At 65.2% G+C, this 57,671-nt stretch carries 52 protein-coding genes (2 of these 52 cut by a window edge); 32 read left to right on the top strand and 20 right to left on the bottom strand.

The window, feature by feature from the left end; genetic code table 11:
- The 4 genes from NA5_RS03205 to NA5_RS03190 form a co-directional block, all read left to right on the top strand.
- A protein-coding gene (locus NA5_RS03205; RefSeq protein WP_062981686.1) for a single-stranded DNA-binding protein crosses the window boundary here: on the top strand, nt 1-172 show its 3' end. Its footprint begins 365 nt before the window's first position; only the last 172 of its 537 coding nucleotides appear in the window; the start codon falls outside the window, past its left edge; its stop codon occupies nt 170-172.
- Nucleotides 173-227: 55 nt separating this feature from the next.
- On the top strand, nt 228-479 hold the full coding sequence (gene rpsR, locus NA5_RS03200) for a 30S ribosomal protein S18 (protein ID WP_040697505.1): 252 nt from the start codon (nt 228-230) through the stop codon (nt 477-479).
- 16 nt (nt 480-495) lie between these two features.
- Nucleotides 496-948: a 50S ribosomal protein L9 gene (gene rplI / locus NA5_RS03195; RefSeq protein ID WP_062981683.1), complete on the top strand. Its 453-nt coding sequence runs from the start codon at nt 496-498 to the stop codon at nt 946-948.
- A gap of 704 nt (nt 949-1,652) precedes the next feature.
- Entirely contained in the window at nt 1,653-4,751 is a 3,099-nt protein-coding gene (locus NA5_RS03190) for a replicative DNA helicase (protein ID WP_062981681.1), read from the top strand.
- Between the two features lie 63 nt (nt 4,752-4,814).
- On the opposite strand, the gene NA5_RS03185 is transcribed toward NA5_RS03190, so the two are convergent.
- On the bottom strand, nt 4,815-5,762 hold the full coding sequence (locus tag NA5_RS03185; RefSeq protein WP_062981679.1) for a LysR family transcriptional regulator: 948 nt from the start codon (nt 5,760-5,762) through the stop codon (nt 4,815-4,817).
- 110 nt (nt 5,763-5,872) lie between these two features.
- Between NA5_RS03185 and NA5_RS03180 the strand changes: the two genes are divergently transcribed.
- The 4 genes from NA5_RS03180 (at nt 5,873) to NA5_RS03165 (ending at nt 11,677) form a co-directional block, all read left to right on the top strand.
- Nucleotides 5,873-7,135: an MFS transporter gene (locus NA5_RS03180; RefSeq protein ID WP_062981677.1), complete on the top strand. Its 1,263-nt coding sequence runs from the start codon at nt 5,873-5,875 to the stop codon at nt 7,133-7,135.
- A gap of 101 nt (nt 7,136-7,236) precedes the next feature.
- Nucleotides 7,237-7,827, top strand: a complete 591-nt coding sequence (locus tag NA5_RS03175; protein ID WP_063813148.1) for a TetR/AcrR family transcriptional regulator — start codon at nt 7,237-7,239, stop codon at nt 7,825-7,827.
- Nucleotides 7,827-9,620: an alpha/beta fold hydrolase gene (locus NA5_RS03170; protein ID WP_062981675.1), complete on the top strand. Its 1,794-nt coding sequence runs from the start codon at nt 7,827-7,829 to the stop codon at nt 9,618-9,620. Before NA5_RS03175 ends, NA5_RS03170 begins: the two co-directional genes overlap by 1 nt.
- A 401-nt stretch (nt 9,621-10,021) precedes the next feature.
- Nucleotides 10,022-11,677 (top strand): cutinase family protein, encoded by a 1,656-nt coding sequence (locus NA5_RS03165; RefSeq protein WP_062981670.1) that lies wholly within the window; start codon nt 10,022-10,024, stop codon nt 11,675-11,677.
- Nucleotides 11,678-11,800: 123 nt separating this feature from the next.
- Here NA5_RS03165 and NA5_RS03160 read toward each other — a convergent pair whose 3' ends face one another.
- On the bottom strand, nt 11,801-12,034 hold the full coding sequence (locus NA5_RS03160) for a DoxX family protein (protein WP_062981668.1): 234 nt from the start codon (nt 12,032-12,034) through the stop codon (nt 11,801-11,803).
- A 68-nt stretch (nt 12,035-12,102) separates the two neighbouring features.
- Here NA5_RS03160 and NA5_RS03155 point away from each other — a divergent pair, with 68 nt between their 5' ends.
- Nucleotides 12,103-13,032, top strand: coding sequence for a DMT family transporter (locus tag NA5_RS03155; RefSeq protein WP_062981666.1), 930 nt, complete (start codon nt 12,103-12,105; stop codon nt 13,030-13,032).
- 6 nt (nt 13,033-13,038) lie between these two features.
- On the opposite strand, the gene NA5_RS03150 is transcribed toward NA5_RS03155, so the two are convergent.
- Nucleotides 13,039-13,512 carry a MarR family winged helix-turn-helix transcriptional regulator gene (locus tag NA5_RS03150; RefSeq protein ID WP_062981664.1) on the bottom strand — a complete coding sequence of 158 codons (474 nt, stop codon included), beginning with the start codon at nt 13,510-13,512 and terminating at the stop codon, nt 13,039-13,041.
- Nucleotides 13,513-13,567: 55 nt separating this feature from the next.
- Between NA5_RS03150 and NA5_RS03145 the strand changes: the two genes are divergently transcribed.
- The 5 genes from NA5_RS03145 (at nt 13,568) to NA5_RS03125 (ending at nt 18,476) form a co-directional block, all read left to right on the top strand.
- Nucleotides 13,568-14,176, top strand: coding sequence for a hypothetical protein (locus NA5_RS03145; protein WP_157110202.1), 609 nt, complete (start codon nt 13,568-13,570; stop codon nt 14,174-14,176).
- Nucleotides 14,177-14,203: 27 nt separating this feature from the next.
- Entirely contained in the window at nt 14,204-14,854 is a 651-nt protein-coding gene (locus tag NA5_RS03140) for a class I SAM-dependent methyltransferase (RefSeq protein ID WP_062981660.1), read from the top strand.
- Between the two features lie 141 nt (nt 14,855-14,995).
- Nucleotides 14,996-16,345, top strand: a complete 1,350-nt coding sequence (locus NA5_RS03135) for a WS/DGAT/MGAT family O-acyltransferase (protein ID WP_062981658.1) — start codon at nt 14,996-14,998, stop codon at nt 16,343-16,345.
- Nucleotides 16,346-16,393: 48 nt separating this feature from the next.
- Nucleotides 16,394-17,134, top strand: a complete 741-nt coding sequence (locus NA5_RS03130) for a class I SAM-dependent methyltransferase (RefSeq protein WP_062981656.1) — start codon at nt 16,394-16,396, stop codon at nt 17,132-17,134.
- Between the two features lie 217 nt (nt 17,135-17,351).
- On the top strand, nt 17,352-18,476 hold the full coding sequence (locus tag NA5_RS03125) for an NAD(P)H-dependent flavin oxidoreductase (protein WP_062981654.1): 1,125 nt from the start codon (nt 17,352-17,354) through the stop codon (nt 18,474-18,476).
- Between the two features lie 327 nt (nt 18,477-18,803).
- Here the strand turns inward: NA5_RS03125 and NA5_RS03120 are convergent, their stop codons facing one another.
- Both NA5_RS03120 and NA5_RS03115 read right to left on the bottom strand, forming a co-directional pair.
- On the bottom strand, nt 18,804-19,754 hold the full coding sequence (locus NA5_RS03120) for an oxidoreductase (RefSeq protein WP_245672063.1): 951 nt from the start codon (nt 19,752-19,754) through the stop codon (nt 18,804-18,806).
- 189 nt (nt 19,755-19,943) lie between these two features.
- Complete coding sequence (locus NA5_RS03115) at nt 19,944-20,723, bottom strand: GntR family transcriptional regulator (RefSeq protein WP_062981652.1); 780 nt, start codon at nt 20,721-20,723, stop codon at nt 19,944-19,946.
- Nucleotides 20,724-20,901: 178 nt separating this feature from the next.
- Here NA5_RS03115 and NA5_RS03110 point away from each other — a divergent pair, with 178 nt between their 5' ends.
- Nucleotides 20,902-22,317, top strand: coding sequence for an ABC1 kinase family protein (locus tag NA5_RS03110; RefSeq protein WP_084483847.1), 1,416 nt, complete (start codon nt 20,902-20,904; stop codon nt 22,315-22,317).
- Between the two features lie 227 nt (nt 22,318-22,544).
- Here NA5_RS03110 and NA5_RS03105 read toward each other — a convergent pair whose 3' ends face one another.
- The gene (locus NA5_RS03105) at nt 22,545-23,138 is read right to left on the bottom strand and encodes a GDSL-type esterase/lipase family protein (RefSeq protein ID WP_062981650.1); all 594 of its coding nucleotides are present in this window, start codon (nt 23,136-23,138) and stop codon (nt 22,545-22,547) included.
- Nucleotides 23,139-23,251: 113 nt separating this feature from the next.
- Between NA5_RS03105 and NA5_RS03100 the strand changes: the two genes are divergently transcribed.
- Together NA5_RS03100 and NA5_RS03095 are read left to right on the top strand one after the other, a co-directional pair.
- Nucleotides 23,252-24,031 (top strand): 2OG-Fe(II) oxygenase family protein, encoded by a 780-nt coding sequence (locus tag NA5_RS03100; RefSeq protein ID WP_062981769.1) that lies wholly within the window; start codon nt 23,252-23,254, stop codon nt 24,029-24,031.
- On the top strand, nt 24,015-24,803 hold the full coding sequence (locus tag NA5_RS03095; RefSeq protein WP_245672062.1) for an SDR family NAD(P)-dependent oxidoreductase: 789 nt from the start codon (nt 24,015-24,017) through the stop codon (nt 24,801-24,803). The genes NA5_RS03100 and NA5_RS03095 overlap by 17 nt, the downstream gene beginning before the upstream one ends.
- Here the strand turns inward: NA5_RS03095 and NA5_RS03090 are convergent.
- Nucleotides 24,784-25,728: an SDR family NAD(P)-dependent oxidoreductase gene (locus NA5_RS03090; protein WP_245672061.1), complete on the bottom strand. Its 945-nt coding sequence runs from the start codon at nt 25,726-25,728 to the stop codon at nt 24,784-24,786. The two genes, NA5_RS03095 and NA5_RS03090, sit on opposite strands and share 20 nt — an antisense overlap.
- 151 nt (nt 25,729-25,879) lie before the next feature.
- Here NA5_RS03090 and NA5_RS03085 point away from each other — a divergent pair, with 151 nt between their 5' ends.
- The gene (locus NA5_RS03085; RefSeq protein WP_062981648.1) at nt 25,880-28,252 is read left to right on the top strand and encodes a lysylphosphatidylglycerol synthase transmembrane domain-containing protein; all 2,373 of its coding nucleotides are present in this window, start codon (nt 25,880-25,882) and stop codon (nt 28,250-28,252) included.
- Between the two features lies 1 nt (nt 28,253).
- On the opposite strand, the gene NA5_RS03080 is transcribed toward NA5_RS03085, so the two are convergent.
- A complete protein-coding gene (locus NA5_RS03080) occupies nt 28,254-28,958 on the bottom strand; it encodes a methyltransferase domain-containing protein (RefSeq protein ID WP_063813156.1) in 705 nt (234 codons plus the stop codon).
- A 121-nt stretch (nt 28,959-29,079) separates the two neighbouring features.
- Between NA5_RS03080 and NA5_RS03075 the strand changes: the two genes are divergently transcribed.
- Nucleotides 29,080-29,688: a TetR/AcrR family transcriptional regulator gene (locus NA5_RS03075; RefSeq protein WP_062981763.1), complete on the top strand. Its 609-nt coding sequence runs from the start codon at nt 29,080-29,082 to the stop codon at nt 29,686-29,688.
- Between the two features lie 30 nt (nt 29,689-29,718).
- Here the strand turns inward: NA5_RS03075 and NA5_RS03070 are convergent, their stop codons facing one another.
- Nucleotides 29,719-30,327, bottom strand: coding sequence for a cysteine hydrolase family protein (locus NA5_RS03070; protein WP_062981760.1), 609 nt, complete (start codon nt 30,325-30,327; stop codon nt 29,719-29,721).
- 50 nt (nt 30,328-30,377) lie between these two features.
- On the bottom strand, nt 30,378-31,949 hold the full coding sequence (gene fadD5 / locus NA5_RS03065) for a fatty-acid--CoA ligase FadD5 (protein ID WP_062981644.1): 1,572 nt from the start codon (nt 31,947-31,949) through the stop codon (nt 30,378-30,380).
- 336 nt (nt 31,950-32,285) lie between these two features.
- On the opposite strand from fadD5, the gene NA5_RS03060 reads away from it, so the two are divergent.
- The gene (locus NA5_RS03060; protein ID WP_062981642.1) at nt 32,286-33,260 is read left to right on the top strand and encodes an NAD(P)H-dependent flavin oxidoreductase; all 975 of its coding nucleotides are present in this window, start codon (nt 32,286-32,288) and stop codon (nt 33,258-33,260) included.
- Nucleotides 33,261-33,416: 156 nt separating this feature from the next.
- On the opposite strand, the gene NA5_RS03055 is transcribed toward NA5_RS03060, so the two are convergent.
- On the bottom strand, nt 33,417-34,376 hold the full coding sequence (locus tag NA5_RS03055) for an MBL fold metallo-hydrolase (protein WP_245672060.1): 960 nt from the start codon (nt 34,374-34,376) through the stop codon (nt 33,417-33,419).
- Nucleotides 34,377-34,544: 168 nt separating this feature from the next.
- On the opposite strand from NA5_RS03055, the gene NA5_RS03050 reads away from it, so the two are divergent.
- The 3 genes from NA5_RS03050 to NA5_RS03040 are packed head-to-tail and all read left to right on the top strand — an operon-like array spanning nt 34,545 to nt 42,636.
- Nucleotides 34,545-34,856 carry an acyl carrier protein gene (locus NA5_RS03050; protein ID WP_084483846.1) on the top strand — a complete coding sequence of 104 codons (312 nt, stop codon included), beginning with the start codon at nt 34,545-34,547 and terminating at the stop codon, nt 34,854-34,856.
- Nucleotides 34,857-34,861: 5 nt separating this feature from the next.
- Nucleotides 34,862-40,957 (top strand): type I polyketide synthase, encoded by a 6,096-nt coding sequence (locus NA5_RS03045; protein WP_218020038.1) that lies wholly within the window; start codon nt 34,862-34,864, stop codon nt 40,955-40,957.
- Nucleotides 40,954-42,636: a fatty acyl-AMP ligase gene (locus tag NA5_RS03040; RefSeq protein ID WP_062981638.1), complete on the top strand. Its 1,683-nt coding sequence runs from the start codon at nt 40,954-40,956 to the stop codon at nt 42,634-42,636. Before NA5_RS03045 ends, NA5_RS03040 begins: the two co-directional genes overlap by 4 nt.
- Nucleotides 42,637-42,694: 58 nt before the next feature.
- Here NA5_RS03040 and NA5_RS03035 read toward each other — a convergent pair whose 3' ends face one another.
- From NA5_RS03035 to NA5_RS03025, 3 genes are all read right to left on the bottom strand, one after another.
- Nucleotides 42,695-43,102, bottom strand: coding sequence for an RNA-binding S4 domain-containing protein (locus NA5_RS03035; protein ID WP_062981636.1), 408 nt, complete (start codon nt 43,100-43,102; stop codon nt 42,695-42,697).
- Nucleotides 43,103-43,104: 2 nt separating this feature from the next.
- Nucleotides 43,105-43,770: a C40 family peptidase gene (locus NA5_RS03030; RefSeq protein WP_371856366.1), complete on the bottom strand. Its 666-nt coding sequence runs from the start codon at nt 43,768-43,770 to the stop codon at nt 43,105-43,107.
- Nucleotides 43,771-44,304: 534 nt separating this feature from the next.
- A complete protein-coding gene (locus tag NA5_RS03025; protein WP_062981629.1) occupies nt 44,305-44,571 on the bottom strand; it encodes a hypothetical protein in 267 nt (88 codons plus the stop codon).
- Nucleotides 44,572-44,662: 91 nt separating this feature from the next.
- Here NA5_RS03025 and NA5_RS03020 point away from each other — a divergent pair, with 91 nt between their 5' ends.
- The gene (locus NA5_RS03020; protein WP_062981627.1) at nt 44,663-45,844 is read left to right on the top strand and encodes an ATP-binding protein; all 1,182 of its coding nucleotides are present in this window, start codon (nt 44,663-44,665) and stop codon (nt 45,842-45,844) included.
- An 8-nt stretch (nt 45,845-45,852) separates the two neighbouring features.
- On the opposite strand, the gene NA5_RS03015 is transcribed toward NA5_RS03020, so the two are convergent.
- Nucleotides 45,853-46,290: a peptidoglycan-binding domain-containing protein gene (locus tag NA5_RS03015; RefSeq protein ID WP_062981625.1), complete on the bottom strand. Its 438-nt coding sequence runs from the start codon at nt 46,288-46,290 to the stop codon at nt 45,853-45,855.
- A gap of 245 nt (nt 46,291-46,535) precedes the next feature.
- Here NA5_RS03015 and NA5_RS03010 point away from each other — a divergent pair, with 245 nt between their 5' ends.
- The 6 genes from NA5_RS03010 to NA5_RS02985 all read left to right on the top strand — a co-directional run bounded on the left by NA5_RS03010 (nt 46,536) and on the right by NA5_RS02985 (nt 54,311).
- Entirely contained in the window at nt 46,536-48,491 is a 1,956-nt protein-coding gene (locus NA5_RS03010) for an acyl-CoA dehydrogenase family protein (protein ID WP_062981751.1), read from the top strand.
- A gap of 407 nt (nt 48,492-48,898) precedes the next feature.
- Nucleotides 48,899-49,864, top strand: a complete 966-nt coding sequence (locus NA5_RS03005) for an alpha/beta fold hydrolase (protein WP_062981623.1) — start codon at nt 48,899-48,901, stop codon at nt 49,862-49,864.
- A 231-nt stretch (nt 49,865-50,095) separates the two neighbouring features.
- The gene (locus NA5_RS03000; RefSeq protein ID WP_062981620.1) at nt 50,096-50,383 is read left to right on the top strand and encodes an Rv0250c family protein; all 288 of its coding nucleotides are present in this window, start codon (nt 50,096-50,098) and stop codon (nt 50,381-50,383) included.
- 377 nt (nt 50,384-50,760) lie between these two features.
- Nucleotides 50,761-51,591 (top strand): succinate dehydrogenase subunit SdhC, encoded by an 831-nt coding sequence (gene sdhC, locus NA5_RS02995; protein ID WP_062981618.1) that lies wholly within the window; start codon nt 50,761-50,763, stop codon nt 51,589-51,591.
- A gap of 30 nt (nt 51,592-51,621) precedes the next feature.
- Nucleotides 51,622-53,562 carry a fumarate reductase/succinate dehydrogenase flavoprotein subunit gene (locus NA5_RS02990; RefSeq protein ID WP_062981616.1) on the top strand — a complete coding sequence of 647 codons (1,941 nt, stop codon included), beginning with the start codon at nt 51,622-51,624 and terminating at the stop codon, nt 53,560-53,562.
- Nucleotides 53,563-53,564: 2 nt separating this feature from the next.
- Nucleotides 53,565-54,311 (top strand): succinate dehydrogenase/fumarate reductase iron-sulfur subunit, encoded by a 747-nt coding sequence (locus NA5_RS02985; protein WP_062981614.1) that lies wholly within the window; start codon nt 53,565-53,567, stop codon nt 54,309-54,311.
- A gap of 56 nt (nt 54,312-54,367) precedes the next feature.
- Here NA5_RS02985 and NA5_RS02980 read toward each other — a convergent pair whose 3' ends face one another.
- The 4 genes from NA5_RS02980 to NA5_RS02965 all read right to left on the bottom strand — a co-directional run bounded on the left by NA5_RS02980 (nt 54,368) and on the right by NA5_RS02965 (nt 56,087).
- Nucleotides 54,368-54,505 (bottom strand): hypothetical protein, encoded by a 138-nt coding sequence (locus tag NA5_RS02980; protein WP_245672059.1) that lies wholly within the window; start codon nt 54,503-54,505, stop codon nt 54,368-54,370.
- Nucleotides 54,506-54,723: 218 nt separating this feature from the next.
- Nucleotides 54,724-54,951 carry a DUF397 domain-containing protein gene (locus NA5_RS02975; RefSeq protein ID WP_062981610.1) on the bottom strand — a complete coding sequence of 76 codons (228 nt, stop codon included), beginning with the start codon at nt 54,949-54,951 and terminating at the stop codon, nt 54,724-54,726.
- Nucleotides 54,952-54,963: 12 nt separating this feature from the next.
- A complete protein-coding gene (locus tag NA5_RS02970; protein WP_062981608.1) occupies nt 54,964-55,161 on the bottom strand; it encodes a DUF397 domain-containing protein in 198 nt (65 codons plus the stop codon).
- Nucleotides 55,158-56,087, bottom strand: a complete 930-nt coding sequence (locus NA5_RS02965) for a helix-turn-helix domain-containing protein (RefSeq protein ID WP_062981606.1) — start codon at nt 56,085-56,087, stop codon at nt 55,158-55,160. Before NA5_RS02965 ends, NA5_RS02970 begins: the two co-directional genes overlap by 4 nt.
- A 406-nt stretch (nt 56,088-56,493) precedes the next feature.
- On the opposite strand from NA5_RS02965, the gene NA5_RS02960 reads away from it, so the two are divergent.
- On the top strand, nt 56,494-56,784 hold the full coding sequence (locus NA5_RS02960) for a hypothetical protein (RefSeq protein ID WP_307188858.1): 291 nt from the start codon (nt 56,494-56,496) through the stop codon (nt 56,782-56,784).
- Nucleotides 56,784-56,990 carry a hypothetical protein gene (locus NA5_RS02955; RefSeq protein ID WP_040697671.1) on the top strand — a complete coding sequence of 69 codons (207 nt, stop codon included), beginning with the start codon at nt 56,784-56,786 and terminating at the stop codon, nt 56,988-56,990. The genes NA5_RS02960 and NA5_RS02955 overlap by 1 nt, the downstream gene beginning before the upstream one ends.
- A gap of 152 nt (nt 56,991-57,142) precedes the next feature.
- On the opposite strand, the gene NA5_RS02950 is transcribed toward NA5_RS02955, so the two are convergent.
- A protein-coding gene (locus NA5_RS02950; RefSeq protein WP_174555192.1) for a DNA-3-methyladenine glycosylase family protein crosses the window boundary here: on the bottom strand, nt 57,143-57,671 show its 3' portion. Its footprint extends 362 nt past the window's final position; only the last 529 of its 891 coding nucleotides appear in the window; the start codon falls outside the window, past its right edge; the stop codon is at nt 57,143-57,145.

The raw sequence follows: 57,671 nt of genomic DNA, 5'->3' as shown, positions 1-57,671 counted from the left end.
CGGCGGCGGGGGCGGCGGCTTCGGTTCCGGTGGCGGCGGTGGCAACTTCGCTCCGGCCGGTGGTGGTGGCGGCGGCAGCCGTTCCGGCGGCGCCGACGACGACCCGTGGGGCAGCGCACCCGCGGCAGGCTCCTTCGGGGGCGGCCGTGTAGACGACGAACCGCCGTTCTGAGAACGGCTCACATCGGCCCGATTGTTACTGGGCCATCATTGATTACGGAGTAACCATGCCTAAAGCGCCCGCGCGCGAAAAGGTGCTGAAGAAGAAGGCTTGCACCTTCTGCAAGGAAGCCAAGTCCGGCACCGTCAATATCGATTACAAGGACACCGCCCTGCTGCGGAAGTACGTCAGTGATCGCGGCAAGATCCGCGCTCGCCGGGTCACCGGCAACTGCGTGCAGCATCAGCGCGACGTCGCCGTTGCCGTGAAGAACTCGCGTGAGGTGGCCCTGCTGCCCTACGTGTCGACGGCTCGCTGAGAAGGGAGGCATCGCAATGAAGTTGATTCTTACTGCTGATGTGGACAACCTCGGTGCCCCCGGTGACACCGTGGAGGTCAAGGACGGCTACGGCCGCAACTACCTGCTGCCTCGCGGCCTGGCGATCGTGGCCAGCCGTGGCGCACAGAAGCAGGTCGAGGGCATCCGTCGGGCGCAGGACGCGCGCAAGGTGCGCGACCTGGATCACGCCAATGAGCTGAAGCAGGCCATCGAGGGCCTGGATTCGGTTTCGCTGTCGGTCAAGACCGCTGGCACCGGCAAGCTGTTCGGCTCGGTGACCCAGTCCGACGTCGCCGCCGCGATCAAGTCGGCCGGTGGTCCGGTCGTCGACAAGCGCAGCATCGAGCTGCCGAAGTCGCACATCAAGACGGTCGGCAAGCACAACGTCGTGGTGCATCTGCACCCCGATGTGGTCGCCAAGTTCGACCTGCAGGTCGCCGCGAACTGAGTTCATTCGAAGGCCACTCTTGTGTTTCGGCACAAGGGTGGCCTTCGGCTGTGCGCATGGACCTACTGTGCGGGCGCGGCTGGTGAGCTATGCCTTCCGGATAAATAGCCAAATATTTGCGATATGGTCGACGCGGTGATCTGGACCATTTTCGGCAACCCGCTGCTATCGGCTCTACCACCGGTTATTCGGCTTGTGGATCGCTGAGAAAACCAACCGGAAGCAATGTGATCCACGCCATAGCCACTGAACGCGCTGTTTACCCACAACACGCCCGGCTGTTCAACTAGACCGACACGCCGCACTTCATTCATCCACACGTGGATAGATCAAGAAATCGATATCTATCAGCGTGTTTGAGCGGTGTGACCTGGGTTTTCCCCAAGTTGTACACAGGGGGTGCACAACGTTAGGTAAACAGTCCCCAACTTATCCACAGGTGTGTGCACATTGCGGTTTGGCGACTGCCCATCGGGTCGCCTAGGTTCGTCGCAACATCGTGCACGCACCACCCGGAACGGCATGATTCGGCACCTGCCGAGGCGGTTTGCTGGAACCGCAGGTGAGGCCCGCTGGCGAGGTCGCTCGGTCGTGGTGCGCTGCCGAATGTGTCGTAGCCCGGGAGTACAACGAGTGATCAATAGGGTCGGCGGGTAGGCGTTTTCGAACGGCCTGCAAGTGGCGAGAGAGGACGGTCGAGTCTGGTGACCACCACCGATGACCGCGGGCACACGGACTATCCGCCCGAACCGCCCGGTGAGGACTTCGGCAGGCAGCCCCCGCACGATATGGCGGCCGAGCAGTCCGTGCTCGGCGGCATGCTGCTGAGCAAGGATGCGATCGCCGACGTCGTCGAGGTGCTGCGCCCCGGTGATTTCTACCGTCCGGCCCACCAAGCGGTCTACGACACCATTCTCGATCTCTACGGCCGCGGCGAACCCGCCGACCCGGTCACCGTCGCCGCGGGCCTGGACCGCCGCGGCGAACTCAAGCGCATCGGCGGCCCGCCCTATCTGGTCACCCTGACCCAGACCGTCCCCACCGCCGCCAATGCGGGCTACTACGCCGAAATCGTTGCCGAGAAGGCGATTCTGCGCCGCCTTGTCGAGGCGGGCACCCGCATCGTGCAATACGGCTACGCGGGTGCGGACGGCCAGGACATCGCCGAGGTCGTCGACCGCGCCCAGGCCGAGGTCTACGAGGTCACCGAACGCCGCACCACCGAAGACTTCCTCCCGCTCGAGGAACTCCTGCAGCCGACGATGGACGAAATCGACTCCATCGCCTCCCGCGGCGGCATCTCCCTCGGCGTCCCCACCGGCTTCACCGAACTCGACGAACTCACCAACGGCCTGCACCCCGGCCAAATGATCATCGTCGCGGCCCGACCCGGCGTCGGGAAGGCCCTGGCCCTGGACACCCCACTGCCCACACCCACCGGCTGGACCACCATGGGCGAGGTCTGCGTAGGCGACGAACTCCTCGACGCCCAAGGCCGCCCCACTCGCGTCCTGGCCGCTACCGAAGTGATGACCGACCGGCCCTGCTACGAGATCGAATTCTCCGACGGCACCGTGATCGTCGCCGATGAGCAGCACCAATGGCTCACTGAATCCGACCTGCACGAGGGCAATCGCGTGGCCGTCCGCACGACCGGCGAGATTGTCCACACCCTGCACGGCCTCGACGGCAGCTTGAACCATGTGGTGCCGGGCACCGCTCGATCGGGCGCCCGACACATCGTGGACGCGCGCAAGATCGATAGCGTGGCGGTGCGCTGCGTCGAGGTCGACAACGCGGAACACCTGTACTTGGCTGGCCCGACGATGCTGCCGACACATAATTCGACGCTCGGCATGGACTTCATGCGCAGTTGCTCGATCAAGCACGGCCTCGCGAGCGTTATCTTCTCCTTGGAGATGAGTCGCACGGAGATCGTGATGCGCCTGCTTTCGGCCGAGGCGAAGATCAAGCTCGGTGATATGCGGTCGGGTCGGATGAGTGATGACGACTGGACCAAACTGGCTCGGCGAATGAGCGAGATCAGCGAGGCTCCGCTGTTCGTCGATGATTCGCCCAATCTGACCATGATGGAGATTCGCGCCAAGGCACGGCGGCTGAAGCAACGCCACGACCTGAAACTTGTTGTGGTGGATTACCTTCAGCTGATGACCTCGGGCAAAAAGGTCGAATCCCGACAGCAGGAAGTCTCGGATTTCTCGCGAAACCTGAAACTCCTCGCCAAGGAACTCGAAGTCCCGGTAATCGCGATCAGCCAGCTGAACCGTGGTCCCGAACAGCGAACCGATAAACGCCCCATGGTCTCTGACCTGCGCGAGTCTGGTTGCATGCCTGCTTCGACTCGAATTCTGCGCGCCGACACCGGCGGTGAGACCACTCTCAGAGAGCTGCTGGACAGCGGTGAGCAGCCGCTCGTCTGGTCACTGGACGAGCGGATGCGGATGGTGGCGCGTCCGATGGTGAAGGTGTTTCCGAGCGGCCGCAAGGAAGTGTTCCGGTTGCGACTCGCCTCAGGGCGTGAAGTCGAGGCAACCGGCAACCACCCGTTTCTAACCGTCGACGGCTGGATCGCGCTGGAGAAGTTGGCCATCGGCGATCGCATCGCGACTCCACGCCGAGTACCGGAGCCAGTGCACACGATCCGAATGGCGGACGCGGAACTAATCCTGTTGGCACACATGATCGGCGACGGCTCATGCGTCGAGCGCCAGCCGATCCGCTATGCCAGCATCGACGAGGAGAACCTGACCGCAGTCGCTGAAGCGGCAACGCATTTCGGGGTGACCGCGGTCCGTGACGACTACGCCGCAGCCCGTGTGACAACCTTGCGGCTGCGCGCTCCTGGCCGCCTGGCCCGCGGCAAGCGCAACCCCATTGCCGCATGGCTGGACGAACTCGGACTGTTCGGCTTGCGCAGCTACGAGAAGTTCGTCCCCCAGCAGGTTTTCGCCCTTCCCAACGACCAGATCGCCCTTTTCGTGCGCCACCTGTGGGCCACCGACGGCTCGGTCCGCTGGGACGTCAAGGGGCGCCAGGCCCGCGTGTACTACGCATCAACCAGCCGCCGCCTCATCGATGATCTGGCCCAACTCCTGCTTCGTCTGGGTGTGCACGGACGCATCAAGAGGGTGCCCAAGGCGGGTTACCGTGACTGCTGGCACTTGTCCGTTGACGGCGCGGACAACCAAACCATCTTCTTGCGTGATATCGGCGTCCACGGTGCCCGAGGACGCGCTGCGGAATCGGCACTGACCGAACTGGAACCGATAGCGCGCAACACGAATGTCGACACGGTCCCCAAGGAGGTCTGGACCAAGGTCCGCGACCTGCTGTCCACCAAGAACATGACCCACCGCGAATTCTCTGCCGCTATGGGCTCACGCTTCTGTGGCTCCGCCATGTGGAAGCGCTCGCCCAGCCGCTCCCGTCTGGCCCGAGTCGCCGTCGTCCTCGACGACGCCGACATCGAAATGCTCGCAACGAACGACGTATTCTGGGACAAGATCGTTGAAATCACCAGCCTCGGTGAGCAAGATGTCTACGACGGCACGGTTCCTGGGACACATAATTTTGTGGCACAAGGCATTTCGGCGCATAATTCGCTGGAACAAGATGCGGACATGGTGATTCTTTTGCATCGCCCCGACGCGTTCGAGCGCGACGATCCGCGAGGTGGTGAGGCCGATTTGATTGTCGGTAAACACCGTAACGGTCCGACCGCGACCATTACTGTTGCGCACCAGTTGCATTTGTCTCGGTTTGTCGATATGGCTCGCGGCTGACGCCTCGCCATCGAGACCCCTGCAGCGGCCACTATCTCGCCGAGGAATAGAGCTCGTCGCGGCTCACCTGTGCGACTTCTTCGGGTAGCGCGCCCAGTCCGGTGTCCATACGTCGGCGCTGGATGTCGTTTTGTATCTGGTGTGTAGGTAGGCGAGGAAGTTGGCGAGGACGGGGTGCGAGTTGTCTGCGCGCCAGATTATGGAGAGTGGGTAGACCGGGGTCGGGGCGATGATGGGGATTCGGCGCAGGTCGTAGCTTTCCGGCCAGAGGTAGCGGGAGCCCTCACCGACGAAGGTGGCCAGTTGGGCGGAGTCGGCGAGTTCGGCGAGGAGCGCTTCGATGCCGAACATCGGCCCGATCGTGTCGATGGTGAGTCCGAATGCGGTCGCCATATCTTGGTAGTAGCCGATCGGTTCAACGTCGGACATGCCCGGCATCCAGATGGGGTGATCGGTGAGTTCGGCCAGTGTCACGGTCTTGGCGTTCGCCAGCGGATGCCGTGGGCCGACGAGCAGTTCGTGACGGTCGTCGATGACCCGCGATGACCGCAGTCCGCTGGGGACCGCGAGGTGTCGTAGGGATCTGAAGGTGGCGTCGATGGTGCCCGCGCTTACCTCCGCCAGCGCCGACTCCGCGTCAGCGTTGACCAGGGTGACGACATCGAGCTCGATATCGGGATGTTGCTGGTAGAAGGCATGAAGAATGTTGGAGGGCGCGATCCTGCGGGCCACGACGTCGATCCGAAGGGCCCTGCGCCCTGGCGTCACGGCCGCGGTGGCACGTTCGGCGGCACGGATGAGTTCACGAGCATGCGGTAGGAATGCTTGTCCGTCGACGGTCAGTCGCACTCCCCTGGCGATCCGCGCGAAAAGCTGAACTCCGAGTTCTCGCTCGAGCGTGGCTACTCGTTTCGACGCGGCCTGCTGGGTGATTCGCAGATCGTCGGCGGCGGCTTGGAATTGGCCGGTTTCGGCGACCCCGACGAAAGTACGAACCGCATCGAGATCCACGAGCGAAAACGTACTCCCACAACGAAAAGTTGTGACACTCCGCTCGATTCGTTGTTGGTGCCAGCATCCATCGACCGGGTTCAATCTCCCCCACAACAGAGGGAGCTGATATGTGGCGGAGGACGAGCCTGGGTCGGACATTCGGGTGGTTGTGGGCCGCCTACGCGGTCAGCGCCTACGGGACCGGGCTCGGATTCGGCGCCTTCTCGGTTGTCGCCATCACCGTTCTGCACGCTGGTTCCGCGCAAGTGGCGGCCCTGTCGGCAGCTGGGCTCGCGATCGGCGCGGTACTCGCGATTCCGCTCGGGCCGTGGATGGAATTTCGCGCCAAGCGGCCGGTCATGATCGCCACGGACCTGATCCGTTTCGCGGCGCTGGCATCCATACCGCTCGCCTACTGGCTGGGTGGGTTGTCCTTCGCGCAGCTGTCGATGGTCGCCATCGTCACCGCCACGGCGAAGATCGCGTTCACCGCCGCCAGTGGCGCTTACCTGAAGACCATCGTCCCCGCCGATGGTCTGCTGGTGGCCACCAGTCGTTTCGAGTCCACCACTTGGTCGGCCACGGTCATCGGACCGCCAGTCGGTGGCGCCGCCATCGGACTGTTGGGGCCGGTGACCACTGTTGTCGTCGATGCGGTGAGCTACCTGCTCTCGGCGCTCGGCATCACCGCGATCAGGGAACCCGAGCGGGCCCCGCTCCCGCGAAAGACTCGGACGCGTCGTTGGAGCGACATCGTCGAGGGGTGGCGCTACATCCTCAGCCACCACACGCTGTGTCGGTTCTTCGTGAACACCATGCTGGTCAACGGCCTGATCATGGCCGCGGAGCCACTGTTGTCGGTGCTGATGCTCGCCGATTCGAATTTTCCGGTCTGGCAGTACGGGCTGGCATTCGCGGTTCCGTGTATCGGCGGCCTGCTCGGGTCACGACTGGCCCGCCGCATCGTTTCCCGCTGCGGCGAACAGACGGTGCTGCGGGTCTTCGGCACGCTACGTGCATGTTGGCCCATCGGACTTGCGTTCGTTCGGCCAGGCTGGGCCGGGCTCGCGATCGTGATGGTCACCGAGTTGGGGCTGATCATCTGCATCAGCATCTTCAACTCCGTCTTCGCCGCATATCGGTTGAACAACACCGATACCGATCGCCACGCCCGGGTCCTGGCCGCGTGGTCGATCACCAGCAGCATCAGCATCGCGGCGATCACCGTGACGTGGGGTGTGCTGGCACAACTCACCAGCCCTCGCGCGGCCATCGCATTGGCCGGGGTTCTCCTGCTGGCCACGCCCTTCCTGCTGCCGCGGCAAGCCACGCCAGAACCGATCCCGTCGAATGAACAGCCGGTTGTCGCCAGCGACAGTGCGCGAGCGTGATCCGAAATCATCTACGCGCGAGGTAGCTCGGCCGACCATAGGGTCAGCGAGCGCGTCTCGTCCACCGTTGAAAAATCTATAGACCGGTCTATTATGAGGACATGGTTACTTCCAAGGGCGCTCAAACGAGTGGGCAGTTGGTGGAGTCGATGCTGGAGTTGATCCAGGCCCGGGGGTACGCCGGTACGGGGTTGAACACGGTTGTGGAGCACGCGGGGGCACCGAAAGGTTCGCTGTACTTCCACTTTCCGGAGGGCAAGGAGCAGCTCGGGGAGAAGGCGATCGAGTTGGCGGCCGAGCGGTTTCAGACCTTGCTGGACGAGACGGCGGGGGCCGGGGCGTCACCGGGTGAGGTGATTCGGCGGGTTGTGGAAGTACTGGCCGCGTTGGTCGCGGACAGCGATTTTCAGCTCGGGTGCCCGGTTTCGGTGGTCACGCTGGAGATGGGCGCGCACAGCGAAAGACTGCGCGGCGCGTGTGCGGCGGCATTCGAATCGTGGATCGCGCCGGTGCGTGAATACCTGGTCGCGGCAGGACATTCGGAGGCGACGGCGCGCACGCTGGCGACGGCGACGGTCAGTGCGGTGGAGGGTGCGGTGATCGTGGCGCGCGCAAAACGCGATGTGGAACCGTTGCACAGCACGGCACAGATGCTGGCCGCCCTGCTGGATCAGCCCGGGACGGTGGCGTGATGACCGCGCGGCATGCGCTCGTATTCGGAGCGACCGGCTTTATCGGCCGCAATCTGATCCTCGCCTTGGACCAGGCCGGAGTCCGCGTCACCGCCGCGGTCCGCGGCCGCGAATCGTTCACGCGGCTGGCCGCATGGTTGGCCGATCGTGGGTGCCGGACGGCTCCGTCCGAGTTGATCGTCGATTTCGACGCCGATCCCCTTGCCCGGTGCGAGGATTCGGTGTGGGCGGATGTCACCGAGGTCTACAACTGTGCTGGCGCTTACCGATTCGGCATGACGAAGCATGAGGCGCGGCACGGCAATGTCGACAGCGTCCGCTCGGTGGTGGCCTTCGCCGCGCGGTTGCCGCAGCTGACTCGGCTTGTCTACGTCTCCGGCTACCGGGTCGGCGGTCAGGACCCGAGCTCCGTTCCGTGGAGCGCGGAGCGGGTGGGACGAACCCATCGCCGTCTGGGCGCTTATGAGGCGTCGAAGGTGGAGGGCGATGCGGTATTCCAGGCCGTCGCCGATGAACTCGGCGTGCCGTGGTCGATCGTCAACCCGCCCACCGTCATCGGGCCGAGTAGCACCGGCGAATCCGATCAGTACCTCGGCCTCGCGGCGAGCTTGAAAGAGCTCTGGCAAGGCACTGTCGCGGCACTGCCGGGCGACTCCCGCACCTTCGTGCCGGTGATCCCGGTCGACTATCTGACCCGCTTGATGACCCTGCTGCCAACCGACCCCGGCACTGCCGGTACGTCGTACTGGGTACTCGACGACGACACACCCGCACTGCCGACTCTGCTGTCGCAGGTCGGTCGACACTATCGAGTGCCGGTACCGCGCCTGCGCATCCCGGTCGCCCTGGTAAAGCGGCTACCGCAATGGTTGACGAAGGCCGACCCCGAGACCCTGACCTTCCTGTCCAGCGACCGCTATCCCACCGACTCCGCACAGGAACTCGCCCGCAGGCATGGCCTCGACCTGCCCGACACCACGCGCACGATCCTGCGATGGGCCGACCATCTCGCCGCGCACCGGTTCGGCACTGCGCCATTGGACAGTGCCGCAAGGACTTTCGATGACTACGCCGGTGTCCGAACGTTCCGGATCGGCGAGCCCGACGCACCAACCGTGATACTGCCGGGTCTGCCGGTCAATGCCGATACCTGGGCTCCGGTCGCGGCGGCCGTCGGCCATGCTCGGGTTCTTGACCTGCCCGGCCTCGGAATGTCCGCGGGTGGTCGAGGTGACTGGCAGGCATGGCTCGAGGCGCTGCTCGCACGAACACCCGGCGCGCACCTGGTCGGTCACTCCATCGGCGCTGCCGCAGTGGTCGAGGCCGCAGCCGCACATCCGGACAAGGTCGGATCGATCACGCTGGTCGCGCCGTTTTTTCTGCAGCCGAGCGCCGGGATTTCAGCGCGCGCCACGCCGCTGACCCGGTGGTATCTGCCTCGACTGAGCCCGAACGCCTTGTCCGACAAGCTCACCGGCTCGCCCGACCACGCGGCGATGCTGCGATCGAGCGTGCAGGATCTGCGTCGCGCCAGTGTCTCGGCCAACGTCGCCACACTATTCGCCGCGACGACGGACGAACGCTGGCGCAGCGAGCTCGCTGCCAAGCTCGCGCAATATCCCGGATCGGTCCACGTAATCACCGGCAGCCAGTACCCGCTCACTCCGGCGCTCGAATCACTCTCGCCTCGAGCCGAATTCAGCACCGTCGATGGAGCTGCCCACCATCCACAACTGACCCACCCCGATGCGTTGGCGAAGGCTATTGCCGGAGCGGAACGCTCGAGGGTATAGCGAACCGGCAAGATGCCGTGCTGTCGTGCCCGGTCCGGGCCACGACGGCCGAATCGGCGGCACACGGCCCCGGCAGGCAGGCAGTGTCTCCGGGCTCTACGACCAGCAGGGCCGGGGTACGACTCGGATTCGAACGAGAAAGCGAGCGCGGCCGGGATTTCACCGCGCAGCACGGCACCGATGTCGTAAACGCGCCTGCTCAGGCGCCGTTTCCATCAATCGGGCGGGCAATCCGACCTGCGAGCTGCCGCCGACACTGCCGATCAGCCAGCCCGGCCCGGCAGCAATGGCCAGCCCGGCCGCGGTAACGATTCGGCCGACGCGGCCGACGTTCTTCAAGACACATGGCCTGTCGGGGGGCCTGTCCGTCCACTTGTCGGTTTTGGATTGGGGAACGGGACATGGCTCTTCGGGAGTTCTTCGCGCGCCATCGAATGGCTTCGGCCATCGCGGCGCCCGCGTCGCTGGGGGTGGTGGCGATCGTCGCCGCTTCGGTGGCGCTGACATCGACGCACCAAACCGTCGATACCCGCCTGCGGGCATCGGTTACGGAGTGCCATGACATGGTGACCATTTCGGTCGCCGGTCGTCGGGATACGCCGGATGCCGCCACCACGAAGTTGCTGGTCGGGGCCAATGGGGAAGCGTTGCCCGCTGCGCTGTCCGATGACTACCACAGCGAATGGGTCGATCCGGTCGTCAACGCACCGGCCGACGACGTCGACCCCGGCTCGTATGCCGCGGTCTACATCGCCTATCCGGCGAATATGGACAGCTACGAGGATGCGGTCAACGCGGGTGCCGCGAATACCGAACAGGTGATGCGGGAAATCGCGCAGGCCTGTCCGGACACCAAGTTCTCGATCGTGGGCTACAGCGAGGGCGCCGATGTGGTGCGCCGCGTCGCCATGACGATCGGACATCAGAGCGCCGATCAGGACGGCGGCTACGGCATCGTCGATCCGGCCGATGTGGTCGGTGTCGTCATCCTCGCCGACGCCGGACGTTCGGCGGGCGACGGTCCGTTCCCTGGTGCGAAGGATCCGTACAGCAATCCCGACGGCTTCGACCAGAAGTATCAGAACGGCACGAAAACCGCGTCCGGCCAGGGCGCACTGCCCGGCACCAGCGGCGACTTCGGTGCGCTGAACGGCAAGATCGCGTCGTTCTGCTCCGACGGCGACCTCACGTGTTCGGCGCCGCAGAACATCTCACTGCTGCAGTTGGCGGTGAATGTGGGTCGACAGTTGAATGTCGACGCGCTCGAACGCGACGGACTCACCCCGGCGACCGGACAGGACGTCGCCGTTGTCCTCGGCCGAATCGCATTGGCGGCATTCGCGGATATCCAGTCGCAGCCGAACTGGATGCAGAGCGATGAGACCTTCCTGCAAGTGCTGCTGAGGGTTTCGGATCCGGAATACAAGCCCGGTCAGACGCCGAAGACGCCGGCCAACGCCGAGTCGATCTCGACCAACCAGATGTCGCCGCTGGCATACCTGCCGCAGAAGGTGTTCAACGAGATCATCGGTCTCATCGTGACGAACCAGAACACCATTCCGGTGATCATGAGCGACCCCTACCAGCAGACGCTGGGCCCCAACGCGAGCGGTCACCACTTCGACTACTGGCGCGACGCCGACCCGAACAACGGTAAGCCGCTGACCTCCGCCGAATACGCGGCCGCCTGGCTCACCCATCTGGCGAAACAGGCACAGGCGGGTCAGCCGGTCGATACGACCGCCAAGCCGGAGTCGGCCGATCTCGCCGCCGCCTACCAGGCAGCGACCTCGACGACCAAGGCGCCCGAACCGAGCAAGACCACGACGACGTCGCCAACGACCACGGCCGCCCCGGCGAAGACGGAAGTCAGCAGCCAGCCGACAACCAGTGCGCCGCCGACGACCACCGCGCCGCTGACGAGCACACCGGCGGTCACGACACCGCCGACTTCGATAACCACGACCACTGAGCCGCCGAAGCCGACCACCACCGAATCGACCACCTCGACAACGCAATCCGCGACACCGACCACCACCAAGTCGACTCAGCCCTGACTCGGCACGATCGGCGCAGGTCCGCACGGCTGACGCTGTCGCGGACCTGCGCCGACATCCCTTGTCGGACAGCGGCATCGCAAACACTGCGCATGTCGGCCACGGTTGCGGCGGTCGAGACGTCTAGACGCCTCGACCGAAGATCCGCTCGGTCTCATACCACCGACCCCAGGCGATGAAAACGAACAGCACCAGCAGGATCAGCGGGGTGTAGACCGGCCGATAGCCGTCCACGACGAAGGCATTGGTGTAGGCCGCACCGATCATGGTGAGGCTCAGGCCGATAGCGGCCAGTCCCGAGAGACGCGGGATGAGCAGGCCGATCCCGATCACCGAATTCATCGCGCCTTCAGCCATCCCGTGATGGGATGTATTCGTATAAGCTCCGATTCGATCGGAAATGAGCACGGTGAGATGGTGAAGCGATGACGCAGCGCGGGTGGGTGCTGTTCTTGGCGATGGGCGTCATCTGGGGTGTGCCCTACGCGATGATCCGGATAGCGGTCGAAGATTTCGACCCGATCGTGGTGGCATTCGGCCGGACCTTGCTCGGCGCGCTGATCCTGCTGCCGATCGCGCTCTACACCAAAGCCCTCGCGCCGGTGTTCCGGCGTTGGCGTCCGCTGCTGCTGTACACCTTGGTCGAGATCACCGGACCGTGGTTTCTCATCGGGTATGCGGAGACCACATTGAACAGCTCGACCGTTGGGCTGCTGATCGCCGCGGTTCCGCTGGTCGGCGTGGTGATTCTGTCCAAGTCCATTCAGGGCCTCGGCGCGAAGGTGTGGCCCAAGTACTCCTTCGCTCACGATCGCTTCGACGCCCGCCGCACCATCGGTCTGATCATCGGATTCGCGGGTGTGGCTGCCCTGGTCGGCTTCGATATCGACCTCACCCAGCCCGCCGCCATCGGCGCTATCGGGCTGACCAGCATCGGTTACGCCGTCGGCCCGATCATCATCAATCGCGCACTGGCCGATCTGCCGCCGCTCGGTGTGGTCACCGGATCACTGATTCTCGCCGCGGTGATCTACACACCGTTCGCCGCACTGCGCCGGCCGACGCATTTCACCGCCGACGCGTCGTGGTCGGTGCTCGGACTGGCCGTAATCTGCACGGCCGCAGCATTTCTGGTCTTCTTCGCGCTCATCGGCGAGGTCGGCCCTGCCCGTGCCACGGTCATCACCTACATCAATCCGGCGGTGGCCATCCTGCTCGGCGTGACCCTGCTGGACGAGCCGCTGACCATCGGCATGGGCATCGGCTTCCCGCTGGTCATTCTCGGCTCGATCCTGGGCACGGCCCGCGCCCGCGCCGCCGAGGAACCGGCGGCGACGCCGGTCACCCAGTCCTGAGCGCCCTCAGTCGGCCGCGTTGAAGGTCAACCCGGCGCCGCCGATGATCTTCAGCAGCACCGCGCGCAGCCGATCCACCTCGGCCGCACCGATGATCGCGTTCAGATGCGCATCGAATCGCTCGACCACATCCAGTCCCGCCTCGACCACGGACCAGCCCAGCGGGGTGAGGCGAACCAGCCGCGCCCGCCGATCGCTCGGATCGGGCGTCACCTCGACATAGCCGCGCGCATCCAGATGCCGCACGAGTTCACCCATCGCCTGTTTGGTCATGCCCGCGCGCCCGGCGAGATCGATCAAGCGCGTGCCTTCGGGATCGATGACCTGGAATACCGGCGCATGCGCGGCCCGCAGATCGGCGAATCCGGCCGCCGCCAGACCGGCATCCAGTTCGGCAGCAAGCGTTCGCGCCGCTGCACCGAGCAGATTCCCGAGCGGCGGCGGCCGATCGGCCAATGGATTAGTCAGGCTCTTGACCATTACGCGTCTCCTTCGTACCTTTAGTCAGGAACCTTACTACTTTTGGATGGTGCACATGACTGTCATCGGATTCGCAGCGCTCGCCCTGATGATCGAATTCGGCTGGCTGGCCTTCGCGGACGGATCGGTCGGATCGATCACCGCGGTGGTGCTCGCGAGCATCGCGGTGCTCGCGGCGACCGCCGGCCGGTTCGTAGTCGTCAATACGACGGTGCGAATCCTGTTGGGCGCGTTGTTCGCCGGTTCCGTCGCCGACCGGTTCGGGCTGCTGGGCGCGCCCGGCGCGGATGGTGTTTCCTGGGGCGACTATGCCGCATTCACCGACTACACCCGCACGCTCACACCGCAGCTCTTGGATTGGTCGGTGCCGGTGCTCGCCGCCATCGCGACCGCATCGGAGGCCCTGCTCGCTATCGGCTTGATCCTCGGTATAGCCGCGAAACTCACCGCACGCGCCGCCACCGCGGTGTTGATCGCCTTCGCGGCGGCGATGTGGACATCGGTGGGTTTCGATGAAATGTCTTCGTACGGCGTCCTTGTCGTGGCGGGCGGCACGGCAATACTCGGCAGTTGCGATACCGCCCTGCATCTCGACAAACTGTTGCGCCGCATGCCTGTCGCGGGGCGGCGCGATGAGATCCAGCGTCGCGGCGTGACTCGATGAAGGGGGACGGGAGGGCATGATGTTCGGGTGACAGCGAACAGTCGAACCGATCCCGCGGATGTGGCGCATACCCGCGCCGCCTACGACGATCTCGCCATCCGCTACGCCGAATTCGTCAAGGGCCATCTCGCGACGCAGCCATTCGACCGCGCCATGCTCGCGACATTCGCGGAACTGGTGCGCGACGGCGGACGAGTGGCCGACCTCGGATGCGGTGAGGGCCGACTGACCGCGCACCTGTCCGGGCTCGGCCTCGATATCTTCGGGATCGACCTGTCACCCGAACTGCTCGCATTGGCGCGAGCACAATATCCGACAATTGATTTCGCCGAAGGCTCGCTCGAACATCTCGATATCGGCGACGCCACTCTCGCGGGAATTCTGGTGTGGTACTCGATCATCCATCTGCCGCCCGAACGGATGCCCGCGGTATTAGCGGAGTTTCATCGGCTACTCGAGCCAGGAGGGCACGCACTGCTCGCGTTCTTCCACGCACCGGATGTCGAGGGTGTGGAACCGTTCGACCACAAGGTGATAACCGCCTACCGATGGTCACCGGATCGGCTCGCCACACTGGCCGAACAGGTCGGTTTCACGCCGACCGCCCGGTTGATCCGAGAACCGGATCCCGGCGAGCGCGGCCGCCAGGCCTATCTGCTCCTGGCCAAGGATCGTTGATTCGGCGAACGCGAATCCGCACCTTTCCGTAAGGTTGGGGGCAGCACAGGGGATGTGGCTGTGCGGACCCTATCGACATCGTGGTCGTTTCCTTTTCAGCAAAGACCTCAGCACCACACCGTCGTCAGGGGGCGACAGACCATGGAGCTCATTTCTCCGATCGATGCCATATTTCTGCTCGCCGAATCCCGCGAGCACCCAATGCATGTCGGTTCGCTACAGCTATTCGAGGCACCGGAGGATGCCGGGCCCGATTTCGCTCGGCTGACCCATGAGAAGTTGCTGGCGGACAACGAATTCCACCCCACCTTCCGCAAGCGCCCAGCGACCTGGCTCGGTGCCCCGCAGCTGGCCTGGACCCAGGCCGAGGACGTCGAACTCGCCTATCACCTGCGCCGGTCGGCGCTGCCGAGTCCGGGCAGCTTCGATCAACTGCTCGAACTGGCCTCCGACCTGCACAGTGCCCTACTGGACCGGCACCGCCCGTTATGGGAGATCCATGTGGTCGAGGGCCTGAACGACGGCCGCTTCGCGCTGTACTCGAAGATGCATCACGCGCTGATCGATGGCGTCACCGCACAGCGACTGCTACAGCGAACGCTCACGAACGATCCCACGGCGAGCGAAACGCGCGTGCCGTGGAATCTGCCCAGTTCGAAGCGCAAGACCGAACCGGCGGGCTCGCTGCTGAGCGGGCTGGCGCGAAATCTATTGTCGGCGGCCAATTCCGGGCCCGCCGCGCTGCGGGTCGCCAGGGCCGCACTGGTACAGCAGCAGTTGACCATGCCGTTCGAGGCGCCACGCTCGATGTTCAATGTGCCGATCGGTGGCGCCCGTCGGTGTGCGGTCCGGTCCTGGCCGCTGGAGCGGGTCAAGCAGGTCAAGAAGGCGACCGGCACGACCGTCAACGATGTGGTGCTGGCGATGTCGGCCGGTGCGTTGCGCGCGTATCTGATCGAACAGAACGCCCTGCCCGATAAGCCGTTGATCGCCATGGTTCCGGTGTCGCTGCGCAGCGATGAGGACGAGGCCAGTGGTGTCAAGGTCGGCGCGATCCTGTGCAATCTCGGCACCGATATCTCCGACCCGATCGAACGGCTGCGCGTGGTGAGCGAATCGATGCGCCGCAGCAAAGAGGTCTACAACTCGCTGTCCCCCATCCAGACCATGGCGCTATCCGGGCTGATGCTCAGCCCGCTGGCCCTGACCCTGCTGCCCGGCATGCTGTCGTTCACGAACCCGCCTTTCAATATCGTCATCTCGAACGTCCCGGGCCCCAAGGAGCCGCAGTACTGGAACGGCGCTCGCCTCGACGCCTCGTATCCGATGTCGATTCCGTTCGACGGTCAGGCTGTCAACATCACCCTGACCACCAATGTCGACAGCCTGGACTTCGGACTCGTCGGCTGCCGCCGCAGCGTGCCGCGACTGCACAGCCTGCTCGACCACCTGGAGAATTCGCTGGCCGAACTGGAGCAGTCGGCCTCCTGAACCGTCGCATCGCTACGTCGCCGGTCGATGAGGCGGAGGCTGGCGACCATGACTCTGTACGACCACACCGGACGGACGTATACGCGGACCCGGCAACCGGATCCGCGTTTCGCCGCAGTTGTCGATGACGCGGTGCGCGGCATGGAATCGATCGCCAATGTCGGCGCGGGCAGCGGATCCTACGAACCGACGGGCACCGTGATCGCGGTCGAGCCGAGCGAGGTGATGATCGCCCAACGTCCACCCGACGCCGCACCCGCGGTCCGGGCGGTCGCCGAGCAGCTGCCGATCCCCACCGATGCCGTCGATGCCGCCCTGGCCATCCTGACCGTGCACCACTGGACCGACCTCGACCGCGGCATCGCAGAACTGAAACGGATCGCCCGCCGCCGCATCGTCATTCTCACCTGGGACCACACCGTCTGCCGCGAATTCTGGCTGCTCCGCGACTATCTGCCCGCCGCTGCCGAAACCGATGCGCGCCTGGCCGTCGCACTCCCCCGCCTCACCGGACTACTCGGCGACGCATCGATCACCCCGATCCCGGTCCCGCACGACTGCGTCGACGGGTTCGGCGGCGCGTACTGGCGGCGTCCCGAGGCGTACTTGGACGAAACCGTGCGCGCTGGCATGTCGATGCTGGCGATGACGCCTGCGGCGCTACTCCGGGACGGACTGAACCGACTCCGCGCCGATCTCACCACCGATAGGTGGGCTGCGCGGCAGGCCGATCTGCTCGGCAAATCCCACCTCGACCTGGGCTACCGCCTCGTCACCGCGGAACTCTGATCCGGTCGTGAGGAACGGCTACCCGCAGAAAACTAGAACGTGTTACATTCGAGGTCAGGAGCCCGCGCCTGTCGACGAAGCTACCGCCGCGTCATGGCGATATCTGCGACAGTCGGCCGAATCGGCAGCGCGGGCCGGTGACCAAATATGTAACCCGTTCCAGCCCTCGTCAGCCGTTGCGATCCGGCTGCTGAGCAAGTAGGGAGACCAGCACGCCATGCGTACCGAAATCTGCGACCGGCTGGGGATCGAATTCCCCATCTTCGCCTTCACCCATTGCCGCGATGTGGCGGCCGCGGTCAGCAATGCCGGAGGACTCGGCGTGCTCGGTGCGGTGGGCTTCACCGCCGAGGAATTGGAAGTCGAGCTGGCCTGGCTCGACGACCATGTGCACGGTGTGTACGGCGTCGACCTCGTCATCCCGTCGAAGTACGAGGGCAAGGGGATCGACGATCTGACCCCCGAACAGCTGGAAGCCAAACTGGCGGAACTGGTTCCGCAGGGGCACCGGGACTTCGCGGAGAAGCTGCTCAACGAACACAATGTCCCGCATCTGCCCGACGGCGAGCGCCACAACCAGCTGCTCGGCTGGACCGCGACCACCGTCGCGCCGCAGATCGAGGTGATCCTGCGCCACCCCAAAGCCAAGCTGGTCGCCAACGCCCTGGGCACCCCGCCGCCGGATGTGGTCGAGCAGATCCAGAGTTCGGGACGGCTCATCGGCGCGCTGTGCGGTTCGGTGAAGCATGCGCTCAACCACAAGCGCGCCGGTCTGGATTTCGTGGTCTGCCAGGGCACCGAGGGCGGCGGGCACTGCGGTGAGATCTCCTCGATGGTGCTGTGGCCGCAGGTGGTCGACGCCATCGGCGATATGCCGCTGCTGGCCGCCGGTGGTATCGGCAACGGTCGCCAGGTCGCCGCGGCCATGGCGATGGGCGCTGCCGGTGCGTGGACCGGCTCGCTGTGGCTGACCGTCGAGGAGGCGAATGTGCCCCCGGCGCAGATGCAGACCTATATCGAGGCCTCCAGCCACGACACCGTGCGCTCACGGTCCTGGACCGGTAAGCCGTGCCGCATGCTGAAGAACGACTGGACCGAGGCCTGGGAGGCGCCGGAGAATCCGGATCCGCTGCCCATGCCGCTGCAGATGATGGTGGCCTTGGACGGCGTCAAGCGCGGGCACCGGTATCCCGAGGCGGCCAAGGATGTGAACTTCAATCCGGTCGGTCAGGTCGTCGGCATGATGAACAAGGTTGAGCGCTCCGCCGATGTGATCGCCCGGCTGATCAATGAGTACGTGGAGGCGTGCGACCGCCTGAACAAGCTCAATAGCGCGCTGTAACAGGCACTTCGACGCCGCCCCTGCCGACCGGTCGGGGCGGCGTCTTCGTCCTCCCGTGGCTGGGTAGCCGTTCCTCGGCGCACGCGGTATACAGATGATTCGCATTGCTACAGTGCGAGCGCTCGCGTCAGTCTTGGGAGGTCGGCATGTATCCCTGCACCAACCCTCGGTGCGGAAGTCGCGGACATAATGAGCCGGAGTGTCCGAATCTGATGCATGCCGACCTGCCGCAACGGCGAAATCTGGTGGTGCTGGCCGTACTCGCCGTCACGATCGTCAGCTCGCTCGTGCTCGCCGCCTTCGCCGCGGCACCGCATTGATATCGATCTAGGTCACCGAGAAGTCGTAGCGCACTCCGGTCAACTGCTCGCTGAGTTCCCATAGTTTGCGCGCGGTCGAGCGACGGTAGGCAAGCGGATTGCGCAGTGTCCGCCGCGGATATCCGGCGAACTCGAAACCCGGTCCCACATAAGAGTTTCCGCGCAGCTCGGGCACCGTGGCGGCATACAGCTGCGGAAGTGCGCCCATGCGATCGGACTGGGCCAGCGCGAATAGGATCGCCTGCGGGATCGCCGCCAAGACGCCGCTTACCCCCTTCTCACCGTTGCGGTCGTAGAGATGGGTCGCCGAGACTCCGGGATGTGCGGCAACAGCGCGCAATTCGGACCCGGCCGCGCGGGCCCGGCGCTCGAGCTCGGCGGTGAACAGCAGATTCGCCAGTTTGGACTGGCTGTAGGCGGGCCAGCGCAGATAGAGCCGCTGCCAATTCGGGTCGAGCCAGTTGATCACGCCGACCCACGCGGCCACCGACGATACGGTCACCACGCGCGGGCGTTCGGCGCGCAGCAGTGCGGGCAGTACGCCGCCGGTGAATGCGAAGTGGCCCAGGTGGTTCGTGCCGAATTGGGCGTCGAACCCGTCGGCCGTGCGTGCGCGCGGCACCGCCATCACACCCGCGTTATTGATCAGCAGATCGATCCGGTCGACGGTGTCGTTGATCTGCTCGGCGGCGCGCCCGACCGAGGCCAAATCGGCCAGATCCAACTGCAGCACTTCGGGTTTCGGCCCGGTGGCCACTGCGGTGACCGCATCCAATGCCATCGCGGCCTTCTGCGGATTACGGCAGGCCAGCAGCACGTGCGCGCCTTTGCTCGCCAGCGCCTCGGCGGTGCGCAGGCCGAGGCCGCTATTGGCGCCGGTGACCACCACGGTCTTGCCGGATTGGTCCGCGATATCCGCAATGGTCCAGCGGCGCGGCAGAATTGGTGCCGGTTTCACAGAGAACTCCTGGTTGATCTAGACCGCTTCGTCGTCGCACGCCGAGACGACCAGTGCATAGAATGTCTCAGACAGCTGATCGAGCCTTACGATGTTGCCAGATGGCAGCAATCGCACGACCCCGGGGCGGCTTCGAGCAGTACTGAGCAAGCGTGACACAGACAGTCGATCCGGAGATTCGAGAAGCGATCAGGCGGTCGCCGCGTGCTCCGCATCCTCATTGCCCTCGGCCCCCACATCGAGCAATTCCTCGAACCGGGCGATCACCTTGTCGTGGTACAGCCCGAACAGATCCTCGAACAGCGCCAGTTGCGCATCGGAGGGGCCGGAGCCGGAATCCCACACCGCGACCAGCGCACGCCATACCAATACATGCAGGTCCGCCGCGCCCGCGAAGAATGCCTCGACGGCCTCGGGCACCTCGAGCACCATCTCGCCGATGGAGTTCATGATCGCGCGCTGCATGCTCAGCCCGAGTGCGGTGAGCAGTCGGCGGACCAGGCCGATCTCGATGGCGAGGATCTGGCGGAAGTCGGGAACATCCTGTCGGACAAGCGATTCCAGTTCATCGATCTCGGCCTTGAGTTCGGCCGGATCGATCTCTTGTTCGCTGCTGGTGTAGGCGAGCAGCGCCTCCATGACGATGCCGCGCTCCACCTCGACGATGTCGTGGAACATCTCGATGGCCACATCCGGCATCGGAACCGAGAACCGAAACAGGTGCCGATACACATCGATGCCGCCCGCCTCACGGACATCGCGGATCGTGAACCCCTTGCCGCGTCGCGCCTCGACGAATCCATACGATTCCAGCCGACCGAGGGTCAACTGCGCGGTCGCGCGGTTCATATCGAACTCCTCCGCGACCTGACGGACCGACGGCATCAAATCCCCCGGCTGATATTCCCCTGCGGCAACCCGGCGTGCCAGCTCATCGGCAACGTCGGCGACTACCGTTTGGGATCCCATCGAGATGCCACCTTTCGACTCGGTTCCGAATACGTCCCAGACAGTCTATGCCGTCCAGTTCGAGACCGCACCTGTGTAACACTGGTCAGCGTGCAGTGTGAGGTGAGTCATGACAATTCAGCGTGGCGACGGTCGATCAGCCGAGAATTCGACAACTAGACGTGCACGGCTTTTCGCGATGAGATCGAACGGTAAACCTCCAGTTCGCACGGCTGTTCGCAATGCGAAATTGGCGGCGCTGCCGGTCGCCTTCGCCGGCCGTCAGGCCGCGGGCGTCGGCAAGCGCGCACTGGGCCGATCGGCCGGTGAGGTCAATCGCGAAATCCAGCTGCGCACCGCACAGCACATCTTCGAGGTGCTCGGCGAGCTGAAGGGCTGTGCCGCCAAACTCGGTCAGCTGCTTGCCATTTACGAACTCGCACTGCCACCGGATCTCGCCGAGCCCTACAAGATCGCGCTGAGTCGGCTGCAGGATTCCGCGCCCGCGATGCTGCCGCGCTCGGTGCACGCGGCGATAGCCGCCAGCATGGGCGCGAATTGGCGTTGGTATTTCCGGGAATTCGACGATCGGCGCGCGGCCGCGGCCTCGCTCGGCCAGGTGCACCGCGCGGTATGGCGCGACGGTACGCCGGTCGCGGTGAAGGTGATGTATCCGGGCGGAAAGCAGGCGGTCGCTAACGAGCTGGATCAGCTGCGCCGGATCTCCATGCTGGCAACGGTTTTCGTGCCCGGTGCGGATGTCAAGGGGGTGACCGAGGCGATCTGCGCCTGTGTGCTCGACGAACTCGACTATGCGGCCGAGGCGCAATCACAGCGGATCTTCGCGGCGGCCTATGCCGACGATCCGGATTTCTATATCCCGCGGGTGATCGAACAGCGCGGCGATGTGCTCGTCACCGAATGGCTGGACGGAACGCCGCTGCCGCGCGTCATCGCCACCGGAACACGCGCGGAGCGGGATCGGGCCGGTATGCAGCTGGTGCGGTTCATGGCATCGAGTTGGATCCGCAGTGGTCTGCTGTACGGCGATCCGCATCCGGGCAATTTCCGAGTGCTGCCGGATGGGCGACTCGGCATTGTCGACTTCGGGGCCTGCACACCGTGGCCGACCGAGGGTTTCGATGAATTCGCCTTCGACTACTGCGATGCGCTGTTCAACGGTGGGCCAGCGGAATTGGAGGCGGCGGCACGGCGGCACGGATTCTGCGAACCGAACCGGGTACTCGATGCCGAGGATCTATTCCATGTGGTCGCACCGTGCGTCGAACCCTTCCGGCACGCGAATTACCGGTTCACCATGCGCTGGCTGCGCAAACAGGTACTGCGAGTGACGAATCCGCGGTTGTCGAATGCCTTACGTCAGGGCACCATGCCCGCGCGGTTCACGCCGTTCGCGCGATCGATGCTGACGCTGATCGGTGCGATCGGTCAGTTGGAGACCGAGGGTTCGTTCCGCGACGAGATCGGGCGTTGGCATCCGACGTTGCACGAGTTGGTCACTCGGCCTTTGGAGAAGGGCGCGGAGCCGGTCGATCTGGCGGTGGCTCGGCGCAAGCGGGCCGAAGCGGATGCTCGCCGGATGTCCGTCGGCTGAGTACAACCCGCGCTGACCAGCTCGGACACCGCAGATGGAAGTGCACTAGATCACGTCTCAGACAGTGGCACCGGTAGCTTGCGGGCCGGGCGATTCTGGCCTCGATGAACTTCCGGCGTTCCGTCGCGGCTCACCTGCCCTGCAACGATTTCGACGTCTCGGCTGCCGATCATATGAGGCTCGATCGGCGTATCGCTACCGGGCCGACCGGCAGTTCCCTGGATTGCTCAGCGCGCCAACCACTCTCGCCAGTACGGCCGGATGAGCGCGGCCAATTCGTCGTAACCGGCCGCGCCCGGATGCGCACCGTCACCCGCGCGCACCTCGCGCATCCAGACCGCGCTGTCGCGTAGCGGTTGATGGACGCGCGCGTAGGGAACCGCTGCGGCGGCACAGATCTCGGCGAAATATTCGTCGAGCGCGGCGGTCCTGGTGTTCTGGTCGGCGTCATCGATGGGCGGCGGCGCGACGACCAGGACCGGGAGTTCGGCGGCCTGGGTGAGCAATTCGGACAGATTTGCCGCCGATTGCTCCGGCGCCACGCGGGGCCGCCCGTCGATCAGTGTGGTGTCGTTGACACCGAACGAGACGACCAGGCGCGCATCGCAGCCGTCCGGAAAACGCGGCGAGCATTCGGCCCGCCAGCGGCCGAGGATCTCGGTCGAGGTCTGCATCCGCACACCCAGGTTGTATGTGGTGAGCGGCTGCCCGGCCGCGTAGGTCTGGGCGGCCAAACGGCCGACCCACCCGAGGCAATGCGGGTCACCGACACCGGCGACGAACGAATCACCGATGAAGCACACACGTAGGTCGTTGCACACCCGCCGATCTTCGCAAGTTCTCGCCGCGGACCAGCTCCCGGCTGCCGTACGCCGGGGCACGGATTCCGGTCGTGCCCGTTAGGATCGCTGTGGCCATTCGGGAGGGATCGAAGTTGACAGGGGTAGCCGAATCCACAGTCCACGCGGCGCCGCCGTGGTTCACCGACTTGTTCGCGCATCGTCGCTGGATTCGCCGGGTCGAGCCGTTTCCGCATGTCTATGCCAGGGACGTGTTCGTGCCCGAGTTCTATGGGCGGCTGACCGATGAGTTGGCGCGGGTGCGCCGCGAGCGGCCGGAGGCGTTCGCGGCGGATCGCGGTGCGGTCGGGGCCTCGCTGGCCGGACTGCGGGACGGACCGTTGGCACTGTTCCTCTCGCGGGAATGGCATGACCTGATCGCGGGGGTGGCGGGGGTCGCTACGACCGGTGACGTCGAGGGGTCGGTGCTCCATCATGCGCCGGGTAGTCCGTCGGAGTCGCCGCACAATGATCTGCGTCCGGCCTGGTTCAAGGGGTCGGCGCCTGGGCCGGGCGAGATAAGGACCATTGGCCCGGAGGTGGATCTGAAGTTCGGCCCGCGTACCCCGGATATCTTCGCGCGGGAGACGGTGCGCGCCGTCGCGGTCCTGTTCCATTTCGGCAATCCGGATTGGCGGCCGGGCGATGGCGGCGAGACCGCGTTGTTCGCGCATATCGGCGCGAATCCGGTTCCCGCACTGACGGTTCCGCCATTGAACAACTCGCTGCTGTTGTTCGAGTGCACACCGCGCTCCTGGCATAGCTTCGTCGGCGACAACGTCGCCGCGCGCGATAGCGTGATGATGTGGCTGCACCGCGCGAAGGAAGACGTCCTGCGGCGCTGGGGAGGAGACAGCATTGCGCAGTGGCACTGAACGGCGAGTATGTCTGCTGACCGGCGCGGGTGGTGTGCTGGGTGACACCTTCTGCCGCGGTCTGTACACCGATTACGACATCGTCGCGGTCTGCCGCAATCGCACCCCGGCCGCACCGTCACAGTTGGAATGGTTCGTCGATCCCTTCGAACCGGAAATGCCGGTGCCGGAGAATGATTCGCGGCTCTTCGTGATCAAGGCCGATCTGGCCGAAGCGGGTGAGGTCGAGCGCGTCGTCGATATCGCGCTTGCCCGGTTCGGGCAGATCGATCTGCTGGTCAACAATGCCGCGCACCGCGGATTCCAGCCGCACGGCATCGTCGACGGCGACGCGGCACTCGACGAATTCAATCCGCATTTCGCGGTCAATGTCGGTGTGCCACTGCGGTTGTCGGCGCGACTGGCGCAGCGGAGCTGGGTGCACGCCGCGGACGAGAACCGGGCCCGCAATCGCAATATCGTGAATGTCTCCAGCATTTCCGGCTCGCGGGTATACCCCGGCGGACAGGCGCTCTACGCCGCATCCAAGGCGGCGCTCAACCACCTGACCCGACATATCGCGGCCGAATTCGATGAGTTCGGTATCCGGGCGAATGCCGTCGCGCCCTACGGTTTTCCCGCATCGGTGTCCACCGAACAGGTGGTGCGAGCCATCGTCGAGCTCGATCGAGGCGAGATGAGCGGCGAAGTCTTCACCGTCGGAGTAGATGCCGGGGGTGGGCGTCAGGCAGTCGGTACGGACGCCCACCGACCTACTTCGTCGTTCCGGTGAGCTCTTCGGACATCGTCCAGAGCCGTTGTGCGAGTTCGGCATCCACCGCCTGTCTGTTGCGTGGCACCTCCTCCTTGAACCGATGGAAGTACTTGCCGTTGATCTCGTCCGACGTTGTCGCCAAGTGCACCAACGGATCCGCGCCCTTATCCGCCCGAATGAAGAAGGGCCGTGACAGCGGCGAGCGGATGAACGCGCCGAGCCCCAGCGGGGCATTGTCGTAGACATGGGTGGCGACCGCGCCCGGATGGAATGCGGCGGTGACCAGCCCGGTGCCCTCGGTGCGGCGGGCCAGTTCCCTGGTGAAGATGATGTTGGCGAGCTTGGAGGTGCCGTAGACGCCCAACTGGTTGAACGAGCCGGTCGACGCGTTGACGGTGTCGAGGTCCAGCTTCGCCATCCGGTAGGTCATGCTCGCGGTATTGACCACCCTGGCCTGCGACTGCACCAGCCGATCCAGCAGCAGGGCGGTCAGCAGGAACGGTGAGAGGTGATTGACCTGGAAGGTCAGCTCATTGCCGTCATCGGTGACGGTGCGTTTCGCCCACGCGCCACCGGCATTATTGGCGAGCACATCGATGCGCGGATAGCGATCGAGCAGCTGATCGGCGAGTTTGCGCACCTCGTCGAAGCGGGCGAAATCGGCGATGAACGACTCCGCACCGACCCGCGCCGCCACCTCGGCGGTACGCTCCGGCGAACGTCCGACCACCGCGACGGTCGCGCCGCGCGCCACCAGCTTCGCCGCCGCCTCGGCGCCGATGCCGGAGCTGGCGCCGGTCACCACCACCGTCTTCCCGGATAGATCCTGTGCTGCCATGTCCTGCCTTCCGTCGGCTGATTCGCCCTGATCCTCATCGGCCGGGGCGGATTCGGCAAGACCGCCTACTGTCCGGTAGGTCGGCTGCTGTGTATCGTGCTCCAACGCGACAGTTGATCTAGTACGAACATGGGTAACTCGCCGGGAACGCCCAGAACTCAGCCATCTCGGGGACCGCTGGCCCGCAACGGTAGGTTAGGACCCACCCACGACCGGCAAAAAGGCCCGGGGAGGCGGAGGAGCGGAGAGCCACGAGATGCGAGTTGACGGGCGGGAAATCCCGGTCACGGGGAGCCTGCTGCAACCGCTGATCCGGCGGACCAGTGACATCATCCGTGTCGTACTCGCGGCGCTGTGGGTCGGCGTGGTGGTCGCCGCCTCGCTGATCACCCGGCCGGAGTGGCTGGCGCTGGAGCGTTCGGTCTCGAGTATCGTCGGATTCCTCAATCCGGACCAATCCAATCTGGTGTACCTGGTCTACGGCATGGCGATTCTGGCGCTGCCGTTCGCGATCCTGATCGAATTGATCATCGGCAGACAGTGGAAGCTGCTCGCGGGTTACGCGGCCGCGGGATTGGTGGCGGGCCTGCTGCTATCGATCACGGGAACGGGATTGTCCGCGCCGCAATGGCATCTACAGGTACCGGACCGGCTCGATACCTTCCTGTCGCAGTTCCTGGACGATCCGCGCTGGATCGCCATGCTCGCGGCCGTGCTCACCGTATCCAGTCCATGGCTGCCCACGCGGCCGCGACGCTGGCTGTGGTTCCTGCTGCTGGCATTCGCGCCGATCCACCTGGTGGTCAGCACCGTGGTGCCCGCGCGCGCCATGTTCGGACTCGCGGTCGGCTGGTTGGTCGGCGCGGTGATCGTGCTGGTTGTCGGCACACCCGCGCTGGAGGTGCCGTTGGATGCCGCGGTACGGGTGCTGGCCAGGCGCGGACATACCGTCACCGCATTCACCGTGCTGCATCCCGCGGGACGCGGACCGCTGGTGCTCGCCGCCGCCATCGACGGTCCGGAGCGCGAGTTGACCGTCGAACTGTTCGGCAAGAATCAGCGCAGCTTCGGTGCGCTGCGTCAGCTGTGGCGCTGGCTCACCTTCCGCAGCAGCGAAACCGCGGCGATGCACGGCTCCATGCACCGCGCTGTCGAGCACCGTGCGCTGGTGGCCATCGCGGTCGGCGAAATGGGTCTGGCCGCCGTGCAGCAGGTCGCCGTCGCGGCTCTCGAGCGCGGGTGGATGCTGTACGCACACACCGTGCCCCGGGGTAAGCCGCTCGACGAAACCTCCGATGACCAGCTGACCGGAGTATGGAGATCGCTGGCCGCACTGCACTGCGGCCAGATCTCACACGGCGATCTGCGGCCCGCCGAGATCCGAATCGAGAACGGCACCACGCTGTTCAGCGGATTCGTCAATGCCGAATTCGGCGCGTCCGATAAGCAGCGGCAGTCCGATGTCGCGCAGTTGCTGGTCTCGACCACGGCGGTCTTCGGCAAGGAAGCCGCGGTGCGCACCGCCATCGAAACGCTCGGCGAGCAGGCGGTGCTGACCGCGGCGAGCCGACTCACCAAGTCCGCCATGCCCGCCGGGATAAAGAAGTCGATTCCGGACTGGGGTGAGGTGGTCGCCGCCGCCCGCGACGAGGTGCGCAAGCAGACCGGCCAGGACAAGATCGAGGCCGAACAGATCACCCGGTTCAGCCGCAATCAGATCATCCAGTTGGTGCTGCTGATCGGGTTGGTCTATGTCGCCTATCCGTTCATCAGCGCGGTGCCGACCTTCTTCTCGCAGCTGCGGACCGCCAACTGGTGGTGGGCGCTGCTCGGACTCGCGGTCTCGGGACTGACCTACGTCGGTGCGGCCTCGGCGTTGTGGGCCTGCGCCACGCGCCTGGTCAGTTTGCGCAATCTCGTGATCATGCAGATCGCCAATACCTTCGCCGCCACCACGACCCCGGCCCGGGTCGGTGGACTGGCCTTGAGCGTGCGCTTCCTACAGAAGGGCGGACTCGGCGCGGTGCGGGCCACCGCCGCCGTCGCATTGCAGCAGGCCGTGCAGGTGATCACCCACATCAGCCTGTTGATCCTGTTCAGCGTGGCGGCGGGCACCTCAGCGAATCTGTCGCATTTCGTGCCCGACGCCACCGTGCTCTACCTGGCCGCCGGTGTGGGCGTCGGCATTATCGGCACCTTCATGTTCGTGCCGAAACTGCGTCGCTGGCTGAACAATTCGGTTCGCCCGCAGTTGCAGGAGGTGCTCGGCGAACTCGGCGATCTGGCCCGGGATCCGAGACGCTTCTCGGTGATCGTGCTCGGCTGTGGTGCCATCACGATCGGCCAGGCGCTCGCACTGTGGGCCAGCGTCGAGGCGTTCGGTGGTGGTGCGTCGTTCATCACCCTCACCATCGTGACCATGATCGGCGGCACCCTGGCCTCGGCCGCGCCGACACCAGGTGGCGTCGGCGCCGTCGAGGCCGCGCTGATAGGTGGTCTCGCCGCCTTCGGCCTGCCCGCGACCATCGCCGTGCCGTCGGTGCTGCTCTACCGCGTGCTCACCTGCTGGCTGCCGGTGTTCTGCGGCTGGTTCACCATGCGCTGGATGACGGCGAAGGACATGATCTGAATCAGGCATCCTTGGTTGCCACCAGCACGCCGGTCGTCGGTGCGATAGCGGTGAAGTCCACGGTGCCGAATCCGGCTTCCCGCAATGCTTCTCGATAGCGACGAATATCGATGGCCGCCAGCGGATCCGTGTGGCGTCCGGGTGCGTGCGGGTCGTCGGTGCGGCGCGCGGCGATGCGGGACATGATGCGAACCGCCGCGGGCAGGACCTTCCCGGTCGGGTGGGTATCGGCGAGTAGCAGTCGGCCGCCGGGGCGCAGCACGCGGAACATCTGTCCCAGTGCCGCTGTGCGGTGCGCCTCCGGGATGTGATGCATGACGAAGGTCGAGGTGACCACATCGACCGAGGCGTCGGGCAGGGCCAGCGACTGGGCGGCGCCGACTTCGAAAGAGCAGTTGGCGGTGGCGCGGCCGCTCGCGTAGTCGATCATCGCCCGGGACGGGTCGATACCGGTCACCCGACCGGACGGTCCGACTCGATCGGCGAGCGCCCGCACGAGTTGGCCGGGGCCGCAACCGATATCGACGGCATGATCGCCCGCGGCGGCACCGGTCAGCTCGACGAGTCGAGCATTGAGGTTGCCGACCCGGCCGAGCAGGAAGGCCGATTTCACGACGAGGTAGCCGCGCGGTTTGGTGATGAGAATGCCGATCTCGGAGTTCCGGTCAGCAGGTACGTTAGTGGACTGTTGTGCGTTTCCGGTCATGAGTTCATAATCGGACCGGATGACCGGATCGACCAGAAGCAAAAGTGCGGATATCGTGCGGTTGCGAACGGATTCGCACTATTTGTACGGAAAACGCGGTCTTCGCGTTCGGAGGATGCCGATGACCAGCACCGATCGCCGGGTGCGGCGCACCAAGAGCCTGCTGCACCGGGCGCTGATCGAGCTGATGATCGAATGCGGCTATGACCGGATCACGTTGCAGGACATTCTGAATCGCGCCGATGTGGGACGTTCGACCTTCTACGCGCACTTTCGCGACAAGGACGATCTGCTGCTGGTCAGCAGTACCGAGTACCTGCGCGCGGCGGTGGCCGATGTCGGGTCGGCCATGAATGATCCTGATGCACCGCAACATTCGGAACCGCTCGCACCGCTGTACACGCTGTTCCGGCTGGCATCGGCGAATCCGGAGGTCTATCGAGCACTACTGGGTCGCCGGGCGACCGGAGTGCTGCTGCGCTCGACGCGGCGCATGGTGGAAGAGATTCTCACCGAACAGCTTTCGGGTCGACTCGAGATGGACGACGACGAATTCGCGGTGACGATGACATTTCTGTCCTGGGGTGTCGTCGGCCTGCTCGGCTCGATCGCGGATGCGGAGCCGCCGCTGCCCGCCGCCGAAACCTACCGTCGCCTGGAAGTTCTGGTCGGCCCCGGCCTGACGAGCCGGGTATCGAACACCGGACGGGTCCGCCGCGCAGGCCGCTGATCCACGCAGGTCGGCCCGTGGTCACAACCTTCACACCGATGTGCCGATCAGCTGCAGCGCCTGCTCGGCGGTGCGGCAGCCTGCCGTGGTCAATTCGAGATTCGCCAGCGATGCGGCGTGGGCTTGCGGATCGGCCGCGGCGACGCAGTCCGCGATCGGATGCACACTGAAGCCGAGATCCGTTCCGTTCCTTGCGGTTTGCTCGACGGCGAGATTGGTCGCGACACCGGTGATGAACAAGGTGTCGACGTCCTGTTCATCGAACCATTCGGGCAAGGCACAACCGGCAAGTGCGGAGAGCTTCTGATTGTCGAACACCACCGTCGGCTGTTCGACCATCTCCGGAATCAACTGGGAACCCGGCGCTTCGGGCCGGAATTCGGTCTGCGCCGCGGCCACCGAGCGCATGAATCCGGTATTGCGGACCAATCCGCCCTCGCCGACCGGAATGACGAACCGCACGAAGACAACCGGCAATCCGGATCGTGCCACCGCGTCGTGGAAACCCGCGGCCCGCGGCACCACCCCGCTCTCCGCCACCGGACCGGCCAGCATCGGACCGAAGAACCCTTCGGGCCGAATGACATTCACTTGCCAGTGCACCGCGAGTACGGCGGCGCGGATGCGTCTGATCGCCATGGAGTGATCGTGACGCATCGGCACCGACGTTGTCTGCGATTCGGCCAAGCTCAGGACGAATAGTCCTTGCGCAGCTGCACTTTCACGACCTTGCCGCTGGCATTGCGGGGCAGCTCGGCCACGATCACCAGATCCTTCGGATGCTTGTAGCGGGCCAGGTTCTCGTTGAGGAACGGCGCCAGTTCGTCGAGGGTGAGCTCGGCATCCGGATCGACAAGGGCGACAACGGCAACCGGCACCTCACCCCACTTCTCGTGCGCCCGCCCGACCACGGCGGCCTCGCGGATCTTCGGATGTGCGAAGAGCACGTTCTCCACCTCGGCGCAATAGATGTTCTCGCCGCCGGAGATGATCATGTCCTTCTTGCGGTCGACCACCCAGAGGAAGCCCTCCTCATCCGCGCGGACCAGGTCACCGGAGTGGAACCAGCCACCGGCGAATGCGTCGGCGGTGGCCTCCGGCTTATTCCAGTAGCCCTGCATGAGAGTCGGTCCGCGATAGACGATTTCGCCGATCTCACCGGGCGCTACATCGTTCATCTCGTCGTCGACGACGCGGGCCTGAATGGTCGGAATGGGCTTACCGACCGAACCGAGCTTGCGGATCGCGTCCTTGCCCTCCAGCACACAGGTGATGGGCGACATCTCGGTCTGACCGAAGACCGCGACATTAACCGCGTCCGGGAAGCAGTCGGCCATGGCCCGCAGCACGGTATCGGAGGCCGGGGCCGCACCCCAGCTGAGCACCTTCAGCGCGAGCTTGCGCTGCTTGACCGTCGGCTCCTCGCAGATCATCTGCCACTGCGCGGGCACGCAGAAGGCGGTGGTGGCCTGCTCGCGTTCGACGGCGTCGAGGAATTCGGTGGGATCGAACGCACCGAGCGGATGCAGCACGGTCTTCGCGCCGAGCAGGAAATACGGTGCGAGGCTGCCGAGTCCGGCGATATGGAACAGCGGCGAGGTGCAGAAGCCGACCGACTCGGGACTGATATCGGTGGCCCTGATGCAGGTCAGCGCTTGGGCATTCATATTCGCGTGGGACAGCACCGCGCCCTTCGGGCTGCCGGTGGTGCCCGAGGTGTACATGATCAGCGCGGGGGTGTCCTCGGGAATATCGAGTGGCGTATGCGGTCGGCCGCCCTCGGCCAGCACATCGTCGTAGCCGAGCACGCCGTCGGCGCTGCGGCCGCCGATCACGATGCAGGTCGCGAGTTCGGGCGCCTGGCCATGCACGGCGGTGGCCAACGGCTGCAGCATGGTGTCGGTGACGATCGCCTTGGCGCCGGAATCGCTGACGATATAGGCGACCTCGGGCGGGGTGAGCCGGAAGTTCACCGGGACCGCGATGGCGCCGAGTGCGTTGATGCCGAAGACGGCCTCGAGGTATTCGGGATAGTTCAGCGCCAGGATCAGCACCCGGTCACCGAAGCCGATGCCGCGGCGGGAAAGCGCGTCGGCGAACTTCAGCGAACGCTCGTGCAACTGCCGCCAGGTGGTGTCCACGCCACGGAACCGCACGGCGACCGCGTCCGGGCGCATCTGAGCGTGCGATGCGATCTGGTTGTTCCAGTGGTTGCGCCGCGACCTGATCGGCTCGTCGAGCGCCTGTGCACCGGTGGTCATGCCACTCCTCTCGGACCGCCGAACGGGCGTCGGAGTATCCGACGGCGTCGACGGGCTGAACTGAGAGCAGAATAACAACTAACTTATTCGAGCGGCAAGGCGCTTGATCACGAATCGCTGTTAATCGTCTCGCGGTCGTGTTCGCGTTGGAAAAACCGCACCTAGCTGCATATTCACCGGCTATCCCGATAGTTGCTTCCTGCTCACACACACGTTCAGCGGGCAACACGATGCGAATCCCGGCTTACTTGTGAGTTGAACAGCGGACGATTCTCGTGTCACCATCACTGCGTAAGGGCGCCACTGGCACGCCCCGCAACGCATAGGAGAAGCGCAATGCTGCGTACCAGGTTCACCGAGACATTCGGCGTCGAACACCCGATCGTGCAGGGCGGCATGATGCATGTTGGCCGCGCGGGCCTAGTCGCGGCCGTCGCCAACGCGGGCGGGCTCGGCTTCATCACCGCCCTGACCCAGCCCACTCCCGACGATCTGCGCAAGGAGATCGCGCGGACCAGGGAGTTGACCGATAAGCCGTTCGGCGTGAACGTCACGATCCTGCCGTCGATCAATCCGCCGCCGTACGCCGAATATGTGCAGGCGATCATCGAGAGCGGTATCGAGATCGTCGAAACCGCGGGCAGCAATCCGGAGCCCTTCCTGCCGTACTACCGGGAGGCCGGTATCAAGGTGCTGCACAAGTGCACCAGCGTGCGGCATGCGTTGAAGGCGCAGAAGATCGGCGTCGACGGTGTGAGCATCGATGGTTTCGAATGTGCCGGACATCCCGGTGAGGACGATATTCCCGGGCTGATCCTGATCCCCGCCGCCGCACGGGTGCTCGACATTCCGATGATCGCCTCCGGCGGCATCGCCGATGCCCGCGGTCTGGTTGCCGCGCTCGCGCTCGGTGCCGACGGTGTGAATATGGGCACCCGCTTCCTGTGCACACAGGAGTCGGCGATCGACCAGAAGGTCAAGGAACAGATCGTCGCCAACTCCGAACTCGACACCCAGCTGATCTTCCGGACCATGCGCAATACCGCGCGCGTCGCGGATAACGAGATCAGCCGCAAGGTCGTCGAAATCGAAAAGGCCGGAGGCACTTTCGACGATGTCCGCGATCTCGTCGCGGGTGCGCGCGGACGCCGCGTCTTCGACGAGGGCGATCTCGATGCGGGCATCTGGTCGGCTGGCCTGGCCCAGGGCCTCATCCACGACATCCCGTCCTGCGCCGAACTGATAGACCGGATGGTCGCCGAGGCGGAAGAGCTGATCACCGCGCGACTCGCGGAGAAGGTAGTCGCCTAGCGACTCGTCGCGAGCCCTGGGCCGAACACCCAGGGCTCGCCCGAACCCGTCGCAGTCCATCGAGGGGTGACCGCGACCGATGTCAGGCATTCGAGGTGCACGCTACTTGGCAGCAGCTCGACGAGGGTATCGACTGAATTCCGTCCCTGAGGCGGGCTATCGCTTCCGTGCTGCCAGTGCCTCGACCGCGGCGTAGTCGTGGGCGGCGACGATTTCGATGCCGTCGGGTAGGGCGTGTAGGCGGTGGATGGTGGCGAAGGTGGCGTCACGGTCGGCATCGAAGAGTTGGCCGGGCATGGGGGCCTTCTCGCGGATCAGCTCGACCTGGAGTTTGTTCCACACCGCGTCGCCCGCGAGCAACACCCGGGTGCCGTCGTCGACCGCGAGCAGGACACCGATGCTGCCCGGGGTATGTCCGGCGAGATCGACCAGCAGCACCGAGCCGTCGCCGAACAGGTCCAGACTGCGCGGGAAGGTGAGCACCGGCGGGCCGTCGAGTTCGAAGGTGTCGAAGGTGCGTCCGTGCAGTGGGCCTCGGGCAACGCCGATGGGGGCGTGCGCACCGTCGAGTGCCCAAGCGCGTTCGACGCCGGGTAGTCGGATGCTCACCGAATCGGGCAGCTCCAACAGGCCGGAGATGTGGTCCCAGTGCAGGTGGGTCGGCAGGACGAAGTCGATCGCGTCGACGGCGATATCCCGGGCGGCCAGCGCGTCCGAGAGGCCGAGCACCGGCTTATCGGGTGCGACCAGGAGAGGAACCGGGAACGGCAGCTCGGGCAGCACCCGATCGTGCACACCCGCGCACAGCGCCGGATCGACCAGGAATCGTGCCGTCGGATGCTCGATCAGATAGGCCGACATGGTCATCGGCAGCTCGCGCAGGCTGCGCACGCCCTCCGCGACGATCGTGGTGGGCGCGGCCATGCGGGCCTGCATCAGAACGGTGAGCCCGACGGTCGCCTTGGTCTGCGGCAGCGGGACCGGCTCCAGACCGGCCAGCAATTCGGTATCAGGGCGACGCGGCCGCAGCAGTCGACCAGGCGTGGCCGCCAGCGCGGTGCAGCAGCGCAGCACGGTCGGCAGGGTGGGCGTCCGCTCGGTTCCTGATTCGGGCACGGTGTCACCGTAGGCGATCACGGTAAACGATGAAAGAGCCGGGTAGACAGGACAATTCTGGACAATTCACCCGCCTGAGGGACACCTTGATCGCGCCGATATCTACGGCATAATCGGCAGGGGTACCGGCGTGGGGGCAGCAGCCCTCCGGCGACGGGAGGAGGACGGATGGGGCCTGATCTTCCGGACGGGCAGGGTGTTGTCTCGAGCGACCTGCGAACAGTCGCCAACGGTGTTTCGAACACCGGTCTACGTGCCGCGCTACTCGGCGCTGCCACCGCCGCCATCGCCGACCTGCTGAATATCGATGCCGCAATGGTCTCGACCAATGCGCCGTTCAGCGATCTCGGCCTCAGCTCGCTGCAATTGGCACGGCTGACAGCGCATCTGGAAGATGCCGTGGGAGTCGAGGTTTCGCTCACCGCCCTCTACGACCATCCGGACATCGAGCAGCTTGTCGAGTATCTCGCGATGCGATGAACAGCTTGCCCCCGAATCGGAAGGGTCAGCCCGCCTGTGTCCGGCCGTATCCGCCGGTATCGATCGTTGGCATCGGCTGCCGGGTGCCTGGCGCGCCGAATGTGTCCGAGTTCTGGCGGATGCTGTGCGATGGCCGGGATGCCACCGGCGCACCGCCGCCCGGTCGAGCAGGCACGCGCCACGCCGGATATCTCGCCGATATCGACGCTTTCGACAACGACTGGTTCGCCATTTCGGGTCGCGAGGCCGCGCTGATGGATCCGCAGCAGCGGTTGGCGCTCGAGGTGGCGGTCGAGGCGCTCGACGATGCCGGAATCGGCTATCGCACCAGGGGTTCCGGGGCCGCGGTGGTATTCGGTGCGTGCGCCTACGATCACGGCATCGCGGTGCTCGGCCGCGCCGGGCACGATGCGCCGACCGCGGTCACCGGATCGGCGCTCAGCATCATCGCCAACCGCCTCTCCTATGTCCTCGACCTGCACGGACCGAGTCTGGTGGTGGACAGCGCCTGCTCGTCCTCGCTGGCCGCGGTGGATCTCGCGGTGCGCCTGCTGGCCGATGACGCGGTGCCGTTCGCGATCGTCGGCGGGGTGAATCTCGCACTGCTGCCGCATACCTCGGACTACCTGGCCGAGGCCGGTTTCCTCGCGCCCGATGGACGATGCAAACCGTTCGATGCCACCGCCGACGGATATACCCGCGGTGACGGGTGCACCGTGGTTGTGCTGCGTCGCACCGCCGATGCGCTGCGGGACGGGCATCGGGTGTACGCGGAAATCCTCGGCACGGCAGTCGGTTCGGACGGGCGATCCAATGGCCTGTACGCGCCGAACGGCCGGGCCCAGCAGGAGGTGATTCGTACCGCCTGGGCGGATCTCGATCCTCGTGCCGCCGGGTACGTCGAATGCCACGGCACCGGAACGCCATTGGGTGATGCCGTGGAGGTTGGCGCGCTCGCCGCGGTAGTCGGAAGCGATGCCGCACCGACCTGGATCGGCTCGCTCAAATCCAATATCGGACATCTGGAGGCGGCCGCCGGAATCACCGGAATGGTCAAGGCGGCACTGTCCATTCGACACGGCGTGATCCCGCCGACCATCAATTTTCATATCGAGAACCCGCTGCTGAAGCTCGCCGAGCGCGGACTGCGAGTCCCGACCGAACCAGTCGACTGGACCGAAACACCGGTGGCCGCGCGGCACGCCGGAGTCAGCTCATTCGGATTCGGCGGGACGAATGCGCATGTGGTGCTGCGCGGACTCGAGGCTACGCATCATCGGAGTTACGAACCGCCCGTCCTGCTTCCGGTAACCGGTCGCGACATTGCCCAGCTGCGGTCGAACGCGCTGCGATGGGCCGAACTGCTCGAGGGGGTTGGCATGTCGTCCTATTGCGCCAGCGACGCCGCACGCGGGAGGGCCAGCAGCGATGACACCACCGGCGCCACGCGCGGCAGCAGCCCGTCGCGCGACAGCATGAGCGCCGGTTCGGGCAACGGCACCAGCTGCGATTCGCACGACAACATCAGCGCCCCTTCGCCCAACAGCGCAAGCAGCGCGTCGCGAGACGACACCGGTAACGCTCGGCACCAGGACACCAGCCGAAATTGGCACGAACGAACGAGCGACTCACCCGAAAGCGCCAGCGGCGGCTCACCCGACAGCACCGACGCCACGCGCGATGGCCTCACCAACACCGCACACGACGGCACAAGCAGCGCCTCATGCGATGACATCAGCGCCGCGTCGGGTAGCAGCTCCGGCTATCCATCCCGCGACAACGACAGTGAAACATCGTCCACCTGCGCAAGCGCCAGTCGAGGCTACAACACTAATGCGCGGCAGCAGGACACCAGCCGAACTCCACACGTACGAACGAGCAAGTCACGCGAAAGCGCGAGCGGCGATTCCTACCAGCGCACGAGCGGCACTTCCGGCGTGGGTGCTAGCGGCGGTTCACGCGAAGGCGCTGGCGGCATTACGCCCGAAAGCGCAAACGGCGATTCTTACCAGCGCGCTGGCGGCGGCTCGCGCGAGGGCATGAGCGCTGCAATCGATGCGATTGCGACGAATTACTCGAGCGCAGGGAGTCGCGAAATTCTTCGGCACTTCGCGGCTGCCGCGGCGCGGTTGATGCCCGAGAATGCCCGGGCGGCAGTGGTTGCGCGGGATCTTGATGATGCGGTGGATCAGTTGCGGGCGTTGGCTGATGGGGTGATCGGCGCTGATTCGGTGCGGCGGCGCGGTGGCGTGCTGTTCCTGTTCTCTGGGCAGGGTGGGCAGTATCCCAAGATGGGGCGGGGTCTGGCGGCTCGTTATCCGGTATTCGCGAAGGCAGTGACCGCTGCCGCGGATGCGATTGCGGCGGCGGGTGGCGGGCGGGTGTGGACGCCGCGCAACGGGTTCGCGCTCAGCGGTGCGGCGAGCAGCGGGACCGAACTCGTGCAGCCAGCGATCTTCGCATTCCAAGTTGCACTCGCCGAACTGCTCGCCGCGTGGGGCATCGAACCGGATGCGGTGGTGGGGCACAGCCTCGGCGAGGTGGCCGGGGCCGCGGTAAGCGGTGCGTTATCGCTTTCGGACGCGGCCCGAGTCGTGGTGCAGCGCAGCCGGATTCTGGCACGGCTCGACGGGCACGGCGCGATGGCCGTGCTGGAGGCGACGGCGGATGAGGCAGGGCGGCTGGTCGAGCCACTGCACGCGACGGTAGCGATCGCGGCGATCAATGGACCGCGTTCGGTGGTGATCTCGGGTGCGCCGCGTTACGTCGACGCGCTGGTCCGCCGGGCCAAGCGCAGGCAGATATTCGCGCAACGCATCGCCGTCGACTTCGCCGCACACAGCCCCCAGGTGCGCGCGCTGCTGCCCGAATTCGTCGGCACGCTCGACGGACTCACCCCGCGGGTGCCGCGCGTCCCGGTCTACTCCACCGCACGTCGACGCGAAACGATCACCACGGCCGCAATGGATGCCGACTACTGGGCCGAAAATGCCTCGAACACCGTCGAATTGGCCGCCGCACTGCAACAAGCCGCCGACGACGGATTCGCAACGGTACTGGAACTCACACCCCATCCGGTACTGACCCCCGCGATCCGCGACTTCCCCGAATTCGCCGCCGCCACCCACCCGGTGACCACCCGCAACGACGAGCCCAAATCCTTCCTGACCTGCCTCGGCAACCTCTACCTCGAAGGCCGCCCCCTGAATTGGGCTGCCAACGGCCCCTTCACCACCCCACCCCCACCCCGCCGATGGATCCACCGCCGGTTCCCCCTGATCACCACCCGCGACCCCGGCGTCCAAGTCACTGCCATCGAATCCAGCACTGTCACCGAGTCCGATAACACCAAGCGACGCATCGACACCGAAGCCGCCACCATCCACATCGCTGCCACCGAACCACACACCTCGCACATCGCTCCCCCACAGCCACGCACCGACCGCGCCACCGCCACCAAGTCTGATGCGACTCGCGACGCCGCTACCGAACCCAACACCATCCGCGACACCACGAGTGAGCCCAGCACAATCCACAGCAGCGTCACTCACCCCGGTACCACAGATCGCAGTGCCGCCGATCCCGCTGTCAACGGCCACCCTGTCGAAGATTCCTCGGTATCCGACTTCGGCACGGCCATCGGAGTGGACGTACGCGGACGAAATCCCGTCGATTCGAGCGGGTCCGGCGTTCGCATCGCTGAATCCGAGTTCCCCGCCGACGATCTCCACGATCACGTGGTGCAGGGCGTTCCGACGGTCCCCGCCGTCTTCTGGCTGCTCAGGCTGCTCGGACTGGCTGGGACCGGGCGGGCGATCACCGATTTCGTGGTGCATGAGCGGACCGGGCTTGCCGCGCTGTCCGCTGTCACCTATCGGATCGGTGCTGCTGGAAGGTTGCAGGCGGAGGTCACAGGCGCCGGGACGCTGGCTTCGGCACGGTTGGCCGGTGACCCCACACCCGGGGATATCGTCGCATGGATGCGGGTGGTCGATGCAAATCGGGCCGCGCGTCGGCGGATGCGGGTGCTCACGCCAGGTGTTTTCTACGACTCGTTGCGCGCGCGGCATCTCGACTACGGTCCCGCCTTCCGCGCGCTGCGCGATATCGAGGCCGGGCTTGATTGTGCGGTGGGATCGTTCGATTCCGCCCCACTACAGCGCTCGGCGACCCTCGATAGCTGTCTGCAGTTGCTTGCCGCCGCCAGCTGGGATCACCTGCCCGCCGATGCCATCGCACTGCCGATCGGCATCGAATCCGCTTGGCTGTCCGCCGAACCGGATCTGGTGCTGCTGGAAGTCCATGCGCTGGTGCGTGATCGGTCCACGACCGGACTGACCGGCGACATCATCGGCACCGATCAGCACGGCGTCCCGGTACTCGCGCTGTCAGGCGTCCGCATACGTTTCGCAACGGTGGAGTCCACAACGCAGGTCGGTCCTTTCCGCCATGAAACGTGGATACCCTTCCAGCCCAATGCGAACAGCGCCACGAAACCGCAGCGCGCCTTGGTCATCGGCGAATCCCAACTCGCCGTCCGGCTCGCCAGGGAACTCGACCGCACCCTGCCCGCCGAACGCGTCGCCCGAGAACCGGATGCCGCCGGCCCGATTGTCTCCGCCGTACTCGCCGGACGCACCGGCACCGCGGACACCGCAGTCGTGGTGATCTGGCCCGCCGAATCCGGCGCGACCCACCACGAGTCCGCGAACAGTGTCATCGCCACCATCGGGCGAGTGCTCGATCTGCTGCAACGCGTCCAATCCGATAACGCCACAGCATCTTTGACGATCGTTCTCCCAACCGCCAGCGCGACCGACCGCCAACCGCTCGCCAGGATCCGACAGGACAATTCGATCATGCCGATGGCGGTCGCCGGTCTGGTGCGATCGATGCAGCTCGAATCCGGCCGTGCAGTGCGACTCGTGTGGACCGATACGTCACCGACCGCGGTGTCCCGACTGCGCGACCTCATCGCCACCACACTTCCCGATGAGCTGCGTATCTCCGCTGATGCCATCAGCACCCGTCGCTTCGTGCACTCGCGACCCCGATCAGCCACCCCGACACCGATCGACCCCAACGGCACCTACGTCGTCACCGGCGGTCTGGGCGCGCTGGGCTCGGTCGCGGTGCGCTGGCTGCTCGATGCCGGAGCGCACGATGTCGTGGTGCTCACCCGTGCCCCCAGACCGGTGCCCGCACTCCTGGACGGACTGGAGGACCGGATCGTCGTAGTGCGCTGCGACGCCGCCGACCGCAGCGATCTCGCCAACGCGCTCAATGACGTTCGCGAATGCGGTTCCACCATTCGCGGTGTCGTGCACGCCGCCGGCGCACTCGAGGACGCCGCCTTCGACGCCGTCACCACCCGCCAACTCGCCCGCATGTTCGCACCGAAACCCATTGCCGCGGGCAATCTCATCGAACTCACCGCCACCGATCCAACCGACTTCGTACTGCTGTTCTCCTCCGCCACGGGCGCGCTCGGCGCCCCGGGACAGGCGGCCTACGCCAGCGCGAATGCCGCAATGGACGCACTCGCCCGGGCCCACCCCGGTCGGCGCGTACTGAGTATCGGCTGGGGCGTGTGGGATTCGGGTCTCGCCGAGAGCGTGGGCGGCGCGGCACATCTGCGACGCGCCGGAATCTCCGCATTCGACTTCGCGCGCGGCACTGAATTACTCGCCCAGACCATGTATTACACCGAACCCTACCTACTCGCCTTGGACTACTCCCCGACCACCGGCTCCGACCCGGTCGCCACCCGCCTGCGAAACCTGCTCACCGACCAACCATCGACACCGGAAGCACCGCTGAATCGGGAATCCCCGCACCATCCGACCGAACCACTCACCACGACGATCCGCACCGCGCTCGCCGCAACCCTCGACCTGACCTCCGACCACCTCGATCCAGAAGCCGATTTCAACGAATTGGGCCTGAGCTCACTGCTCGGTATAGAAATGCGCCGCCACCTCGAGACCCGCCTCAATATCCGCATCTCGACCGCCGAACTGTTCCAACACCCGACCATCACCGCACTCGGTGCCGCCTTGGCCGACCGAGTCGCCACCGCAAGACCCGACGGCGTGCGGTGACTTCGCCGAATACCACGCGGCAGACCAATGTCCTTGTCACCCGGGTTGCCGAGTGGGCGCGGATCAAGCCGAACGACAGTGCGTACACCGAATTGCGTTATCGCGGGCGAGGTTGCACTCCGGTCACACTGACCTACGAACAACTACACCACGCAACAGCGGCACAGGCCGAAAGAATCAGAGCGACAACCGATCCCGGCGACCGCGTGGCGATACTGTGTGCGCACGGAATCGACTACGTCATAGCCTTTCTCGCATGTCTCTACAGCAATCGCATTGCAGTGCCGTTGTTTCCGCCGACGGTGAATAGAAACCGGGCCCGACTCGAGGGTGTACTCGACGATGCCCGACCCGCATTGAGCCTGATCTCGCCGAACGACACCACTACCAGCGAGATCTTCGGTCCGGAACTAGGCCAAGTGTTGAAACTCGCACCGCACACCAGCACCCGAGCAGCTGCCCCGACTATCGGTCGAACAGAGACCGCCTACCTCCAGTACACCTCCGGATCGACCAAGTCTCCGGCAGGCGTCGAAGTAAGCCACGCGAATCTCGCTGCCGCACTGGATCAATTGTGGACCGCAGTACCGGCGGCGCGCACCGAACCCATTGTCTCCTGGCTTCCGTTCTTCCACGATATGGGGCTGATCCTGGCTCTTTCACTACCGCTTTACTCGGGCGTACACGGAATCACCATGGCACCAGGCGAATTCGTGAAACGTCCCGTCCGCTGGCTGCGCGCCCTCAGCGATTACCGTGCCGGGACCACCGGCAGCCCCAATTTCGGCCTTACCCTGGCGATCTCCGCAACGACCCACGAAGAACGCGCCGATCTGGACCTATCCCACCTCGACGCACTGCTCAACGGCGCCGAACCGATCCGCGCCGAGGCTCTGGCCGACTTCACCGCAGCCTTCGCCCCCTACGGATTCCGCCACCACGCCCACACACCGGGCTTCGGTCTGGCCGAGGCCACCCTCTCGGTCACCGTCTGTGCTGAACGAGACGAACCCGTCACCCATCGATTCGACCGTGCGGCGTTGGCACAGGGCCAGGCACGGACCGCACCGGAAGGTGTTCCACTCGTCGGCTGCGGCGTACCTGTGGGCCAGCGGGTTGCGGTGGTGGAACCCAACGAGCACACCGAGGTCGCGGCGGGCATCGTCGGCGAGATCTGGGTCCGCGGCCCCAATGTCTGCGCCGGTTATTACAACAATCCGGAGGCCACCGCTGCGACGTTTCGGGCCAACCTGTCCGGATGTGACGAATTCTGGCTGCGCACAGGCGATCTCGGCTTCTGGCACGAAGGTCAGCTTTATATCGCGGGCAGGCTCAAGGATCTCATCGTCATCGACGGCCGCAACCACTATCCTGCCGATATCGAATCCACGGTTTCGGACTGCGCGCCCGAGCTGCGCGTCGGCCACATAACCGCATTCGGCCACGATGACGGCCACCGCGAGGATCTGGTCGTCGTCGCCGAACTCGCCGACCCCGCGGCCACCGGATCAACGGAACTGGCCCGCCGCATCCGCAATGCCATCGCGGCCGCCCATGAGGTGACACCGGGAGCGGTCGTCCTGGTCGAGCCGGGCCGGATCCCGAAAACCTCCAGCGGAAAGCTGCGCCGCGGCGAATGCCGAGCGCTCTACCGCGCGGGCCACCTGACCCAGCCGTAGCGGAAACACCGCCGCCGCGGCCAGTCGAATCGCAACCCGCAGCGCGAAATCCAGCGCCTCAGTTGTCGGTGCGGCCGAGCAGACGATCCGTCTCGCGACGTTCCCGCTTGGTGGGTCGACCGGAACCGCGATCGCGGCGTGGCATGGATGCGACAATCTCGCGTGGCGGCGGCGCGGGGCTGCGGTCGATCAAGCACTGTGCGGCGATCGGAGGGCCGACACGCTTGGTGATGACGCGCTCCACGATGACGATGCGTTCGACGCCACCCGCTCGGACGCGGACCTCGTCACCGGGACGAACCGGTTGGGCCGGTTTGGCCGTAGCACCATTCACGCGGACGTGGCCGCCGCGGCAGGCTTCCGCGGCCGCAGACCTGGTCTTGAAAAGACGCACCGCCCACGTCCAGGAGTCAACGCGGGCCTGGTTCGGGGCGGTGTTCTTGGTAGTCGGTTGGGCGGGTGCCACCCTTAGACCATACGGCGTGCCGTCACAACCATGTCGGGGCGCAGCGGGGTGTAGGACACCGGCTGACCGGACTGAACCGCATTGAGCAGCTTGCCGTCGCCCGCGTACAGGCCGACGTGGCCGCCGCCGTTGGTCACCACGATATCGCCGGGCTGCAGGTCCTCGAAGGCGACCGGAGCGCCGACGTGCGACTGCTCGAAGCTGGTGCGCGGCAATTCGATTCCGGCCTGCTTGTAGGCCCACTGGACCAGACCCGAGCAGTCGAAGCTGAACGGTCCGGAGGCGCCCCAGGAGTACTGTGCGCCGACCTTGCTCTTGGCGGCGTCCAGCGCGATGTCACTGGCGGTGTTGTGGAATACCTGCGGCATGGCGGGGGCGAACAAACCGGGAAGCGACGGCGCGGCCTGCGGGGCAGCGGCCTCCGGGGCGGGCGCTGCGGGCATCGAGGCGAGTGCCTGGGTGAGCTGCTTACCCAGATCCTGGGCCTGCTGATCGAATTCCGGCGGAACCGGGACGTCGAAATCGCCGATGCCCGGGACGTTGATGGTGGCTGCCATCGCGGGGATCGCGGGCATCGCACCAGTAGTTGCGGCGACCGCGCCCATGACGAGCGCGCCCTTGACGGAATTCGGTAGCCGCGATTCCCGCTGCAAGCTGTGTTTACCCACCGAGCCGAGTCTCCGATCTTTCTGCTCTCCCGCCGACCGGGTCAGCTGTCGGTTCGGACCGGCAGAACGGCCCCAACTCCCAGTTGAATCTCTGGGTCCCGGTACGGCAGCCGGAATTGGTGGCCCCGACAGCCGTTTTGGCGGTAACTCAGTGGCGCCGCTTCTCTTCCGAACCGACAGACTCCACTGGGTCACGAAGAGATTACGGCCAGGACGCGGTGTTGTCCAGCCCACAGACCAGCCTCTACGCGGATAATCGCGAAAACCCAGGACGGGCGTCGCAATTGCGACACGCCATGATGGTCACGACACGGTATCGGCGCCGCGCCGCCTGTTATCGAATCGAGGTCCCGATCGGAAGTGACGCTGTGCCCACCGGTTTCGCGATCCACCGACCGCTAGTGCCGCGTCCAGCTAGCTTCTGCCGTGCCGCCGGGGGTTCCGTCGAACATAGTCGGATGGTGATCGCTCACGCCCAATGCGACCGCCATATCACTACGCTCGGCGACCTGCCGGAGGCGGATAGCGCATGCACTAGCCGTCGGATCCGGCACTGCGCTGACCGAGTGCCCGCTCCAGCTCATCGATGCGGCGCCGGGCATCGGCCAGGCCGACCTCCAGCCGACCGAGCGCGACCACCAGCGGCCCCACCGCGATATCGGCGACGAGTTGCGGATCGTCGAGGCCGCCTTCGATCGCTTCCAGAATGTTGGCGCGGATGTGGGCGGCCACCGGGGCTTCGGCGGGAACTTTCCAGGACTCGACCAACTCGGCGAGGGTCGGGAGTGGTTCCGTTGGCATGCCCTCAGCATGCGACAGCTTGCTAGCAATATCTAGGACACGCCTTATATATGGCCAGATTCGGCTGACCAACGCGCTACGGTGTGTGGGCATGGACCCCGTGCGGAATCCGTATGCTCCCGGAGCCGGACAGCGCCCACCCGAATTGGCCGGGCGCGATAAGCAACTCAAGGCCTTCGACATTGTGCTGGAGCGGATCTCGCGTGGTCGACCGGAACGCAGCGTCATGCTCACCGGATTGCGCGGTGTCGGAAAGACCGTGCTGCTCAACCAACTTCGCTCCGCCGCGGGCTCACGCGGTTGGGGCACAGGCAAAATCGAGGCACGCCCGGATCAGGAACTGCGCCGCCCGCTGTCGTCCGCGCTGCATATGGCCGTGCGCGCGATCGCCATGGCGCATCGCAACCAGGAGCGCGTCGACGACTTCCTGGGCATACTCAAGGCTTTCGCGCTGCGGTCCACCGCCGATAAGGGCATGCGGGAGCGCTGGCAGCCCGGGATCGACGTGCCAGCGGTCACCGGTCGCGCCGATTCCGGCGATATCGAGATCGATCTGATCGAACTGCTCAAGGAGGCGGCCGCGCTGGCCAGCGATATCGGCGTCGGCATCGCGATCTTCATCGACGAGATGCAGGATCTCGGTCCCGCGGATATCTCCGCGATCTGCGGGGCCTGTCACGAATTGAGCCAGGACACCGCGCCTTTGATCGTGGTCGGCGCCGGACTGCCGCACCTACCCGCCGTCCTGTCGGCCTCGAAGAGCTACTCCGAGCGACTGTTCAGCTACCACCGTATCGATCGGCTGGACCGCGAATCGGCGGATCAAGCCCTCATCGCACCGGCCGAGCGCGAAGAGGTGAAGTTCACCGAGGAAGCACTGGATGCCCTGTACCAGCGGGCAGATGGCTATCCGTATTTCGTCCAGGCCTACGGCAAGGCCGCCTGGGATCAGGCGCCGGAGAGCCCGATCACCGCCGAGGATGTCGAGGTGGCGGCACCGAGCGCCGAAGAGGAACTGGCCGTCGGATTCTTCGGTTCCCGATACGAGCGCGCCACCCCCGCCGAACGCGAATATATGCGGGCCATGGCCGATTTGGCGGGTGACGACGGTCCGGTGCCGACCGCGGCGGTGGCCAATGAGCTCGGCCGCAAACCCGCGTCGCTCTCACCCGCCCGCGACGGTTTGATCAAGAAGGGGCTGATCTATTCGGCCGAACGCGGCACCATCGGGTTCACGGTGCCGCATTTCGGTCGCTATCTGCGCAGCGTGTAGCCGAAAGCTCAGAGCGGCAGAGGAAGTGGATAACGGTAGTCGCAATTCCCCTCCGGCGACTTCCCCTGTGCGGTGCAGGCATTCTGCAGCGACCGCCAGGTGGCCGGTCCGATCACGCCATCGTCGTAAATGCCGACGGCCCGTTGAAAATTCCGCCCAGCAGCCTTGGTCTTCGGGCCGAACTTACCGTCGACATCAACCTGACCGTTGCCATAGCTGTAGGTGAGGAATGCCTGCACCGCCGCCACACAGGGTCCCTGATTGCGCACCCCCTCCTTCAATGTCGGTTTGGCCGCAAGACACTGATTGATCGACGCCGGGTACTGGACCTCAGCGTGCGCGGGCGCGGCGATGGCGGCGGTTCCGGCCACCGCCGCGACCCCGATGGCCGCCGCGGCAATTGCCCGGCGAATCCGCTGAACGCCGGAAAGCTGTGCTGCGTACATGGTGTTCCTCGTGGTGCGCGAAAGCTTCTCCCCTGCTGGCGAAGCTGGTAGCGCCAAGGTAGGAAACGCGACCAACAACAGACCAACGAAGAACTCACGGCACAGCTCAGGCCGGGATGGGCGTAACAACCCCATCCAAGGGAATACGGGCCACGTCGTCTGGCGCGTTTCCGCTTACATCTACCGGCCGGTAACAAACCCTCCTACACTCTTATGTGATCCTGATCACGTCCGAGGAGGACATCATGGCGACTACCGCGAAAGTCGACGCCACCGAAGAACAGGCCCGCGCACTGGTCGAGGAATCCCGCGAAACCAGTTGGGCCAAACCATCGTTCGCCAAGGAGATGTTTCTGGGACGATTCCGACTCGATCTGATCCACCCCTATCCCCAGCCCAGCGACGAGGACGCCGTGCGAACCGAGGCCTATCTGGCCCGGCTGCGGCCGTTCTGCGAATCGCTCGACGGCAGCGTCATCGAGGCGGAGTCCAAGATTCCGGACGAGTACGTCAAGGGCCTGGCCGAACTCGGCTGCTTCGGCCTGAAGATCCCGGAAGAGTACGGCGGCCAGGGCTTGTCCCAGGTCGGCTACAACCGGGCCCTGATGCTGGTCGGGTCCGCGCACCCCAGCCTCGGGGTGCTGCTTTCGGCACACCAGTCGATCGGCGTGCCAGAACCGCTGAAGTTGGCAGGAACCCCGGAGCAGAAGGCCGAATTCCTGCCCCGTTGCGCGGCGGGCGCGGTCAGTGCGTTCCTGCTCACCGAACCCGATGTCGGCTCCGATCCGGCCCGGATGGCCAGCACCGCGACCCCCACCGAGGACGGCGAGGCCTACGAGATCAACGGCGTGAAGCTGTGGACCACCAACGGCGTGGTCGCCGAACTGCTGGTGGTCATGGCCCGGATTCCCAAGAGCGAGGGGCACCGCGGCGGCATCTCGGCCTTCATCGTCGAGGCCGATTCGCCCGGCATCACCGTGGAACGGCGCAATTCGTTCATGGGCCTGCGCGGCATCGAGAACGGTGTCACGCGACTGCACAACGTTCGTGTGCCGAAGCGCAATCTCGTCGGTCGCGAGGGCGACGGCCTGAAAATCGCGCTGACCACCCTGAATGCGGGCCGTCTCGCCATACCGGCGCTGTGCACGGCCGCCTCGAAGTGGTCGCTGAAAATCGCCAGGCAGTGGTGCACGCAGCGGGTGCAGTGGGGTCGCCCGGTCGGCGAGCACGCGGCGGTCGGGGAGAAGATCTCCTTCATCGCGGCCACCACCTACGCACTCGAGGCCGCGCTCGACCTTTCGGCCACCATGTGCGACGAGGCCCGCAACGATATCCGCATCGAGGCGGCCCTGGCCAAGCTCTGGGCCAGCGAAATGAGCTGTCAGATCGCCGACGAACTCGTGCAGATCCGCGGTGGTCGCGGCTACGAGACGGCGGCCTCGCTGCGGGCCCGCGGTGAACGCGCGGTCGGTGCCGAGCAGCTGGTCCGCGATCTGCGGATCAACCGCATCTTCGAGGGCTCCAGCGAAATCATGCGGCTGCTGATCGCTAGGGAGATGGCCGATGCGCATATGGCCGCCGCCGGTGCTCTGGTCGATCGGAATGCCGAGCTCAAGGACAAGGCCAAGGCCGCGGTCGGCGCGGGTGGCTTCTATGCCAAGTGGTTCCCGCAGCTGGCCGTCGGCGCGGGTACGGTACCCGCGACCTATGCCGAATTCGGGCCGCTGGCACGGCATTTGCGCTTCGTCGAACGCAGCGCCCGCAAGCAGGCGAGATCGCTGATGTACGCGATGGCGCGCTGGCAGGCGGGCCTGGAGTACCGGCAGAACTTCCTCGGTCGCATTGTCGATATCGGCGCCGAACTGTTCGCGATCTCGGCCGCCTGCGTGCGCGCGCAGGCGCTGCGGACCGCGGGCGCTCCGGAGGCCAAGGCCGCCGAGGAATTGGCCGATACCTTCGGCAGGCAATCGCGGATTCGGGTGAAGAAGTTGTTCGACGCGCTGTGGGACAACACCGACGACGACGATCGCACCCTCACCCGCAACGTCCTCGACGGCCGCTACGAGTGGCTGGAGGATGGCATCTTCGATCCGAGCGAGGGCACCGGACCGTGGATCGCGGAATGGCAGATGGGTCCGTCGACCGAGACCAACCTGCTGCGACCGTTCCTGCCGTCGACCCGTAGCCACGCGGGTACCTAGGCGCGACGCCGCTACGAGCCGTCACTCATTCGTGGGTGGCGGCTCGTTTCGTGACGGGTATTCGCATATCTCGGAAATTTTCTAGATGTAGACATATTTTTGATACTCGGCGTATGGTTACGGTCGCATAACAATTTCTAGCGGACTCTAGGAGATCCGATCGATGACCCGATAGACGGCAACGCCGCGGGTCGATCAGGAACGTCTACCGGAATCTAGCGCCTGCCCTATCCATTCATAGATTCACTGATCCCTGGGCTCAGGCCCGGATCAGGTCGATCAGCGGCGTCAGTTGGACAACGCGTACATAACGGACGGTATGGCGAGCTAACGGGGCGGGAATTCCGCCCGACAACCGGGCAAGAACGCTCCGAACCGGGTGTCCTACCAGACACAGGAGAATCGTCATGTCCACGACGACTGCCCGCCGAGCCGCCGACTACGACGGCCACCGGATCACGGTATCGGCCGACGACGGCACCCCGATCGCGGTCCGTACCTTCGGCGCCGACGATGCCGAACTGACCGTCGTCTTCGCGCACGGTCACTGCCTGCGCACCGAGTCCTGGTCATTCCTGCGCGATCAACTGCAGCGTCACTGGACGACGAATGTGCGGATGGTCTTCTACGACCACCGCGGGCATGGCGAATCGGGCGTGGCCCACCCATCGACCTACACCATCGATCAACTCGGCCACGACCTCGATGCCGTCCTGCGCTCCGTGGCGCCGACCGGCCCGATCGTCCTCATCGGACATTCCATGGGCGCGATGGTCACCCTTGCCTACTCCCGACTGTTCCCGGCGACCATCGGCACCCGGGTGGTCGGACTCTGCCTGATCGCCGGTGCGGCCAATGGCATCACCGAGGTCGGGCTCGGCCGTTTCCTGAATCGGCGTGCGGTGAACTCGTTGCAGTTCGCGGTGTTGCGGGCACCCCGGTTCATGCAGGCCTCCAAGCGGCTCTCGCGCCGGATCTTGGAGCCGATCACCCGCGAGGCGAATATGGGCAGCAAGCGGACCAATCCGCGCATGGTCGCGGTGGCCGCGGCGATGATGAACGACACCCCGCTGCTCACCATGTCGAGCTTCCTGACCTCGATGATGGCCTTCGACGAAACCGCGTCGCTGCACCAGCTCGGCAGCATTCCAGCGCTGGTGCTGGCCGGTTCGGCCGACATCGTGGTGCCGTTCGCGCATTCGGTGGTACTCGCCTCGCAACTTGCGAGCTCGGAGCTGGTCCGGCTCGAGGGCGCGGGGCACAGCGTGCATCTGGAGCGGGCCGAGGAGGTGGCGGTGTCCATCGTCGCCCTGGTCGACCGGGTCATGGCCGCCATGGACGGCCGCGGCCCCGGGTACGCCACCGCCAGTTGACCGGACGTTCGTCGGAACTCACAACGGCCAAGCGGTCAACCTCCGGCAGCTTCGGGCGAACCACTGGAATTGGGGCCACGACGAGCCAAAATCGCATTCCTCACGTACTGTGTTAAAGATCACGTTGTGTGGTGAGTCACACGACTCGGTAGGGCGCGTTCCCAGGCAGAACATGGAACCAACCGACACCCATCGAGTTCGTCTGTCCGCCAAGGAATACAGGAGGTATCGATGACACGCAGCGACATTGCGGAACTGCGCTACGCGGTCGGCCAGCTCCGGCAATCCATCGGCGCACTGCGCTCCCACTACGGCGACGCCAATTCGGTGCGACGACTGGAAAACGACCTCGAGCGGCTCGTCATCGATGCCGACGAACTCGAGCAGTCGCCGCCGCAGGAGATCGCGCGCCGTCCGCAGGAAGTCATCTACGTACCGGACAGCAAATCCGACGAAGCCGCGTGGATGGGCGCACAGGACGAGGGCCTCGGCTTCCACTCCCGCCCGCGCACCAAGTAATCCGGTTCGCCGCCCCGGCGCTCCTCCGCCTCCCCGCGCCTTTTACCGATCGTCAGTGCGTGGGGAGTTCGCGCCCGGGTCGGCGGTCGAGCACGTGGTGATGCCTGGGCGTGCCCGACGAGTTGTCCATGTCCTTGCGAAATCAGTTGGTGCCTCGAGCGCACTTTCAACCTGACCTGCGCAAAGGTCGGAATCGACCACCTTGTGTGGCGGCCAAACCTGAATCGAATGTGGTGGAAATCACGGCCCCCTAGGCGGGTTGGCTTTGCCGGGACCCCGTTGAGCGATAGCAGGGGTGTCGTATGGTGCTCAGCATCACATTCGATTGCGGAGGTCACGCGGACCATCCGCACTGCAGATCAGCGAGGCATCCACCTGTGAGTGCCGCACCGACCGCCGCCCCGGAAACGGGAACCGGCGTCTTCAGCAAGACCAGGGCCGCCATTTCCGCGCGCACACTGCGCACCGACCGGTGGTGGGTCCCACCGCTGGTGACCGCCGTCGGACTAGCCGCGTTCGTCATCTACGCGACGATCAGATCGTATGTGCGAACGGCATATTGGGTTCCGGAGTACCACTACCTGACGCCGTTCTACTCACCATGCGTGAGCAGCGACTGCGTCGAGGGTTCCAGCCATTTCGGCGCGTGGTTCGGCCACATCCCGGCGATCCTGCCGCTGGGCTTCCTGGTGCTGCCGTTCCTGCTCGGGTTCCGGCTCACCTGCTACTACTACCGCAAGGCCTACTACCGCGCGGTGTGGTTCTCCCCGCCCGCGTGCGCGGTCGCCGAACCGCACGCGAAGTACACCGGCGAGACCAAACTGCCGCTGATCATCCAGAACGTGCACCGCTACTTCTTCTATGTGGCCGTGCTGGTCTCGCTGGTCAACACCTATGACGCGATCAACGCGTTCCACGGGAAGACCGGCGGCTTCGGCTTCGGTCTCGGCAATATCGTCCTGCTCGGCAACGTGCTGCTGCTGTGGGCCTACACGCTGTCGTGCCATTCCTGCCGACACATCATGGGCGGCAAGCTCAAGCACTTCTCCGCCCACCCGGTGCGGTACTGGTTCTGGACCCAGGTCTCCAAACTCAACACCCGCCATATGGCGCTGGCCTGGACCACCCTCGGCACGCTCGTGCTGACCGACTTCTACGTGATGTTGGTTGCCAGCGACACGATTTCGGATCTGCGGTTCATCAACTAACCGCCCTCACAAACCAGGAGTTTCGCGGCCATGCCAGAAGTGGAACGGCACAAGTACGACGTCGTCGTCATCGGTGCCGGGGGCGCCGGACTGCGCGCGGTGATCGAAGCACGCGAACACGGTCTTTCCGTCGCGGTGGTGTGCAAGTCGTTGTTCGGCAAGGCGCACACCGTGATGGCCGAGGGCGGATGCGCCGCCTCGATGGGTAATGCCAATGAAAAGGACAGCTGGCAAACCCATTTCAAGGACACCATGCGCGGTGGCAAGTTCCTCAACAACTGGCGCATGGCCGAATTGCATGCCCAGGAGGCGCCCGACCGGGTGTGGGAACTGGAAACCTATGGCGCGCTGTTCGATCGGACCGCCGACGGCCGGATCAGCCAGCGCAACTTCGGTGGCCACACCTACCCGCGACTGGCGCACGTCGGCGACCGGACCGGACTCGAGATCATCCGGACCATGCAGCAGAAGATCGTGTCGCTGCAGCAAGAGGACTTCGCGGAGACCGGCGACTATGAGTCGCGCATCAAGGTTTTCGCCGAATGCACCATCACCGAATTGCTCAAGGACGGCGACCGGATCGCCGGTGCGTTCGGATACTGGCGCGAATCCGGCCGGTTCGTGCTGTTCGAGGCGCCCGCCGTGGTGGTCGCGACCGGTGGAATCGGCAAGTCCTACAAGGTCACCTCGAACTCGTGGGAGTACACCGGTGACGGCCACGCGCTCGCACTGCGGGCCGGTGCGACGCTGATCAATATGGAATTCCTGCAGTTCCATCCGACCGGCATGGTCTGGCCGCCCAGTGTGAAGGGCATCCTGGTCACCGAGGGCGTGCGCGGTGACGGTGGGGTGCTCAAGAACACCGATGGCAAGCGGTTCATGTTCGAGTACATTCCGCCGGTCTTCAAGGGGCAGTACGCCGAAACCGAGGAAGAGGCCGACCAGTGGTTGCGCGATAACGACTCGGCCCGCCGCACACCGGATCTGCTGCCGCGCGACGAAGTGGCCCGCGCCATCAACTCGGAGGTGAAGGCGGGACGCGGCACCGAACACGGTGGCGTGTACCTGGACATCGCCTCGCGCCTGCCCGCCGAGGAGATCCGGCGGCGGCTGCCCTCGATGCACCATCAGTTCAAAGAGCTTGCGGACGTGGATATTACGAAGGAGCCGATGGAGGTCGGCCCGACGTGCCACTACGTGATGGGCGGCATCGAGGTCGATCCGGATACGGGCGCGGCGACCGTGCCCGGCTTGTTCGCCGCGGGTGAGTGTTCCGGCGGTATGCACGGCTCCAACCGGCTCGGCGGCAATTCGCTGTCCGATCTGCTGGTGTTCGGTCGGCGGGCCGGACTCGGCGCCGCGACCTACGTCGAACAGCTGTCCGCGCGCCCCGCGGTGGCCGATGCCGATATCGACGCGGCCGCGAAAGCCGCTGTGGCGCCGTTCGATCCGCCCGCCGAAGGAACGGGGGAGAACCCCTACACCCTGCACACCGATCTGCAGCAGGCGATGAACGATCTGGTCGGCATCATCCGCAAGGAACACGAGTTGCAGGAGGCCATCGATCGCCTCGCCGAACTGCGGACCCGATTCGACAACGTCACGGTGGAGGGCCACCGGCAGTTCAACCCGGGCTGGCATCTGGCCCTCGACCTGCGCAATATGCTGCTGATCAGCGAATGTGTCGCGCAGGCCGCACTGCTGCGCACCGAGAGTCGCGGCGGACATACCCGCGACGATTTCCCGGCAATGGATCCGGAGTGGCGCAACAAGTTGCTGGTGTGCGCGATCGATCCCGCCGATGCGGACGGACCGGTGCCCGGCGTGCGGGTAACCCCGGAGGACCAGATCCCGATGCGGGCCGACCTGCTCGCGCTCTTCGATCTGGGTGAGCTCGAAAAGTATTACAACCCAGCCGAACTCGCCTCCCATCCGGCAGGTTCGGTTTCGGCCACGGAAGGCGAGGCGTAAGAATGGGTTACGACGCCAAATTCCGCGTGTGGCGCGGTGATATCGACGGCGGGGAATTGCACGACTTCACCGTCGAGGTGAACGAGGGCGAGGTGGTGCTCGACATCATCCACCGGCTGCAGGCCACCCAGGCCCCGGATCTCGCGGTGCGGTGGAATTGTAAAGCGGGTAAATGCGGTTCGTGTTCGGCGGAGGTGAACGGGCGGCCGCGGCTGCTGTGCATGACCCGGATGTCGACCTTCCAGCCCGACGAGCTGATCACCGTCACGCCGATGCGTACCTTCCCGGTGATCCGCGATCTGGTGACCGATGTGTCGTTCAACTATCAGAAGGCAAGGGAGATACCGTCTTTCACGCCGCCGGTGGATCTGAAGCCGGGCGACTATCGGATGCAGCAGGTCGACGTGGAGCGCTCCCAGGAGTTCCGCAAGTGCATCGAATGTTTCCTGTGTCAGAACACCTGCCACGTGGTCCGCGACCACGAGGAGAACAAGGAGTCGTTCGCCGGTCCGCGCTTCCTCATGCGGATCGCCGAATTGGAGATGCATCCGCTCGATGTGGCCGACCGTCGCGATCTGGCTCAGGAAGAGCAGGGGCTCGGACTCTGCAACATCACCAAATGCTGCACCGAGGTCTGCCCGGAGCACATCAAGATCACCGATAATGCCCTGATTCCGATGAAGGAACGGGTGGCGGACAAGAAATACGATCCGCTGGTCTGGTTGGGCAATAAGCTCTTCCGGCGCTGATCAACCGATACTGGACCACCGGCCGGGGTAGGAATACCCGGCCGGTCGGCGCACCCTTATAACAACGCGACAACACCCACGGCGACGACCCACACGAGCACCCCGACGAAAAGTGCCGAGAGGAACGAGCCGGTCAGGACGAATACACCGACCGCGGACACCGCGAAAAGCAGTGCCACGATCAGCCATTCCACCCAATCGCCCGGCCGCAATTTCCTGTACCGGGGATGGGAACTCTTGAGCCCACGGTCCACAAGAAGTGGGCTACCCGTAATGCCACCCGGCAAACGCGATTTCGTTGTCGAATCTGCGCTGTTTCGTGATCTTCGGCGAGCACATCCGTTCATTACGGGCGAGGCCCAGTCTGCCTCGGACCGGACCCGGCGGGCACTACACCGCCGGGTCGATCGCCCTATGACTTGGGCCGGTCGAACTCACCATCGTGCACACCCGCCGTGAAGGCGGACCACTCACCAGGCGTGAAGACCAGGACCGGCCCATCCGGATTCTTACCGTCGCGCAGCGCGACGTGCCCGGCATCCAATAGCGCCACCTCGACGCTGTCCTTACGCGCGCCCTCACCGGCCTTACGCCAGACCGCACCGCTCAGATCTACTTTCGCGCCCTCGTTGATGCTCACGCCCGCAACTCCTCAGAACTCGCCGTCCGTAACACCTGTGGTGAAAGCGTCCCATGCGCCCGTGCCGAAGACGAGGGCAGGTCCACCGGGATTTTTGCTGTCGCGTACGCCTACCCGGCCGCCCGCGAGAAAGGCGACCTCGACGCAGTCCTTACCCGCACCGCTACGGGTGCTCTTGAACCATTGCTTGCCAACCAAATCCATACTCATGCCACATACTCCTTCGCTATCTGCCGGAGCAGATGTCTACTGGGTTGAATATCCAGCGCGCAGCGCTGGAGGCACTCGTGCGCACGATCGTACCGCCGTACATCAGCATGTCTTTCGAGGTAGAGATCCCCCGTGAAACCCTCCGCGTACACCACCGGCGGCTCGATCGGCTGGCCCTTGCTATCGACACCGAATTCGAGAACCGTGAACGGTCCGGTGGATACTCCGAGCGGAACACCGGCCGCGAACGGCAGGATACGCAGCGAGATATTGGGTTGGGTACTGATATCGGCGAGATGACGTAGCTGCGCCGCCATCACTTTGGCGCCACCGACCACCCGGCGCAAAACCGACTCGTGCAAAATCACGTTCACGGTAGCCGGTGCGACCTTGCGGGTGATCAAAGCCTGGCGCTGCATACGCAATTGGACCCGGCGTTCGATCTCGGCGTCCGAATCATCCGGATAGCCGAGACGATTGAGCGCTCTGGCGTAGTCGGCGATCTGAAGTAGGCCGAGTACGATTTCGGACTGGTAGGAGGTGAGTTTTTGCGCCGATGCCTCCAAACCGACATAGATGTCGAAGTTTTCGGGGATGAGATCGCCGTAGGCATGCCACCAGCTCTTGACGGCGGCTTGCTGTGCGAGACCCTTCAGACCGTCGGACAGTTCGTCCGGTATGCCGTAGATGCGACACAGTTCTTGGATATCGATGGTTCGAATCCGGTCGGACTGGCCTTTTTCCAAGCGCTGCAACGTGCTTGCGCCCCATTCCATCAGCCTGGACGCCTCCGCGATAGTGAGGCCCGACTGGGTGCGCCAGTCCCTGAGGTATCTGCCGAGCTGGCGTCTGGGTAGAGTGGAGGCGGCATTCTCTGGGGATAGCCGGTCCGGGGCTTCCGACGCTCTTGTCGAATTCGCTGACACAGCACGCTCCGTTCTGTATTCAACTGTGATGCTCCCGGGTCCCCACGTGGTTACGCAGGCTCCCGCCTCCGGGCCCGTGCTCACGTCGCGAGCTCGGATGCTCACCCAAGGGTTTGCTCCGGGCGACCCACAAGCTCGGTTCCCCGTCACTTCGCTTGGGCAGAGGGCTCTTTCGTCCACTATGGAGAATCCTCCCTTCCCTGCTGGGTTTTGTGCTGGGAATTCGCCTCAAATCTTTGGATATCCACGAAGGACGCTGTTCGCGACCTGCCGCGATGGTGTGCTGAGAGTGTGCCCAGAGCGGAACAGGCGCCCTTCCCTCCTCCTGTGAAACCTCCGGGCACACATCAGGAATCGCACGGAGGAACGAGGAGTCATGGCTGTAAGTGTCATAGCGTCGTCCTTGATGACCAGCGATTTGACCCCGCATCGCGCCCGCAGTGTCGGGCAGCAGAGCTGGGTTGTTTCCTATTTGCCCGGACGCACGCTGACCTGCGACCAAGCGGTTGCTGCACTGAAGGTTGCCGAGGTGGTGCCATCGCTGTTCGCCGCGGTCGGCGATCTCGCGGACGAGGTCGGCTTGACCGTACTCGAGGCGGTGGGTATGGCGGTCCGACAGGCCCCGTGGGATCAGGGACCGATCTCCCGATACACCCGACATGTCCGCTCGGTGCGCCGCCGGGCGGAGGTCGCCTGATGCAACTCACCAACCTGCACATGCCCGTCGCATCCCTATTGGCCTGCGGAAACGACCCCGGTGTGCTGACCACCGAACAAGCCCACGCCGCAATGCAATTGCATATCGACTGCACCGTCGACCGGTGCCGGGTCCGCCGTGCGGCGCGGACCACGTTGGTCGAGGCGGGCAAATGCGTGCTGGACGAGCGCGCACTGCCGTTATGAGGCCGCATGTCGAGCCGCCGGGTATACCGGGGGCGCTTGCCGACTGCATCCGGGTGTTGCGCTGGGTGACAGCGGAGTCCCTGGCGCATCGACGGCACGCTGTCGCGCGGACGGAATACGGCCTGCCGAAACGAGCGGTCCGGCGGATCGGCTCAGTGCCAGGTGTGATCGGTGAGCGGGGTGCGCGGGCCGAACTTCGGCTTGTGCGCGTAACCGCTGATCTCCAGCAGACGAACGGCCCGATAGCGGTGTGGCCGTAGCGGTTCCAGATATTCGACCATCGCGTCATCGTCGATGGGCTCGCCAAGCAGGGTCCAGCCGACGATGGCCGCCAAGTGGTAGTCGCCGACCGAGAGGGCATCCGCGTCACCGAAGGCGCGCTGCCCGATCTCGGCGGCGGTCCACACCCCGATACCGGGAACCGTGCGCAGGCGACGGGCGGCTTCCGCCGGACTTTCGGCCGCCGCCCGTTCCAGCGCGTCGGCCACCCGGGCCGCGCGCACGATCGTCTGCGCGCGCTGCGGGCCGACATTGGCGCGGTGCCAGGTCCAGGACGGGATCGTGCGCCAGGTGTCGGCGTCGGGCGGCAGCAGCAGCCCGGTGGGGGCCGGTCCGGGTGCGGGAGATCCGAACTGCCGCACCAACTTTCGCCACGACGCGCGGGCCGAAACGGTGTGCACC

Source organism: Nocardia anaemiae NBRC 100462 (genome assembly GCF_001612725.1).
Taxonomy (GTDB): Bacteria; Actinomycetota; Actinomycetes; order Mycobacteriales; family Mycobacteriaceae; genus Nocardia; species Nocardia anaemiae.
Note: the sequence above shows the minus strand (reverse complement) of the source record. Positions and strands in the feature narration are given on the sequence as shown.

What these genes read in the sequence shown, in the direction of transcription:
- rpsR (WP_040697505.1), top strand. Translation starts at nt 228, where the DNA reads ATGCCTAAAGCGCCCGCGCGCGAAAAGGTGCTGAAGAAGAAGGCTTGC.
- rplI (WP_062981683.1), top strand. Translation starts at nt 496, where the DNA reads ATGAAGTTGATTCTTACTGCTGATGTGGACAACCTCGGTGCCCCCGGT.
- NA5_RS03180 (WP_062981677.1), top strand. Translation starts at nt 5,873, where the DNA reads ATGTGGCGGAGGACGAGCCTGGGTCGGACATTCGGGTGGTTGTGGGCC.
- NA5_RS03175 (WP_063813148.1), top strand. Translation starts at nt 7,237, where the DNA reads ATGGTTACTTCCAAGGGCGCTCAAACGAGTGGGCAGTTGGTGGAGTCG.
- NA5_RS03170 (WP_062981675.1), top strand. Translation starts at nt 7,827, where the DNA reads ATGACCGCGCGGCATGCGCTCGTATTCGGAGCGACCGGCTTTATCGGC.
- NA5_RS03165 (WP_062981670.1), top strand. Translation starts at nt 10,022, where the DNA reads ATGGCTCTTCGGGAGTTCTTCGCGCGCCATCGAATGGCTTCGGCCATC.
- NA5_RS03160 (WP_062981668.1), bottom strand. Translation starts at nt 12,034, where the DNA reads ATGGCTGAAGGCGCGATGAATTCGGTGATCGGGATCGGCCTGCTCATC.
- NA5_RS03155 (WP_062981666.1), top strand. Translation starts at nt 12,103, where the DNA reads ATGACGCAGCGCGGGTGGGTGCTGTTCTTGGCGATGGGCGTCATCTGG.
- NA5_RS03150 (WP_062981664.1), bottom strand. Translation starts at nt 13,512, where the DNA reads ATGGTCAAGAGCCTGACTAATCCATTGGCCGATCGGCCGCCGCCGCTC.
- NA5_RS03145 (WP_157110202.1), top strand. Translation starts at nt 13,568, where the DNA reads ATGACTGTCATCGGATTCGCAGCGCTCGCCCTGATGATCGAATTCGGC.
- NA5_RS03135 (WP_062981658.1), top strand. Translation starts at nt 14,996, where the DNA reads ATGGAGCTCATTTCTCCGATCGATGCCATATTTCTGCTCGCCGAATCC.
- NA5_RS03130 (WP_062981656.1), top strand. Translation starts at nt 16,394, where the DNA reads ATGACTCTGTACGACCACACCGGACGGACGTATACGCGGACCCGGCAA.
- NA5_RS03125 (WP_062981654.1), top strand. Translation starts at nt 17,352, where the DNA reads ATGCGTACCGAAATCTGCGACCGGCTGGGGATCGAATTCCCCATCTTC.
- NA5_RS03115 (WP_062981652.1), bottom strand. Translation starts at nt 20,723, where the DNA reads ATGGGATCCCAAACGGTAGTCGCCGACGTTGCCGATGAGCTGGCACGC.
- NA5_RS03110 (WP_084483847.1), top strand. Translation starts at nt 20,902, where the DNA reads ATGAGATCGAACGGTAAACCTCCAGTTCGCACGGCTGTTCGCAATGCG.
- NA5_RS03085 (WP_062981648.1), top strand. Translation starts at nt 25,880, where the DNA reads ATGCGAGTTGACGGGCGGGAAATCCCGGTCACGGGGAGCCTGCTGCAA.
- NA5_RS03080 (WP_063813156.1), bottom strand. Translation starts at nt 28,958, where the DNA reads ATGACCGGAAACGCACAACAGTCCACTAACGTACCTGCTGACCGGAAC.
- NA5_RS03075 (WP_062981763.1), top strand. Translation starts at nt 29,080, where the DNA reads ATGACCAGCACCGATCGCCGGGTGCGGCGCACCAAGAGCCTGCTGCAC.
- NA5_RS03070 (WP_062981760.1), bottom strand. Translation starts at nt 30,327, where the DNA reads ATGGCGATCAGACGCATCCGCGCCGCCGTACTCGCGGTGCACTGGCAA.
- fadD5 (WP_062981644.1), bottom strand. Translation starts at nt 31,949, where the DNA reads ATGACCACCGGTGCACAGGCGCTCGACGAGCCGATCAGGTCGCGGCGC.
- NA5_RS03060 (WP_062981642.1), top strand. Translation starts at nt 32,286, where the DNA reads ATGCTGCGTACCAGGTTCACCGAGACATTCGGCGTCGAACACCCGATC.
- NA5_RS03050 (WP_084483846.1), top strand. Translation starts at nt 34,545, where the DNA reads ATGGGGCCTGATCTTCCGGACGGGCAGGGTGTTGTCTCGAGCGACCTG.
- NA5_RS03025 (WP_062981629.1), bottom strand. Translation starts at nt 44,571, where the DNA reads ATGCCAACGGAACCACTCCCGACCCTCGCCGAGTTGGTCGAGTCCTGG.
- NA5_RS03020 (WP_062981627.1), top strand. Translation starts at nt 44,663, where the DNA reads ATGGACCCCGTGCGGAATCCGTATGCTCCCGGAGCCGGACAGCGCCCA.
- NA5_RS03015 (WP_062981625.1), bottom strand. Translation starts at nt 46,290, where the DNA reads ATGTACGCAGCACAGCTTTCCGGCGTTCAGCGGATTCGCCGGGCAATT.
- NA5_RS03010 (WP_062981751.1), top strand. Translation starts at nt 46,536, where the DNA reads ATGGCGACTACCGCGAAAGTCGACGCCACCGAAGAACAGGCCCGCGCA.
- NA5_RS03005 (WP_062981623.1), top strand. Translation starts at nt 48,899, where the DNA reads ATGTCCACGACGACTGCCCGCCGAGCCGCCGACTACGACGGCCACCGG.
- NA5_RS03000 (WP_062981620.1), top strand. Translation starts at nt 50,096, where the DNA reads ATGACACGCAGCGACATTGCGGAACTGCGCTACGCGGTCGGCCAGCTC.
- NA5_RS02990 (WP_062981616.1), top strand. Translation starts at nt 51,622, where the DNA reads ATGCCAGAAGTGGAACGGCACAAGTACGACGTCGTCGTCATCGGTGCC.
- NA5_RS02985 (WP_062981614.1), top strand. Translation starts at nt 53,565, where the DNA reads ATGGGTTACGACGCCAAATTCCGCGTGTGGCGCGGTGATATCGACGGC.
- NA5_RS02970 (WP_062981608.1), bottom strand. Translation starts at nt 55,161, where the DNA reads ATGAGTATGGATTTGGTTGGCAAGCAATGGTTCAAGAGCACCCGTAGC.
- NA5_RS02960 (WP_307188858.1), top strand. Translation starts at nt 56,494, where the DNA reads ATGACCAGCGATTTGACCCCGCATCGCGCCCGCAGTGTCGGGCAGCAG.
- NA5_RS02955 (WP_040697671.1), top strand. Translation starts at nt 56,784, where the DNA reads ATGCAACTCACCAACCTGCACATGCCCGTCGCATCCCTATTGGCCTGC.